Origin of the sequence: Campylobacter concisus (assembly GCF_002914005.1) — a bacterium.
GTDB classification, from domain to species: Bacteria; Campylobacterota; Campylobacteria; order Campylobacterales; family Campylobacteraceae; genus Campylobacter_A; species Campylobacter_A concisus_N.
Genome location: NZ_POZU01000007.1, coordinates 1 through 57,671, shown reverse-complemented (window position 1 = coordinate 57,671; position 57,671 = coordinate 1). Strand labels below are relative to the sequence as shown.

54 protein-coding genes (1 of these 54 running past the window's edge) are annotated in these 57,671 nt (G+C 38.7%); 2 read left to right on the top strand and 52 right to left on the bottom strand.

Annotated elements, in window-relative coordinates:
* The 20 genes from CYP54_RS00510 to lpxB all read right to left on the bottom strand — a co-directional run.
* Window positions 1–1,196, bottom strand: partial view of a CYTH and CHAD domain-containing protein gene (locus tag CYP54_RS00510; protein ID WP_258033565.1) — the 5' portion only. The gene continues 238 nt to the left of window position 1, outside the view; 1,196 of the gene's 1,434 nt are visible here — the first part of the coding sequence; it begins with the start codon at window positions 1,194–1,196; the stop codon falls past the left edge of the window.
* A gap of 110 nt (window positions 1,197–1,306) precedes the next feature.
* Window positions 1,307–1,717 carry a Fur family transcriptional regulator gene (locus tag CYP54_RS00505; RefSeq protein WP_054197019.1) on the bottom strand — a complete coding sequence of 137 codons (411 nt, stop codon included), beginning with the start codon at window positions 1,715–1,717 and terminating at the stop codon, window positions 1,307–1,309.
* Window positions 1,718–1,789: 72 nt separating this feature from the next.
* Window positions 1,790–3,616 carry a 1-deoxy-D-xylulose-5-phosphate synthase gene (gene dxs, locus CYP54_RS00500; protein ID WP_103603773.1) on the bottom strand — a complete coding sequence of 609 codons (1,827 nt, stop codon included), beginning with the start codon at window positions 3,614–3,616 and terminating at the stop codon, window positions 1,790–1,792.
* Window positions 3,609–4,472: a flagellar assembly protein FliH gene (gene fliH, locus CYP54_RS00495; RefSeq protein WP_103603772.1), complete on the bottom strand. Its 864-nt coding sequence runs from the start codon at window positions 4,470–4,472 to the stop codon at window positions 3,609–3,611. The genes dxs and fliH overlap by 8 nt, the downstream gene beginning before the upstream one ends.
* A complete protein-coding gene (gene fliG / locus CYP54_RS00490) occupies window positions 4,469–5,500 on the bottom strand; it encodes a flagellar motor switch protein FliG (RefSeq protein WP_103603771.1) in 1,032 nt (343 codons plus the stop codon). Before fliG ends, fliH begins: the two co-directional genes overlap by 4 nt.
* Window positions 5,500–7,197: a flagellar basal-body MS-ring/collar protein FliF gene (gene fliF / locus CYP54_RS00485; protein ID WP_103603770.1), complete on the bottom strand. Its 1,698-nt coding sequence runs from the start codon at window positions 7,195–7,197 to the stop codon at window positions 5,500–5,502. Before fliF ends, fliG begins: the two co-directional genes overlap by 1 nt.
* Window positions 7,198–7,201: 4 nt before the next feature.
* A complete protein-coding gene (gene hisC / locus CYP54_RS00480; RefSeq protein ID WP_103603769.1) occupies window positions 7,202–8,299 on the bottom strand; it encodes a histidinol-phosphate transaminase in 1,098 nt (365 codons plus the stop codon).
* Entirely contained in the window at window positions 8,299–9,378 is a 1,080-nt protein-coding gene (pheA, locus tag CYP54_RS00475) for a prephenate dehydratase (protein WP_103603768.1), read from the bottom strand. The genes hisC and pheA overlap by 1 nt, the downstream gene beginning before the upstream one ends.
* Window positions 9,362–10,585, bottom strand: coding sequence for a diaminopimelate decarboxylase (gene lysA / locus CYP54_RS00470; protein ID WP_103603767.1), 1,224 nt, complete (start codon window positions 10,583–10,585; stop codon window positions 9,362–9,364). Before lysA ends, pheA begins: the two co-directional genes overlap by 17 nt.
* A 55-nt stretch (window positions 10,586–10,640) precedes the next feature.
* Window positions 10,641–11,705, bottom strand: a complete 1,065-nt coding sequence (locus CYP54_RS00465) for an LptF/LptG family permease (RefSeq protein WP_103603766.1) — start codon at window positions 11,703–11,705, stop codon at window positions 10,641–10,643.
* Window positions 11,702–12,250, bottom strand: coding sequence for an aminoacyl-tRNA hydrolase (pth, locus tag CYP54_RS00460; protein ID WP_103603765.1), 549 nt, complete (start codon window positions 12,248–12,250; stop codon window positions 11,702–11,704). Before pth ends, CYP54_RS00465 begins: the two co-directional genes overlap by 4 nt.
* An 11-nt stretch (window positions 12,251–12,261) precedes the next feature.
* The gene (locus CYP54_RS00455) at window positions 12,262–12,798 is read right to left on the bottom strand and encodes a 50S ribosomal protein L25/general stress protein Ctc (protein ID WP_002939542.1); all 537 of its coding nucleotides are present in this window, start codon (window positions 12,796–12,798) and stop codon (window positions 12,262–12,264) included.
* Between the two features lie 118 nt (window positions 12,799–12,916).
* Window positions 12,917–13,909 (bottom strand): transaldolase, encoded by a 993-nt coding sequence (locus tag CYP54_RS00450; RefSeq protein WP_103603764.1) that lies wholly within the window; start codon window positions 13,907–13,909, stop codon window positions 12,917–12,919.
* A gap of 6 nt (window positions 13,910–13,915) precedes the next feature.
* A complete protein-coding gene (serB, locus tag CYP54_RS00445) occupies window positions 13,916–14,542 on the bottom strand; it encodes a phosphoserine phosphatase SerB (RefSeq protein WP_085658146.1) in 627 nt (208 codons plus the stop codon).
* 8 nt (window positions 14,543–14,550) lie between these two features.
* Window positions 14,551–15,048 (bottom strand): chemotaxis protein CheW, encoded by a 498-nt coding sequence (locus CYP54_RS00440; protein WP_085658145.1) that lies wholly within the window; start codon window positions 15,046–15,048, stop codon window positions 14,551–14,553.
* Window positions 15,049–15,057: 9 nt separating this feature from the next.
* Window positions 15,058–17,412 carry a hybrid sensor histidine kinase/response regulator gene (locus CYP54_RS00435; protein WP_103603763.1) on the bottom strand — a complete coding sequence of 785 codons (2,355 nt, stop codon included), beginning with the start codon at window positions 17,410–17,412 and terminating at the stop codon, window positions 15,058–15,060.
* Window positions 17,413–17,420: 8 nt separating this feature from the next.
* Window positions 17,421–18,374 carry a chemotaxis protein gene (locus CYP54_RS00430; protein ID WP_103603762.1) on the bottom strand — a complete coding sequence of 318 codons (954 nt, stop codon included), beginning with the start codon at window positions 18,372–18,374 and terminating at the stop codon, window positions 17,421–17,423.
* Complete coding sequence (locus CYP54_RS00425) at window positions 18,374–19,165, bottom strand: UDP-2,3-diacylglucosamine diphosphatase (protein WP_103603761.1); 792 nt, start codon at window positions 19,163–19,165, stop codon at window positions 18,374–18,376. The genes CYP54_RS00430 and CYP54_RS00425 overlap by 1 nt, the downstream gene beginning before the upstream one ends.
* 63 nt (window positions 19,166–19,228) lie before the next feature.
* On the bottom strand, window positions 19,229–19,714 hold the full coding sequence (gene greA, locus CYP54_RS00420; RefSeq protein ID WP_072594430.1) for a transcription elongation factor GreA: 486 nt from the start codon (window positions 19,712–19,714) through the stop codon (window positions 19,229–19,231).
* A 3-nt stretch (window positions 19,715–19,717) separates the two neighbouring features.
* The gene (gene lpxB, locus CYP54_RS00415) at window positions 19,718–20,752 is read right to left on the bottom strand and encodes a lipid-A-disaccharide synthase (protein ID WP_103603760.1); all 1,035 of its coding nucleotides are present in this window, start codon (window positions 20,750–20,752) and stop codon (window positions 19,718–19,720) included.
* Between the two features lie 102 nt (window positions 20,753–20,854).
* Between lpxB and surE the strand changes: the two genes are divergently transcribed.
* A complete protein-coding gene (gene surE / locus CYP54_RS00410; protein WP_103603759.1) occupies window positions 20,855–21,631 on the top strand; it encodes a 5'/3'-nucleotidase SurE in 777 nt (258 codons plus the stop codon).
* Window positions 21,621–22,268: a tRNA threonylcarbamoyladenosine dehydratase gene (locus tag CYP54_RS00405; RefSeq protein WP_103603758.1), complete on the top strand. Its 648-nt coding sequence runs from the start codon at window positions 21,621–21,623 to the stop codon at window positions 22,266–22,268. The genes surE and CYP54_RS00405 overlap by 11 nt, the downstream gene beginning before the upstream one ends.
* A 342-nt stretch (window positions 22,269–22,610) precedes the next feature.
* Here the strand turns inward: CYP54_RS00405 and CYP54_RS00400 are convergent, their stop codons facing one another.
* The 32 genes from CYP54_RS00400 to CYP54_RS00245 all read right to left on the bottom strand — a co-directional run bounded on the left by CYP54_RS00400 (window position 22,611) and on the right by CYP54_RS00245 (window position 57,646).
* Window positions 22,611–24,125: a 2-isopropylmalate synthase gene (locus tag CYP54_RS00400; protein WP_021091757.1), complete on the bottom strand. Its 1,515-nt coding sequence runs from the start codon at window positions 24,123–24,125 to the stop codon at window positions 22,611–22,613.
* Between the two features lie 146 nt (window positions 24,126–24,271).
* Window positions 24,272–25,003, bottom strand: coding sequence for a CDP-diacylglycerol--serine O-phosphatidyltransferase (gene pssA / locus CYP54_RS00395; RefSeq protein WP_072594435.1), 732 nt, complete (start codon window positions 25,001–25,003; stop codon window positions 24,272–24,274).
* Window positions 24,996–25,622 (bottom strand): phosphatidylserine decarboxylase, encoded by a 627-nt coding sequence (locus tag CYP54_RS00390; protein WP_103603757.1) that lies wholly within the window; start codon window positions 25,620–25,622, stop codon window positions 24,996–24,998. The genes pssA and CYP54_RS00390 overlap by 8 nt, the downstream gene beginning before the upstream one ends.
* A gap of 2 nt (window positions 25,623–25,624) precedes the next feature.
* Entirely contained in the window at window positions 25,625–27,550 is a 1,926-nt protein-coding gene (ftsH, locus tag CYP54_RS00385) for an ATP-dependent zinc metalloprotease FtsH (RefSeq protein WP_103603756.1), read from the bottom strand.
* On the bottom strand, window positions 27,543–28,376 hold the full coding sequence (locus CYP54_RS00380) for a 50S ribosomal protein L11 methyltransferase (protein ID WP_103603755.1): 834 nt from the start codon (window positions 28,374–28,376) through the stop codon (window positions 27,543–27,545). The genes ftsH and CYP54_RS00380 overlap by 8 nt, the downstream gene beginning before the upstream one ends.
* The gene (locus CYP54_RS00375; protein ID WP_002939933.1) at window positions 28,376–28,741 is read right to left on the bottom strand and encodes a chemotaxis response regulator CheY; all 366 of its coding nucleotides are present in this window, start codon (window positions 28,739–28,741) and stop codon (window positions 28,376–28,378) included. Before CYP54_RS00375 ends, CYP54_RS00380 begins: the two co-directional genes overlap by 1 nt.
* Before the next feature lie 63 nt (window positions 28,742–28,804).
* Window positions 28,805–29,515 carry a 1-(5-phosphoribosyl)-5-[(5-phosphoribosylamino)methylideneamino]imidazole-4-carboxamide isomerase gene (gene hisA, locus CYP54_RS00370; protein WP_103603754.1) on the bottom strand — a complete coding sequence of 237 codons (711 nt, stop codon included), beginning with the start codon at window positions 29,513–29,515 and terminating at the stop codon, window positions 28,805–28,807.
* Entirely contained in the window at window positions 29,515–30,126 is a 612-nt protein-coding gene (hisH, locus tag CYP54_RS00365; RefSeq protein WP_103603753.1) for an imidazole glycerol phosphate synthase subunit HisH, read from the bottom strand. The genes hisA and hisH overlap by 1 nt, the downstream gene beginning before the upstream one ends.
* Window positions 30,123–31,019 (bottom strand): PDC sensor domain-containing protein, encoded by an 897-nt coding sequence (locus CYP54_RS00360; RefSeq protein WP_103603752.1) that lies wholly within the window; start codon window positions 31,017–31,019, stop codon window positions 30,123–30,125. Before CYP54_RS00360 ends, hisH begins: the two co-directional genes overlap by 4 nt.
* A 2-nt stretch (window positions 31,020–31,021) precedes the next feature.
* Window positions 31,022–32,803, bottom strand: coding sequence for a UDP-N-acetylglucosamine 4,6-dehydratase (configuration-retaining) (gene pglF, locus CYP54_RS00355; protein ID WP_103603751.1), 1,782 nt, complete (start codon window positions 32,801–32,803; stop codon window positions 31,022–31,024).
* Window positions 32,804–33,895, bottom strand: coding sequence for a UDP-N-acetylbacillosamine transaminase (pglE, locus tag CYP54_RS00350; RefSeq protein WP_103603750.1), 1,092 nt, complete (start codon window positions 33,893–33,895; stop codon window positions 32,804–32,806).
* Between the two features lie 49 nt (window positions 33,896–33,944).
* Window positions 33,945–34,535, bottom strand: coding sequence for a UDP-N-acetylbacillosamine N-acetyltransferase (gene pglD / locus CYP54_RS00345; protein ID WP_103603749.1), 591 nt, complete (start codon window positions 34,533–34,535; stop codon window positions 33,945–33,947).
* The gene (gene pglC, locus CYP54_RS00340; RefSeq protein WP_021091777.1) at window positions 34,522–35,127 is read right to left on the bottom strand and encodes an undecaprenyl phosphate N,N'-diacetylbacillosamine 1-phosphate transferase; all 606 of its coding nucleotides are present in this window, start codon (window positions 35,125–35,127) and stop codon (window positions 34,522–34,524) included. The genes pglD and pglC overlap by 14 nt, the downstream gene beginning before the upstream one ends.
* Window positions 35,120–36,235: a N,N'-diacetylbacillosaminyl-diphospho-undecaprenol alpha-1,3-N-acetylgalactosaminyltransferase gene (pglA, locus tag CYP54_RS00335; protein WP_103603748.1), complete on the bottom strand. Its 1,116-nt coding sequence runs from the start codon at window positions 36,233–36,235 to the stop codon at window positions 35,120–35,122. The genes pglC and pglA overlap by 8 nt, the downstream gene beginning before the upstream one ends.
* Window positions 36,236–36,237: 2 nt before the next feature.
* A complete protein-coding gene (locus tag CYP54_RS00330) occupies window positions 36,238–38,337 on the bottom strand; it encodes an STT3 domain-containing protein (protein WP_103603747.1) in 2,100 nt (699 codons plus the stop codon).
* The gene (gene pglJ / locus CYP54_RS00325) at window positions 38,330–39,454 is read right to left on the bottom strand and encodes an N-acetylgalactosamine-N,N'-diacetylbacillosaminyl-diphospho-undecaprenol 4-alpha-N-acetylgalactosaminyltransferase (protein ID WP_103603746.1); all 1,125 of its coding nucleotides are present in this window, start codon (window positions 39,452–39,454) and stop codon (window positions 38,330–38,332) included. Before pglJ ends, CYP54_RS00330 begins: the two co-directional genes overlap by 8 nt.
* Complete coding sequence (locus tag CYP54_RS00320) at window positions 39,451–40,494, bottom strand: glycosyltransferase (RefSeq protein ID WP_103603745.1); 1,044 nt, start codon at window positions 40,492–40,494, stop codon at window positions 39,451–39,453. The genes pglJ and CYP54_RS00320 overlap by 4 nt, the downstream gene beginning before the upstream one ends.
* Window positions 40,491–41,549 (bottom strand): glycosyltransferase, encoded by a 1,059-nt coding sequence (locus tag CYP54_RS00315; RefSeq protein ID WP_103603744.1) that lies wholly within the window; start codon window positions 41,547–41,549, stop codon window positions 40,491–40,493. The genes CYP54_RS00320 and CYP54_RS00315 overlap by 4 nt, the downstream gene beginning before the upstream one ends.
* On the bottom strand, window positions 41,546–42,478 hold the full coding sequence (locus tag CYP54_RS00310) for a glycosyltransferase family 2 protein (RefSeq protein WP_103603743.1): 933 nt from the start codon (window positions 42,476–42,478) through the stop codon (window positions 41,546–41,548). Before CYP54_RS00310 ends, CYP54_RS00315 begins: the two co-directional genes overlap by 4 nt.
* Complete coding sequence (locus CYP54_RS00305) at window positions 42,479–43,240, bottom strand: glycosyltransferase family 25 protein (RefSeq protein ID WP_103603742.1); 762 nt, start codon at window positions 43,238–43,240, stop codon at window positions 42,479–42,481.
* Window positions 43,241–44,758, bottom strand: a complete 1,518-nt coding sequence (locus CYP54_RS00300) for an MATE family efflux transporter (protein WP_103603741.1) — start codon at window positions 44,756–44,758, stop codon at window positions 43,241–43,243.
* Entirely contained in the window at window positions 44,758–46,884 is a 2,127-nt protein-coding gene (locus CYP54_RS00295) for an STT3 domain-containing protein (RefSeq protein ID WP_103603740.1), read from the bottom strand. Before CYP54_RS00295 ends, CYP54_RS00300 begins: the two co-directional genes overlap by 1 nt.
* Before the next feature lie 8 nt (window positions 46,885–46,892).
* On the bottom strand, window positions 46,893–48,125 hold the full coding sequence (locus CYP54_RS00290) for a nucleotide sugar dehydrogenase (protein WP_103603739.1): 1,233 nt from the start codon (window positions 48,123–48,125) through the stop codon (window positions 46,893–46,895).
* Window positions 48,122–48,562: an ecotin family protein gene (locus CYP54_RS00285; protein ID WP_103603738.1), complete on the bottom strand. Its 441-nt coding sequence runs from the start codon at window positions 48,560–48,562 to the stop codon at window positions 48,122–48,124. Before CYP54_RS00285 ends, CYP54_RS00290 begins: the two co-directional genes overlap by 4 nt.
* Window positions 48,559–49,881: a UDP-glucose dehydrogenase family protein gene (locus CYP54_RS00280; RefSeq protein WP_103603737.1), complete on the bottom strand. Its 1,323-nt coding sequence runs from the start codon at window positions 49,879–49,881 to the stop codon at window positions 48,559–48,561. Before CYP54_RS00280 ends, CYP54_RS00285 begins: the two co-directional genes overlap by 4 nt.
* Before the next feature lie 8 nt (window positions 49,882–49,889).
* A complete protein-coding gene (galE, locus tag CYP54_RS00275; RefSeq protein ID WP_103603736.1) occupies window positions 49,890–50,873 on the bottom strand; it encodes a UDP-glucose 4-epimerase GalE in 984 nt (327 codons plus the stop codon).
* Between the two features lie 80 nt (window positions 50,874–50,953).
* The gene (locus tag CYP54_RS00270; RefSeq protein WP_103603785.1) at window positions 50,954–51,802 is read right to left on the bottom strand and encodes a DNA ligase; all 849 of its coding nucleotides are present in this window, start codon (window positions 51,800–51,802) and stop codon (window positions 50,954–50,956) included.
* A complete protein-coding gene (locus CYP54_RS00265) occupies window positions 51,802–52,380 on the bottom strand; it encodes a DNA-3-methyladenine glycosylase I (RefSeq protein WP_103603735.1) in 579 nt (192 codons plus the stop codon). Before CYP54_RS00265 ends, CYP54_RS00270 begins: the two co-directional genes overlap by 1 nt.
* 9 nt (window positions 52,381–52,389) lie before the next feature.
* A complete protein-coding gene (locus tag CYP54_RS00260) occupies window positions 52,390–53,448 on the bottom strand; it encodes an NAD-dependent epimerase (protein ID WP_103603734.1) in 1,059 nt (352 codons plus the stop codon).
* Window positions 53,449–53,493: 45 nt separating this feature from the next.
* Window positions 53,494–54,207, bottom strand: coding sequence for a DUF4272 domain-containing protein (locus tag CYP54_RS00255; RefSeq protein ID WP_103603733.1), 714 nt, complete (start codon window positions 54,205–54,207; stop codon window positions 53,494–53,496).
* A gap of 2 nt (window positions 54,208–54,209) precedes the next feature.
* Window positions 54,210–55,556, bottom strand: a complete 1,347-nt coding sequence (locus tag CYP54_RS00250; protein WP_103603732.1) for an FAD-dependent oxidoreductase — start codon at window positions 55,554–55,556, stop codon at window positions 54,210–54,212.
* A gap of 128 nt (window positions 55,557–55,684) precedes the next feature.
* A complete protein-coding gene (locus CYP54_RS00245) occupies window positions 55,685–57,646 on the bottom strand; it encodes a TonB-dependent receptor domain-containing protein (RefSeq protein WP_103603784.1) in 1,962 nt (653 codons plus the stop codon).
* Between the last annotated feature and the right edge of the window lie 25 nt (window positions 57,647–57,671).

Here is a 57,671-nt window from a genome sequence, read left to right as displayed (position 1 = left end):
CCTTCAAAATAGAAAATTTCACACAAAAACTCATATATGTATCTCATCTTTTTAAGCTCTATCCTAAGATCATGAAAGCTCTCATTTGGGCAGTCTTGATTAAGGCTTTTTAGCTTTTTTTGAGCTAAAACCAAAAGCGTTCTAAGCTTAAACGAACCAAGGCGCGAAAGGCTTACATCAAAGAGTTTTGACTTATAAAATTCACCCTCATTTAAAAATATCTCCCACTCTTTTAAAAATGCGTAGTTTTCTTCGTCACCAAGGTAGCTTTTTACATTTTCATACTCTAAATCTAGAGCCTTTTTCACAAAATATATAGGCTCATTTGCATGTTTTTGCTCGTTTAAAAAGCTTAAAAATACATCCAAATCTCGCTTTTTATTTGTCGAGTTTGCAAGCATTTTAAAATTCTCACCAAAAAAAAGTGTCACTTTCTCATCAAAAACGCCACTAAAAATTTTAAGGATCGATCTAACCTTTCTTAAATTTACGCGAAGCTCATGCAAAACTTCTTCATCTTTGTCTATCAAATACTGGCTTTTTAGCCTTTTTATTACTTTAAAAATACTAACAAAAAGGACTCTTAGCGCCTCTCCGCTTTTTAGATTTGCAGCAAAATTTGGCAGAATTTCTTTTTCTTTTATGATTTTATAGGCTTTTTTGTAGTCAATTTGTTCATTTTCATTAGCATGGATGGCAAGAAATTTGTTTTTATATCTTTTATCGCAAGTTACGTCACTTAGGCAAAAATTTTCTAAAAACGGCGGTAGCTTGAAAAAGACAGCTTCATTTTCATCGCTAAATTCGATTTCAAATGTACAAAGCCCGTTTAGTTCATTTTTAAAAATATCAATATTGCAAGGATTGTTATTTAGTTTAAAAGTGTATCTATCTTTTAAGATGACGCTACCGATGCGGCTTTTAAGAGCCTTTTTAAACTCCACTTTTTCGCAAAATTTTTCATTTTCTTCTCTGATTAGACCTTTGCCAATCTTTACAGTTTTTATAAATTTATCCTCTTCACTCCGGAAGCGGATCTCTTCATTTTGCGTTATCTTGGTATAAAACTGAGAAATTTCAAGATGCTTAAAGACTACTCCAGCTTCTTTTAAAAAATCTAGAATTTGAGAATTTTTGAGTAAAAATTTACGCTCTATCTCCAAACTCACATTTTTCTCCAAAATTTTTTTGTTCATTTTAGCAAGTTAGTGCTTAAAACAATGAGAAAATGCTAAATTTAGGCTTATTTTAAAAGTATTTTTACAAGAAAAGATGGAATTTATGCTGCTAAATAGCAACATAAATTTTATTTACAGTGTTTACAGCTTTTTACGCTAGCTACGATATTTAGACGCTCTATTATATTTCCGATCTTCTTTTCTAGTGCTTCTTGGTATTTTCCAAGCTCAGCATCATCGTAGCTCACGTCCTCGACGCTTCCACAGCTTTCACAGACAACATGGATATGTGGATATTCGTAGATGTCATATCTAGCTTTTTGATTGACAATATTTACTTCAACTACGAGACCTTCGTCTTTTAAAGTATTTAAATTTTTATAAACAGTTGCTAGAGAAACAGATGGACTCTCTTTTAAAATTTCATCATAAAGCTCATCAATCGTTGGGTGCGTGTGGCGATCAAGAATTCTTAAAACGCTAAGGCGTTGTGGCGTGACTTTTAGCCCAGATTGCTTTAATAATGATACGTATTGCATAATGCTTTTCCTTGTTTTTATTTTGGCTTATGCTAGCAAAAATAATATTAAACATTACTTTATTAAATGATATTAATTATTCTCTAGTAAATTTTTAGTGATCTGCTCGGCACTTATACCAAGATGCTTTTCGACCTCAGCAGTTGAACCATGGGGGATAAATTTATCTTCATACTCAAAGCTAATGACGCTTATATTTGAGATTTTATTTTCTTGTAAAAATGCACTTACTATCTCACCAATACCGCCTTTTTTGGCACTATCGCTAAAGATGTACCATTTTTTAGTGCGTTTTGTAAGACCTAATAAAAGCTCACTATCAAGCGGCTTTGCAAAGACGAGATCAACCAATATCACATCAAGCTTGCCAGCAAGTAAATTTCTAACCAAATTTGCCTTGCCAACGCTGTTGCCATAGCCTAAAAATACAATATCACTATTTGCATCAGCTAAAATTTCACCCTTGCCAAACTCAAGTGGCTGAGCTTTAAATTCATCTCTTAAGATAAACGCCCCACGCGGATATCTAAACGCGCTAACACCCTTGTATGAGTAGGCAAATTCCATAACATTTTTCATGCTCTCTTCGCATCTTGGGGCAAAAAGAACCATATTTGGCACAGCGTTTAAAAAGCTAATGTCAAAGGCACCCTGATGCGTTTCGCCATCCTCGCCCACAATACCAGCCCTATCCATCGCAAAGGTGATGTTTAAATTTAAAATAGAAGCATCGTGAATGACCTGATCATAGGCTCTTTGCATAAAGGTCGAGTATATCGCGACAAATGGCTTAAAGCCCTCTTTCGCCATGGCTGACATAGAGGTAACTGCGTGCTGCTCAGCTATCGCCACGTCCCAAAAACGATCTGGAAATTCTTGTATCAAGACGTCCATACCAGTGCCTGTTGGCATCGCGGCCGTAACACCAACGATATCGCTATGCTCTCTTGCCATCTTTAAAAGCTGTTCGCTAAAGATCGCAGTGGCTGATTTATTTGACTGTCTTTTGATAAATTCGCCACTTTTTAGATCAAATGGCCCAACTCCGTGCCAATTTTCATAGCACCCCTCAGCAAATTCATATCCTTTGCCCTTTAGCGTCTGTACATGCACTATGACTGGTTTTTTCATATTTTTGGCAGTTTCAAATGTACTAAGAAGCGCTGAAAGGTCATGTCCATCAACTGGGCCTATATACTCAAGTCCAAGCTCTTCGAAAAACATGCCAGGAGTGATGAGTCTAATGCCCTCTTCGATACGTCTAGCCATGTATGCAGCTGAATCTGGCATATAGCTTAGAAATTTCTCAACCCTGCCCTTAAATTTTTGATAAAACTGCCCTGCCATCATCTGGCTTAGATACTTGCTAAGTGCGCCTATTGGCTTGCTTATGCTCATCTCGTTGTCGTTTAGGATGATGACGCAAGGATATTTTCTGTCCCCCAGCTCATTTAGCGCCTCGTACGCCATTCCGCCACTTAGTGAGCCATCGCCTATGACAGCCACTGGCAAGCGATCTTCATTTTTAAGTTTTATTGCCTTTGCAGCACCAACTGCTAGAGATATAGATGTCGAGCTATGCCCTGCTACAAAGTAGTCAAATTTACTCTCGCTTGGCTTTGTATAGCCGCTAATACCATTAAATTTCCTAAGAGTATCAAAACTATCCCAGCGTCCAGTTAGTAGCTTATGCGCATAGCTTTGGTGGCTCACGTCAAAGATAAATGGATCTTTTGTGACGTCAAAAATTTTATGCATCGCAACGATGATCTCAACCGCACCGATATTTGAGCTAAGATGTCCGCCGTTTTTACTGACGGTAGCTAAAATTTTATCTCTGATGTCGTGGCAAAGTATGTTTAGCTCATCGACACTTAAGCTTTTTATGTCTTTATTCATTATTTACCAACATTTTTAGCTTTTCTAGCCTTGTTTGCATAGTCGCATCGATATTGCCACCATCGCTTATAATAACCACGCCGCCTTTGCTTATAGCATCATCAGCGCTTATTTTGACGTGTTCATTCTTGCTAAATTGCTCTTTTATATATTCGCTATCTTCGGGATTTACGCGAATTTCTATATTTTTAACATTACTTAGCTCTTTTATAAGCGAGCTTGCTAAATGATGAGCGATCTGATTTGAAGAGGTTGAAATTTCTTTATCGATTACTTCTTTTGCGATTTTTATAGCAGTTTGCCCGAGCTCTTCTTCGATCTTATTTAAAAACTCATCAAATTTAACATACTGCTCATCTAGCTTTGCAGCTGAAGCGCTAAATCTAGCCTCAAGCTCATTTATCTTCGCTTCATTTGCCGCATTTGCCTGGGCGATACCCTCATTTTTGCCATCCTCTTTTGCACGAGAAATTTCAGACTCAAGGCGTTTAGCAAATTCGCTCTCTTGATTTTCTATTTGCATTTGAAGTTTGATGATGTTGCTGCTTAGTTCATCTGTTTTTTTAAGCAATTCTTCGACAAAGCTTGACTCGCCTGTTTGCTGCATTTGTGGACTTTGAGCCTGAGAAGCAAAGTGGTTTTGTGGGCTTGCTTGTGTTTGGTGGCTAGCTTGAGGAACAAAATTTTCACCCTTTTGCCCAAAATTTTGCTCGCTTAGCTCTTCACTAAGATTATTTTCTTCTATCAATACAGGAGCACTATCTGCGGCTCGCTCTCCAACTCCAAGCACCTTAAATCTGTAATTTTCTATAAAGTGAGCTGGAGAAGTCTCACTAGTTATTACACTGCTTTTCATTCTATCATCTCATCTGCTTCGCCAACTTGGAACACACCTTGATCAGCTAGAGTTTGCACTGTCTCTACTATGCGTCTTTGAGCCTCTTCAACATCTTTTACACGCACCGCACCAAGATATTGCATCTCCTCTTTAAAGGCTTCTGCTGCACGCTGAGACATATTTGATAAAAATTTATCCTTGATGCCATCGCTTGAGCCCTTAAACGCGATCATAAGGTCTTTTTTATCGACATTTTTAAGAATTTCTCTAATCGCAGTTGCGTTAAGGTTGATAATATCTTCAAAGGTAAACATAAGCTCTTTAATCGTTGTTGCAAGCTTATCATCACTTTGCTCAATACGCTCGATCGTGCTTTTACTAGCTTTTTGCCCAAGTCTATTAAGCACTTCTGCCACGGCTCTTGGACCGCCAACTTCGACTTTGTATGATGTAAGACTTTCAAGCTTGCCCTCAAGTACGGTTGAAACACGCTTAATTACCGATGGGCTAATATCACCAAGATTTGCCATTCTAATAACAACTTCGCTTCTTAACTCATCTGAGAAAAAACTAAGCGTTTCAGCAGCGCTCGTTGAGTCCATGTGAGCTAGTATTAGTGCGATGGTTTGAGGGTGCTCTTTTATGATAAAGTCTGCAAGCTGTTGTGGTTTTATCTTATCAAGATAGCCAAAGCTTTTTGAGTTTTCCATGCTTTTTGCAAGCTTATCTAAAATTTTCTGAGCAGCCTCTGGACCAAATGTGCGGTACAAAATTTCTTTTGCGTACTCTAAACCGCCACTTCTCATATATTGATTTGACTGCATTAATGCGTAAAATTCTTCTAGTACGGCACTTGCGACTTGTTTGTCTATGTTTTTTGCGGTTGCGATATAGCCTGAAATTTCAGTGATGACATCAACATCCATGTGAGAAAATATAAGAGCAGTTGCCTCTTCGCCAAGCTGAATCAGCAAAATAGCAATCTTTTCAGGCATCGATAGATCATCATAAATCATTTTTTGCTTGTCATTTAGCTTTATTGACATCAAATTTCCTTATGCATATTAAAGTCGCTGTCATTTTTTACCATATCTTGAAGTAGCATTGCTATCTCTTCATTTCTTTCTGTGATGACCGCTCTCATTTTCTCAAGTAAAACATCGTATTTTAGTTCATCTTCATTAAACTCGCCACTAAGTCCTAGTTGCTCTTCGACCTTTTTGCGAGCAGCTTTAAATTTCTCAAGCGTATCTTCGGCATCTACCTCAATATCTTCAAGACCATCTTGAACTTGCTCCTCTTCTTCTTTTGTCTCTTCAAGCATCTTTTGCATAAATGGCACAATGACTTTTTTGTAGAAAATATAAAGCAACAATGCTGCAAAAATATATTTTAACAGCGGCATAAATGGCACTACATAGTTATTCACAAAGCCATCCATCTTCTCGCTAGTGCTTATATCTTTGCCAGTTTTAAACTCAAAGTTATCTAAGCTTACTTCATCGCCTCTATTTTGGTTATAGCCGATTGATTGTTTGATTAAATTTGTGATTGATTCTCTTTGCTCTTTGGTAAGTGGGGCAAATTCAAGCTCGCCAGTTGGCTTGCCGTCGCTATCTTTTTTACTCTGATAAAGTCCGTCTATAACGACAGCTGCACTTACTCTGTTTATACTAGCAAACTGCCCTTTGATGCTTGTTACTTTCTTTGAAATTTCATAGTTTGTCTGCTGCGAGCTTTTGTTGTACTGCTCTTTTAAAGTGCTGTCATCAAGGCCTTGAACAGGGCCAATGTTGCTAACTGCACCTGGGACGCCACCTACTTCATTTGGAGCTGAGCCTTGGCGTTTTTCTTCGATATTGCTCTCGCTTCTTACGACGTTATTTGGGTCATAAACTTCACTTTTTGTATCTTTTTTGTCGAAGTCAAAGTCGATATTTACCTTTGCTACGACCTTGTCCGCACCGCCCACGATAGGAGCTAGTACATTTACGATCTTTTGCTCGTAATTATTTTCAAACTCACGTTTATAGCGTATCTGCTGAGCTATAGCATCACTATCAAACTCACCGTCTTCATCGCCAAGTGCGACTCCGTCTTGATTGACGATCTTTACATTTTCTGTGCTCAAGTTTGTAACAGAGGCAGCGACAAGGTTTTTAATACCAAAAATTTGCTTTGCGTTTAGACTAACGCCTGGCTTTAGCTCAACAACGATAGAAGCGGTTGGAAGCGCTTGTCTTTCAGTAAAAACGCTCTCTTTAGGGATAGCGATACGAACAGTCGCTTTTTGGATAGAAGAAAGACTCTCGATCGTTCTAGCTAGCTCGCCCTCAAGCGCTCTTTGAAATTTTACTCTCTGCTCGGCATCAGTCGCACCAAATTCCTGCTTATCAAAAATTTCAAAGCCGATTTTGCTCTCTTTTGGTATTCCAAGCGTTGCAACAGCGATACGCTCTTTATAGACATCGCTCGTTGGCACAAGAATAGTGCCTTCGTTTGCTAATTTATATTTAATGCCATCTTTGTTTAACTGATCAAGTATTAAGGCTGAATCGTTTGGGCTAATATTTTCAAAAAGGACGCTGTAGCCTGCAAAATTTTCGCTTTTATTTTTATAAAGTGTCAGAAAGACCAAAAATGCCACGACCAAGACGATCGAGCTAGCTGCAACGATTTTTTGCTTCAATGAAAGCTTTTGATAAATTTGACTTATTTGATGAAGTAATGCCTTAAAATCCATATCCCTACTTTAAAATTTGCTCTAACTCTTCAAAAACTCTATCGTTTTGCCATGCCTGACCGATGGTGATTCTCACCGCATTTAAGGCGTAGCTTTTTAAATCTCGTAAAATTATACCTTTTTTTAGCATCTTTTCGCATATCTGGCTTGATTTTGGCTCGTTAAATTTAAAAGTTATGAAATTTGTGTAGCTTGGGATAAATTCGATGCCATTTTGCTTTGCAAACTCCTCATATCTCTTCATTTGCTCAAAGTTATTTTGCATAGTTTTTTGCACAAATTCATCATCTCCAAGCGCTACTATCGCTGCTCTTAGGCTTGGAGTTGTGATGTTAAACGGAGCTCTTAGCTTTGAAAGAGCGCCTATGATCTCTTCATTTGCCACGCCGTATCCCACGCGCATGCCGCCAAGTGCGTAGGCCTTTGAGAAAGTGCCAAGATAGATGGCATTTTTAAATTTCACCACCTCGCTTGGCTTTATCTCTTTTTTGCTATCTTTAAATTTAGCAAATTCGTTGTAAGCACAATCAAGCACAACAAGCGTGTTTTCATCAACGCTTTTTATAAATTTAAAGACCTCATCTGCGTCCAAACACTCGCCCAAAGGATTGTTTGGCAAGCAAAGAAAGATGACAGAAATTTCATCTTTATGCGCATTATAAATTTCTAAAAAATCTTTTAGATCATGTTCCACGCTCTTTGTGCGATAAATTTTAGCTCCAGTTTGCTTTGCATAAATTTCATACATCGCAAATGTCACGCCGGCCATCAAAACGCCACTTTGCTTATTTGCCTTTGCGTGAAGTGCGTATTCTATGATCTGATCACTTCCAGAGCCGATGATTAAATTTTTGCTAGTTACGCCAAATTTCTTAGCCAGCCCTTCTTTTAGCTCAAAGTAGCTATCGTCTGGATAGAGATGCGCTTTTTTAGCAACCTCTTTTAGCGCCTCTTCTACACGTTTGCTAGTGCCAAAAGGATTTTCGTTGCTAGCTAGCTTTATCACATCTTTTGCCTCGATGCCAAACTCTCTAACTACAAGCTCGATCGGCTTTCCAGCCTCGTAATTAACTAAATCATCTAAAAAATCATTAAACTTCATTACTCTTCTCCGTTTAAATAACTTCCTAACCAGCTTATCTCAGCACCGCTCTCTTTTGCGAGTTCAAAGGCGTTTTGCACCTTCTCATCGTCGATATGCCCTTCAAAATCAAGATAAAACATCGATTTAAACTCGCGTTGCTTAATAGGGCGTGACTCAAGTTTTGTGATATTGATATTTTCATTTTTAAAGATAGAAAGCAGATCAGCAAGGCGTCCTGGGCTGTGATCAGTCTTTGCAAGGATCGAAGTTTTCGAGTTTTCAATTCTTGCGTTTTTAAAATCGCTAAGAATGAGAAATCTCGTTCTATTTGCCATATTGTCTTCAATCGTCTCATAAACGATCGGTACGTTATAAATTTTTGCTGCGATCTTTGAGCAAATGGCAGCTGAGTTTCTATCCATTGATGCCATATATGCAGCTGCTGCGGTTGATTTTGCTGGAACAAATTCAATTTCGTTTAGCATATGATCTTCTAAAAATTTACGGCATTGATTATACCCTTGCGGATGTGAATAAATTCGCTTTATCTCTTTTAAATTTTCATTTATGCTAACAAAGCTGTGATGGATATCCACATAAAGCTCAGCAACTATTTTTATATCACTAAATTTACTCAAACAATCAAGCGTAGCGCCAACAGCGCCTTCGGTATTATTTTCAATAGGCACAACGCCATATTTCGCCTCTTTTTGAGCTAGCTTTGTAAAAACCGCCTCGATGGTCGCAAGTGGCAAATATGAACTCATCGCACCAAATCTACTCTGAGCCGCCTGATGCGTGTAAGTGCCTTCAGGCCCTAAATAGACGATCTTTTGAGGCATTTCTAAATTTCTACTTACAGCAAAAATTTCAAGATAAATGGCTTCAATAGCAGCTTTATTTAAAGCTTTGTCTTTGCTAAGACTAGTTAGTCGGTTTATGATGGCTCGCTCACGCTCAGGACGATATATAGGCGTTCCGCTAGTTTGCTTTAGCTTACCGATTTGCTCAACTAAAATCATCCTTTCATTTAGTTTATTTAAGATGAGATCATCGATCGCATCGATCTCTTTTCTAAGCTCATTTAGCTCTTGCATCAGCGCTCTCCAAAAATTCTCTCTCAAGTGCCACGACATCTTCAAAGCTCTCACGTCTTCTTATAAGTCTATCTTTGCCATCAAGCACGCAAACTTCAGCGGCTCTGTTTCTTGTGTTGTAGTTTGAACTCATGCTAAAACCGTAAGCTCCAGCACCTTTTACCACGATGATATCGCCGCTCTCGCACTCTGGTAGCTCTATATCTTTAGCCAAAAAATCACCGCTTTCACAAACTGGACCAACCACATCGCATGGGCCTAAATTTTTATCTTTGCCATAAACAAAAATTTCATGATGAGCACCATAAAGGCTTGGCCTTATAAGATCATTCATCGCACCATCAGTGATGACAAATCTCTTTTTGCCGTTAAATTTCTCATATAAAACGCTTGCGACAAAATAGCCAGCATTACCTACGATAAAACGCCCTGGCTCACATACGATAGTCACATCTTGACCCTTTAGTGCAGCTAAAATTCCTTGAGCGTAGTCATATAAATTTATCTCTTTTTCATCGTTATAAATGATGCCAAGTCCGCCGCCAACGTCAAAAAATTTAATATCAATCTCAAGCGCTCTTAGCTCTCTTAAAAGCTCGCTAACGATATTTGCAGCATCGATTATCGGGCTAAGTGATGTCAGCTGTGAGCCGATATGAAAATGTATACCAGTTGGCTCAAGAGAGTTAGAATTTTTAGCGTGAATGTACATTTTTTTGGCTGTTTCCGCATCAACACCAAATTTATTTTCATTTAGTCCTGTTGAGATATATGGGTGAGTTTTTGCATCGACACCTGGATTTACCCTAATGCTAATTCTTGCCTTTAAGCCTAGATCTTTTGCGATCTCTTCAAGCCTTAAAAGTTCAGCAAAACTCTCAACATTTATGAGTAAAATTTCATTTTTTAAAGCCTCTTTTAGCTCATCATCGCTCTTGCCAACACCACTAAAAATGATCTGATATCTCTTCGCGCCTGCTAAAAGCGCTCTTTTTACTTCGCCAATGCTAACACAGTCAAATCCAGCTCCAAGATCAGCTAGAAATTTTAAAACACTTAAATTTGAGTTTGCTTTTACCGCATAACAAATGAGAGATTTTCTAGCAAAAAATGCATTCTTTAGTGCTTCGTAGCGGTTTTTTATGTGGTTAAAATCATAAATATAAAGTGGGGTTTTGTATCTATTTGCAAGCTCTTTAAAATCCATAAAATAGCCTTTATTAAAATGGCTTGATTTTACAAAAAGCTTGCCAAAATTTGGCTTAACGATGCGATTTTATGAGATAAATGGCGTATACAAAAAGTAAAATGACTGGCAAAACTATACCAATCTCTGGCAAGATCACAGAAGTTTGTGCAAATTTTGCAAGAATAAAGAGCAGCCCCCAAACGACAAGGGTTATCACAACAAAGATAAAAGTCGAAAGTGCAAGATTAAAAAATCTACCAGTTACAGGCAAATGATAGTAAAAAATGAGCAATAAAAATGGTGCAAAAAATGGAGCGATAGCAAGGTTGTAAAAAGCTGTTTTTGCGCTATCAAGGCCGATGCCTTCATCTTTAAATGTCTTTATAAAATTTATCGCATCTGGGATATTAAATTTTGAGTTTTCAACGCTAACAGCGCTTTCAATACTCTTTGGCTTAAAGCCTTTTAATGCATCTAAGCTATCACTTTGTATTTTATTAAAACCAGCCTCACCAAGCTCTAAAATTTGCGGCAAAAGAGTTTGATTAACATCTTTTAAAATCCACTCATTGTCTTTAAAATTAGCGTGATTTGCAAATGTAGTTGAGAGTAAATTTGTGCCATTTATCTCAAAAATTCTAACATCATTTGCTATTTGATTAACAGAATTTAGCTCTTTTATGTAGATAAATTTGCCTTCAAATTTTAAAAACGAATCATTTGTGCTTTTTGAGAAAGCCGTATTTTTAGCGATGCTTTTTTGATAGTCGTGTGCATAGGCAAATGGAGTAAAATTTAAGCCAAAATAAAAAATAGTTATAAAAAGTGCAATAAAAAATGGTGGAAAAATTAAGCTATTTTTACTAATGCCAAGCGCATAAAAACTGATTAGCTCATTTGATCTGACCATATTTACATGTAAAATAATGAGTGCGAAAATGAGCGAAAGTGGCAAAACGTAACCAATAGCGCTAAGCGATGTAAGCCCAACATAAAGGAGCTGAAGGTTTGCAGATGGCGGCAGATCTTTTAAATTTGTAAGTAGATCGATACCAACATAAAATAGTTCAAGCGCTAAAAATACGATAAGAAAAGATTTTATATAGACCCAGCCAACGTATCTGGCATATAGTTTCATTTGATAAGACCTTTTTTTACCGTAAATTTTTGTGAAATTTCATTGATATCGCTCTTTAATAGCTCGCAAACTGCATTTTTTGTATAGGCTAGAATTTCATCTAAAGCCTTTTTCTCCTCGTCGCTAAACTCGCCAAGGACGAAATTTTTAGCATCGCCCTCATGCCCTATGCCAACACGCACCCTTTCGTAGTCGTTGCCGATTAGTCCGTCGATTGATTTTATGCCGTTGTGCCCACCGCTACTGCCGCCTTTTTTAAATTTAACAGCGCCAAAACTAAGATCAAGATCGTCGTGGATGACAATGATCCTATCTGGCTTATAAAAGTCTTTTACCGCCTTAACACTTTGACCTGAAAGGTTCATAAAGGTCGTTGGTTTTAGCAAGATAATGTCGTTAAATTTAAAAACTTCGCCTTGAAATTTAGCTGAGCTAACATCTTTAAAATTTGAGTCTTTTAGGAGGTCTATAAGAATAAAGCCTATGTTGTGTCTAGTGTTTTCGTATTTGGGACCAGGATTCCCCAGCCCCACTATTAGTGTCACAAAAGCCCTTTTTATTTAGCTTTAATAACTCCAAGTACCGCAACACGGTCAGCGTCAATAATAGTAACGCCTTTAGGAGCTGTGATATCACGAACCAAGATCGTATCATCAATGTCAAGTTTGCTTACATCAACATCAAATGAATTTGGTAAATTTTCAGCTGTGCATTTTACACAAAGACGTCTTTTTGACTGTATCAAAACACCCTTATTTTTAAGACCAATAGGTGTTCCAACTGGCTTAACTGGGATCATATATTTTGATAAAACGCCTGGAAGTGCTACTTTTAGATCTACGTGTTTAAGATCGCTTGTAACAACATCTCTTTGGTAATCAACAATAACGACATTATAAACTTTTCCGCCTACTTTTACATCAAAAGCAAGGCTCTCTTTTTTGCGCGCTTCTTTAATAAAGTCATTTACTTTAAAAGCAGCTGCAACATTCTCTAATCCCTTGCCATAAATGTTGGCGATTAGATAACCATCTCTTCTCAAAGCCTTCGCAGACTTCTTACCGATACTCTCTCTAACGATACCCTCTAACATCGTTTTCCTTTCATAAAAAAATAGGTGCTGATTTTATCCAATGCTTTATAAATTTCAAATAAAGCTTGTTTAAGAATGATCACTTTTGCTGTTTTTGTATTAGCTTAGGCTTCTTTATTTAAAGTGATTTCATAATATCATCAAATGCTGATACAAACTGCTTTAAACCGTCGCTTAATAAATCTTTATAAACGACATTTATATCTATCTCATTATTTTTTATAATCTGGAAAAAGCTTGAGATATTTTCTTTACTAGGCACATTTTTTGCCTCTGCTTTTTCTTTTATAAATTCTTTTATCGTCTCTATTGGTGCTGTATTTATAGAATTTTTATACATTAGCTCTCTAACGTAATAATCCCCTCTTAAACCACCGCCTTTTACACCTGTGCTTGCAAAAAGCGTTCTTACATTTTCTAGTCCAAAATCTTCGATCAGATGATATATATTTGCAGCATTCATTATGCCAATTTGTCCCGTTGGCAAGCTCTTTGCAGCCATAATCTCATCAAGTTTTCTATCAAATCTACTTACAAAAACACTTATCACACCTTTTGGCATAGTAGTATCTATAAAGCGACTTGCATAAGCTTTACTGCCTTCTTTAAAAGATTCAAGACAGTTTTTAGCCTGATCTGGCGAGAATATAAGCGTAGCATTTACGCTAATCCCCTTTGCCATAAGTGTGCTCATCGCCTCATAGCCATCTTTTGTAGCTGGAATTTTTATCATAACATTTGGCATTGATATTAGATTATGAAGTCTGATACCTTCCTCTATCGTTGCGGCTGTATCGTCACTTAAATTTGGATCAACCTCAATGCTTACAAAGCCATCATCGCCGTTTGCATAATTTCTTAACATTTTACATGCTGCAATTTTTATATCTTGAGTAGCCAAAATTTCATAAAGATCTTTTGGGTGGCGTTTATTGCTAGTTTCTATTATCTTTTTATAAGCAGGTGAAGCAAATGCTGTTTTAAAAATAGCTGGGTTGCTTGTAGCACCGTTTATAACATTATTTTCCAATAAAGAGTTAAATTCGCTTTGTAAAAAATTTCTCTCTATAAAATCACACCAAAGAGAGAATTTAGCTTCGTTGTCATACATTAGTTTCTACCTTATAAATTTTAAAATTTCACGCAAATCTTTAACATCAACACAATGTGTCGCTTCTTTTTTTAAGATATCTTTTGCACAAAATGCAATGCTAAGGTCGCACTTTCTAAACATCGATATGTCATTGGCCCCGTCCCCAACACACATTATCTCGTCCTTGCCTAAATTTAATAGTCCACACAAGCGGTCAATCATATCTCCCTTTGAACTACCAAACATCATTTCTCCGCCAACTTCACCACTTAAAATTCCATCTTTATGATGCAAGATATTTGCAAAATTTGCATCAAAATTAAGCTTTTTTTGCATTACATCGGTTGCATTGTGAAATCCACCGCTAAAAACCACAACTTTGATACCTTTTTGCTTTAAAGCCTCTATTAGCTCGCCAGCTCCAGGCATTATGGGTAAATTTTTGCAAATTTCATTTACTTTTAAAAGTGGCAATCCTTTTAAAAATTTTACTCTTTTTGTAAGACTTTCAAAAAAATCAAGCTCACCGTTCATCGAACGCTTAGTTATATTAGCTACTTCTTCACTAGCATTATTAGCGGCGGCGAGAATATCTATCGTCTCGCCGTCCATTATTGTAGAGTCAAAATCAAAAACACAAAGTTTTATCAAGCTATACCCTAAAAATCACGTTTTAAAAGGCTTTCAACTTTTAAGATCGTAAGGATATTTTGATCACGCTTACCAATACCATAAATCATGCCTTTGTCTTTTACTAAAGTCTCTGGTGGCGGATCGATCCTGTTGCGGTCTATTCTGATAGCCTCCGTCAAGCGATCTATCACAAAGCCAGCGATATTATCCGCATCTTTCATAACGATATATCTTGTGCTTGGGCTTTGTTTTGTGACATTTAGTGAAAAACGCTTACGCAAATCAATAAGCGGAATAACATTTCCACGTAGGTTAAATACGCCAAGAACATAATCAGGTACACTAGGAACACGTGTATATTCAATAGGTTTGATTATCTCTTGGATATTTAAAATAGGTATTGCGTACTCTTCCTCACCGACAACAAATCCTACTAGCTGAACTATATCCTCATTATTTTTTAACTCAGGACCATTTATTTGCTGTTTTTGTTTGCTTAAAACTTGATTTAGTTTATTGTTCATCCCTTACCCCTAAGCTAATTTTATATTCTTTCTAACGACATTTTCTAGGTATTCGGCTGAATATGGTTTTGTAATATACTCAGTCATTCCAACTTCTACGCCACGTAATCTATCTGTTTTTGAAGTCCTTGATGTAACAGCAATAAGTGGTAAATTTCTGTACTTAGAGTATTTTCTAATTTCGCCAGCTAGTGTATATCCATCCATTCTTGGCATCTCAATATCTATCAAAATCGCATCAAAAGAGTGCTCTCCGGATTTTACGATATTTAGTGCCTCAACACCGTTTGTGGCTTCTATTATCGTTACCCCAGTTGGTTCAAGCGCTTTTTGCATGATAGTTCTATCCATTTTTGAGTCATCGACTATTAAGACTTTATAATCGCTTGGTTTTTCCTTTGCTTTTGTGCTATCTTCTATTTCGGCCCTAATGTCTACCTTGATATCTTTTGCCATCTCCATCATAGCACCAACATCAATAATCAATGTCACACGGCCATCACCTCTAATAGTCGCACCAGCAATACCTGGGATATTTTGTAAATAATCGCCCATTGATTTAATAACAATCTCTTCTTGTCCAACCAAAGTATCGACTATAATACCTAGTTTTGCTTCAGCAACACCGATTATTACGACATAAGTTTGATCTCCGCCATCAAATGCTTTTTCAACACCAAATACGTCAGAAAGTCTAACAAGAGACAAGACTTCATCTCTTAGCCTTAGTACATTTTTGCCATCGATCGTGTAAATATCATCAATCGGCACACGAACAGTTTCAAGAACACTAGCAAGTGGAATAGCATAAAATTCTTCTTGCGTTCCAACAAGCAATGACTGAATAATCGCAAGCGTGAGTGGAATTTTAAGCTTCATAACCGTGCCTTTTCCAACTTCACTTTCAATATCAATGATACCGTTTAGTTTTTCGATATTAGTTTTAACAACGTCCATACCAACACCACGACCAGATACGTTTGTAACTTTTGCCGCAGTTGAAAATCCTGGTCTAAAAATAAGTCCAAATGCCTCTTTTTCACTCATCGCATCAGCTTCTCGCTCAGTGATGATACCTTTTTCTATCGATTTAGATTTAAGCATGTCAGCATCTAAACCCTTACCATCATCAACTATCTCAACAACGATGTGATTACCTTCATTGTAAGCTTTTAGCTGAACAAGACCTTTTTCTGGCTTGCCTGCAGCCTTTCTTGTCTCAGGATCCTCGATACCATGATCGCATGAATTTCTGATGATGTGAACTAGTGGATCGCCGATCTCTTCTACGATTGACTTATCAAGCTCTGTCTCTTCACCTGAAATTTCAAGATCGATTTGCTTACCAAGGTCGCGGCTAAGATCGCGTATCATACGTGGGAATTTATTAAAGACTTTTGCTATTGGAAGCATTCTTGTTTTCATAACGGCAAGCTGAATATCAGTCGTAACTAGACTTAGGCTTGAGACTACTTGATTTAGCTCTTCAAGGAATTTCTCACCCTCATATCTCTCTTCCACGTCATCATAAATTTTTAATAAGCGGTTTTTGCCAAGAACAAGCTCACCAATTAGGTTCATCAAATGATCAAGCCTTTTTACTTCAACACGTATAGTTTGTTCCTGCGCTACTGCACCGCTACTTGCTGCTGGGACCTTTTTATCTCCATCTTTTTCTTTGCTCTCTGCTTTTGCAGCTGGAGCTGAAGTACTACTTGCAGCCGGGGCTATCTCACTAGGAGATTTTGGAGCTATGCCTTTTGAAGCACGTCTAGCCTTATCTTCAGCTTTCCTAACTTTTAAAAGCCTCTCTATCTCAGCTTCTACTTCAGAGTCGCTTAGCTTTGAAAGTTCAGCATCACTTATCTCTGGTGCTTCTTCGGTAGGTGCAGCTGGTTCTGGCTCTTGTGCTGGCTCTGGCACTGGCTCAGCTACTGGTGTGGTAGGAGCTTCTGGAGCTGCTGCTGGAGCCTCGCCTTCAGAAATTTGAGTAAGTCTTGCACAAATGTTTTTAATATCAATGCCAGCAGCTGTATCATTTCCATGATCTCTAATGCTACTTAATAAGCCTTTCATCATATCAACTGACTCAAGAACTACGTCCATAATGTCTGGAGTGATCTTTAGCTCGCCTTTTCTAGCTTTATTTAAAACATCCTCCATATGGTGAGTAAGCTCTGTTAAAACATCAAAATTTAAAAAGCTTGAGCTACCTTTTACTGTGTGAGCAACACGGAAAATTCTATTTAATAATTCCAAATCTTCAGGGTTTGCCTCTAGTTCAACAAGGTCATGGTCTATCTGCTCAATAAGTTCGAAAGCTTCTATTAAAAAGTCTTCCATTATTTCTTTCATATCATCCATGTTTCACCTCATTTTGCAGATTTAGAATGTGCTTCAATAACCTTTAGCACTTCTTGATAAAATATGCTTGCATCAAATTTTGTAAGATACGCCGCACCACCAGCTTCTTTGCTCTTGATTTCACTAAAATCATTACTCAATGAGGAGTTAAATACTATTGGTACTTCTTTAAATCTTTCATCGTTTTTAAGAGTTGAAGCAAAGCGGTATCCATCCATCTGTGGCATTTCGATATCACTTAAGATAACTCTAAGCTCTCTTGATAGGTTCTCTCCGTATCTTTGATAAAGCTCTTCCATTCTCTCCAAGCCCTCAACGCCGTTTTTAGCCTCAACCACGCTAAGTCCCATTTTCTCAAGAGCATCTTTTACCAGCTTTCTAGCAGTCGAGCTATCATCTAAAACTAAAGAAACACCTTTTAATTTTTGATCATCTGTTACATCAAATTCGATCTTTGGTGAGTAAATTCCAAGCTCTTCTACTATGCTTTCAAGATCAAGAATAAGCAAAACTTCATCATTTTCTATTCTTGTTACGCCTGTTATTTTGCCTTTATCTAAAGCGCCAGAACCTGAAGCAAAATTTGCTGGCTCAATATCTTTCCAGCTTATGCGCCTGATCCTTTTTGCCTCATGGACGATAAAACCGATCAAAATACCACTAAACTCAGCAATAATAACACGTGGCTTTATAACTACGCCTTCAGTTGGCTCGATAATATTCATCCATCTTGCCAAATTTATGACAGGGATCACCACGCCCCTTAAATCAAAAATTCCCTCGATATACTCGGGAACGCCAGGAAGCTCTGTAAGATTTGGCATCTTAATGATCTCCCGCACCTTTGCGACATTGACTCCGTATATTCCTTCATATACTTTGTTTTCGGTCTTTTTAAAGATACGAAAATCAACAAGTTCCATCTCGTTTGAGTCCGTTTTTAGTACGTTATCTCCAAACATCAATGTCCTTTCAAACTCATTTTGAGCAAATTTAATTTTTGCTGGGCGTATTCTACAACAAAATAACTTTGCTCACATGCAAAACAAGGTAAATTTATATAAAATCTATCATAAATATTAAATTGCTCGCCTTGATGATAGTGTCCCTCTATCACAATACCAGCCTCATATCCTTGCAAATGCTTACTCATTAGCTCCTTAAAATTAGGAATTTTATAGTCTAAATTTTTATTGGTAAGTTTGGCTAGTATCGCTTTTGATATTTTAAAATTTAAAAATTTATCCAAAGCATTCATAAATTTTAAAAACCATTTTACGCGCAAAAATCTAAGTGCGTATTTATCTATAAAAGGTAAAAATATATCACCATGTGCGATCTGGACGCGCTCTTCATTGATCGTTTTAAAATTTGCTGGCTGATCGTAAATATCATAAACCCTAACTCTTTTATAACGCAGCATCTCACGCCCATCCCAAATTTCTCTTGTTTTATTAAATAAATTTGAAAGTCTAAAGTCGTGGTTGCCCTCGAAGTAAAAAATTTCTACCTTTTGTGAAATTTTATTTATAAGGCTTAAGTGCTCAGCGTAAAATTCTCTTGTGTATTCGCCCTCGCCCGTTAAAAAATCAAACATATCGCCTAATAAAAAAATTTGTGGCGGCTCTTTGATCTCCCCGCTATCAACAGCTCTTAAAAATTTTAAAAAGCCATTTCGGTTTACGTTTTCATGCGCATCAGCTATAAAGATCGCACCTTCTTTTATAACAGGGGCATATAGATATTCGCTCAAATTTTGCCTTAATTAAAAAATAGCAGAGCCAAAAAGCAGTTTCTGACTCTTTGTCTCATCTTTTTAGTCAAATTTTATAGGCTTATAGCAAATTTTTACAATCTCAACGTCGCTTCTGCCTTTTGGTAAATTTAGCACCACTTCATCGCCCTCAGCCTTACCCAAAAGCTGCTTTGCAAGAGGTGAGTTTATCGAGATATAGCCTTTGTCGATGTCGCTTTCACTAATGCCAACTATCGTATATGTATGCTCTATTTCAGTTTCCTCGTCCATTATCGTAACGCTTGAGCCAAACCTAACTCTATCATGCTCGTAGCTACTTGGATCGATCACTTCGGCATTTGCTAAAAGTGCGCTTAGCTCTGCGATCCTAGCGTCTATAAAGGCTTGCTTTTCTTTTGCTGCGTGATACTCGGCATTTTCTTTTAGATCGCCGTGGCTTCTTGCGATGTCGATCTCAGTTACGATTTGAGGGCGTTGCACCAGCCTTAAATCTTTTAGCTCAGCTTCTATCTTTTCATATCCGTGCATTGTCATTGGTTCACTCATTTTTTACTCCATATTTTTTAAAATTTTTACTACATTTTTACTGCTGCCATGCGACAAATACTCTCTCAATTCGTCACAGCCTTTTAAAAATTTCTGCCTATCGCAGCTCTCATAAGCTCTTAGCAAATTTTCAGCCGTTGCAAGCTCTTGGATAAACTCCTCATGAAGCGGCTCTTTGCCCATGAAATCAAACATTATATTTGCAAGTCCAGCGTGCTTGATCTTTACAAATTTTCTAGCTATAAAAATATCTATTGCTTTTGCCTTATATGCTAGCACAAATGGCGTACCAATGAGCGCTGCTTCAAGAGTAGCCGTACCTGAGCAAACAAAGGCAAAGTCGCTCTCATACAAGGCTTCAGGCGTATTTGAGACGATATCAAAATCACTCACATCGCCATAAATTTCGCCCACTTTATCAAGCAAAAATGGTGGCACGACAAGTAACCTTTTTGCCTCAATATTCTCAGCAAGCTCTCTATAAACTGGCATCAGTCTTGAAATCTCTGACCTTCTTGATCCTGGCAAAAACGCCACTTTGCCACTGCTACTTAGACTAGTTTTCTTAAGCTTTATCTCATCCATCAAAGGATGTCCCACGTAGGTCGATCGGCTATAAAATTTCGCATCAAATGGCAGGATCGAAGCTAGGTTGTCACAATACCTCTCAACCACGCTCACTCTTTTTGGCTTCCACGCCCAAACTTGAGGCAAGATATAGTATGTCACGGCTACTTTTGCGCCAGCCTCTTTTATCGCTTTTGCAAGCGGTAAGTTAAAGGCTGGGCTGTCTATTAGAAGCACGGCATCAGCCTCTTTTGCCATCTGGCTCATCACTTTCATCGCCTTTTTTGCCTTAAAAATGAGCGGCAAAACCTCGACAAAACCCATCGCTGAAAACTCGCTACTTTTCATATATGGCGCGCCTAGCTCTTCGCTAAAAATTCCCATTAGCTCAAATTCGCCCTCGAAATTTTTCAAAATTTCTTTTAAATGCAAATTTGCCGATGGCTCAAGAGCGGAGACTAAAATTTTCATTTACACACTTTCATCAGGTCTTTTTTTGGGGGCATTATACGCAAAAATTCTTTAAAATTTTAAGAAAGCTGTGATAAAATCCAACCCTTTAAAGGATAAAATTTGAAAGAAATTTTGATAACAAATGACGATGGATTTGAAGCGGCTGGCTTGCTTGCTTTAAAAGAAGCTTTAAGCGAGCTAGATGGCGTGAACGTCACGATCGTAGCTCCAAGCTCTGAAAAATCAGCCTGCGCTCACTCTTTGACACTCACAAGACCACTTAGGTTTATAAAACTTGATGATAACTTTTTTAAACTCGATGACGCAACGCCAAGTGACTGCGTCTATCTCGCACTTCACGCGCTTTATAATAAAAAGCCAGATCTAGTGATAAGTGGCATAAATCACGGAGCAAATTTAGGCGAAGATATAACCTACTCTGGCACGTGCGGAGCGGCGATGGAGGGCGTTTTGCAAGGCATTAGAAGTATTGCCTTTTCGCAGTTTTATGCAAATAATTCATTAAATGAACTTGGCTTTGAGCTAGCAAAAGAGGTGGTGAAATTTATCGTATCAAAGGTGCTAGAGGGTGAAATTTCGCTAAATCAAAGAGAATTCCTAAATATAAATATTCCGGCTGTAACTAGCAAAAATTTCAAAGGCTACTCCATCGTCCCAGCTGGCAAACGCACCTACGCCACGCATGCTACGCTTAATCGCAACCCAAGAGGTATCGAGTACTACTGGCTTGGAAATGCTGCGCTTGAATACGAAAAAGGCGAGCCAAGTGACATCAGCAAGGTAAATGAGGGCTTTGCCACGATAACGCCCATAAAACTAAATATGACTTCATATGAGAGCTTGGAGAGCCTAAAGGGGAAATTTGATGCAAAATGATAGATTTACAAGGATAAGATGGCTCTTTGGTGAGGATGGTTTTAGCAGGCTTCAAAGCGCAAAAGTGCTAGTTTGTGGAGCTGGTGGTGTGGGTGGAATGTGCGTAGATGCGCTTGCTAGAAGCGGGGTTGGGAGCATCACGCTGATCGATAAAGACACCTTTGACATAACAAATCAAAATCGCCAAATTTACAGCGAAAACGTTGGCGGCATAAAGGTGGAGGAGTTTGCCAAAATTTATCCTTGTATAACGCCTATTCAGACGCTAATCACGCCTGAGTTTGTCGCTGGATTTGACTTTAGTAAATTTGACGTGGTGATCGACGCGATCGATGATATCACCGCCAAGATTGCCCTTGCAAATGCGGTAGATCCTAGCAAATTTATAGCCTCGATGGGTGGGGCAAAAAGGGTTGATCCAACCAAGACAAAGGTGGCCTGCGTTTGGAAAACCTCTGTCGATCCACTAGCTAGAAAATATAGATATGAGCTCAAAAAATCAGGCTTTAGCGGTAAATTTGACGTGGTCTTTTCAACAGAAGAGCCACTTTGCAAGCCACTTGGAAGCTTCATGGGCGTGACTGCTTGCTTTGGGCTAAATTTAGCTTCACTAGCTGTTAAAAAGATAGTTGGGTAGTAAGTCAAGAATTTATTCTTCGAGTAAAATTTCAAATTAGAGCTGGCATTTTTGGATATAAATTTAATAGCCAGCTCTACAAAACACGAATTTAACAATCCAAGATGAGAATCTAGCAAATTTTAAAATTTATGAGCGAGTAATTTCGGCTCTAAATTTAGTGGCGAATATTTATGAGCCCTAAAATTAGTAAGTTACTAAGGCGAGTGAGTAAAGATTTTAAAATTTGTAAAGATAGTAAAATCTATTTTTTTAAATAGAGACTTTGAATTTTAAAAATTTATATAGTTTTCGGATTAAATTTAAAGTAGCCAGCTGCAAATTTAGCAGCCAGCTAAAATTTTAGTTTTTATGTATGCGAAGGTAGCTATTTAGTGCTCCAACATAGGCTTTTGCGCTTGCCATCATAGTATCTATGTCAAGTCCATGGCCTATTACAGCCGTTTTGCCCTCAAACTCGACCTTTACATCAACCTTAGCAAGTGCGTCTTTACCTTGGGAAACAGATGCCACTTTATAGTCTTTTAGTGTGCCACTAATGCCACTAATACGATCAACTACCTTAAATATCGCATCAGCAGTACCATTTCCTAGGGCTGAGTCACTGATGATCTCATCATTGTGTTTTATGCTAATTGAAGCGCTTGCAAGGCTTCCGCCGCTACTTTGAAGAAGAGCCGTGATCTCATAAGCTTGTGGAATTTTTGTAATCTCTTCAGCCACAAGAGCCCTAATATCATCATCAAATATCTCTTTTTTCTTATCAGCTAGCTCTTTAAATTTTTCAAATGCCTTATTAAGAGCATCGCTATCAAGGTCAAATCCAAGGCTAGCAAGCTTATCTTTAAACGCGTGGCGACCACTATGCTTACCTAAAACAAGAGAATTTTTCTCAAGGCCTATACTCTCAGCGCTAATTATTTCATAGGTCTCTTTATGTTTTAGCACGCCGTCTTGATGTATGCCACTCTCATGAGCAAATGCGTTTTTACCAACGATAGCTTTGTTTGGTTGAGGCTCAATGCCTATAATACTAGCGATAAGTCTTGAAGTTGGATAAATTTCTTTTGAGATAATGTCTGTATAAAATGGAGCAAAGACGTCTTGGCGGGTTTTGATAGCCATCACGATCTCTTCAAGCGCAGCATTTCCAGCACGCTCACCTATGCCATTGATCGTACCTTCGACCTGCCTTGCACCAGCTTTTATGGCTGCTAGTGAATTTGCTGTAGCCATGCCTAAGTCATTGTGATTATGCACAGATATTATCGCTCTATCGCCTACAAATTTTACTATTTCACTAATGCGAGCAGTTATCTCTTCAGGATATAAATAACCAACTGTATCAGGGATATTTAAAGTTTTTGCACCCGCATTTATAGCAGCATCACAAATTTCTTTTAAAAAGCTCATTTCACTTCTACAAGCGTCCTCACAGCTAAACTCTACATCATCGCAAAAGGTTTTTGCGTATTTTATAGACTCGACTGCACGTTTTATTACTTCATCTGGGCTCATTTTTAGCTTGTACTCCATATGAATTGGACTTGTCGCTATAAATGTATGAATTCTCTTATTTTTAGCTGGAGCCAATGCCTCGCCAGCTGCCTTGATATCACGCTCAACTGCACGTGCAAGAGAGCAAACCGTGATATTTGAGGCTTGCTTTGCTATTTGGTTTACCGCATCAAAATCTCCTGGGCTTGCCGCTGCAAATCCAGCCTCCATAACATCCACGCCAAGCCTTTCAAGCTGAAGTGCGATCTGTAGTTTTTCAGCTGTATTCATCGATGCACCAGGGCTTTGCTCGCCATCTCTTAAAGTCGTATCAAAAATTATAATTTTATTCTTATCCATTTTTGTCCTTTTTTGTTTTTTTATATTTAAATTTTAAATTTGATGAGTTAAGTAAAGAGAAATTTGCTACCTAAGTAGCAGCAGTAGAGAGTTTTTGATTTCGATTTTTGGTAAAAATTTACGTGATTTTATGACGCCATTTTCGCTCATTCGCTCTCCTTTTTTTTAGAATTTTTACTAAACATTATAGTGGCTCTTACTATACCATAAAGCATATAGACGCTCATAACCAAAGTCGCACTTTCAAATGGATATAGATAAAGCATCGAAAATGCAACTACAAGAGCTACTAAAATTCTTATCACATGGGTTTGTTTTAAATTTATTTTTTTAAAGCTTGGATAGCGAATGTTGCTAACCATTAAAGCTGCCAAAGTAGCTTCAAGTAGCATCAAGCACCACTCAAATCCCTCTAAAAAAGTATAGTCGATATAAATTCCAACCCAAAGTACGCTCACAATAGCTGCTGATGGTATAGGAAGCCCGATAAAAACATTTGGCTCATATGTGCCAGTAGTGACATTAAAACGAGCAAGCCTAATAGCTCCAAAAACCACAAACATAGCAGCTATAAGTGCTCCGAATCTGCCAAAATTTTTACCAATAGTCAAATAAAATAAAATCGCTGGTGCTACACCAAAAGCAACAAGATCTGCAAGACTATCAAACTCTACCCCAAATTTACTAGTTGTCTTTGTAAGTCTAGCCACACGTCCATCAAGTCCATCTAAAATAAGCGATAAGATTATATAAATAATGGCTTTAAAATAGTTGCCTTGAATAGATGAAATAATGCTAATAACACCCAAAAAAGCACTAGCTGCTGTAAATAAATTTGGCAAGATATACATTAGTTGCATCTTTTGTATGTTATTCATCTCTTTTTCCCTCTTCAAAATATCCCAAAAGCGAAGCAGCCTTTATGCTTTCTCCAACGCTTACACATATCTTAGTCTCTCTTGGTAGGTATAAAATCACCTCTCCACTTCCTAAAAAACCAAATTTTCTAGATGCTTTCAGGCTAGTAACATTTGAAATTTCTAAACTTCGACTGAAAGCTCCAGCTATAATTTTCATAACAAATTTTATATTCTCTTTTTCAAAGCGAATAATCGCTCTTTCATTTAAAAATTCTGAAATTTTCATAGCTTGACACAAAAATAAGCCATGTCTTTTGCGTATTTCAGCTACTTTTACATCACTTACAGCCCTTAATGTACCAACATCAAAAAAAGATTTTTTTATGACGATCTTAGCTACTTCATTATTGTCAAAATTTGAAGCACTGATCTCTTTTATCTTGCCATCAATTGGCGATAGTAAAGCCAATTTATCATCAGAAAATGGCTCTCTCTCAGGGTCTCTAAAAAAATAAAGCCCCAAAAAAAGTAAAATAGCAAAAAGTAGTGGCAAGATCCCAAACAGCAAAGATAAAACAAATAAAATTAGAAAAAATAATATAAATTTATATCCTGCTTTCGCGATATAGCCACTCATTTTTATTCCTCTTTTTTACTCTTTTCGTCTTCTTCGATCTCTACAAGTCTGCTCTCTAGACTATTTTCGATCTCATAGTTTTTAATGATCTCTCTAACTCTTTTTCCTTCGATTGTTTCTTCTTCATAAAGTGCTGATACCATATTTTCAATAGCACCTTTATAAATTTCAAGCAAACCAAGCACAGCTGTGTATCTTTCATGAAGAAGCGTTTTTACAAACTCATCAACCTTTTCAGCCATCTTATCACTGTAATCTTTGATACTTTGACCACCATTTAAAAACGTAGCACGTTGCTTTTCAAGTACCATAAGACCGGCGACATCGCTCATACCATACATACTAACCATAGCTTTTATGATATCGGTCGCACGCTCTAGGTCGTTGCTAGCTCCGGTTGAAATTTCTTTAATAAACACCTCTTCAGCTGCTCTACCAGCCAAAAGTACATCTACTTCTGCTATCAGCTCATGCTTTTGCATCATAAATTTATTCTCTTCAGGCGTGTTTAGAGTATAGCCAAGTGCCGCAAGACCACGTGGCACGACTGAGACTTTTGTTACTCTTTTTGCACCTTTTGTTAGTTCAGCTATCAAGGCGTGACCGCACTCATGATAAGTTACGATTCTTTTTTCTTTTGGATTTACGCGGCGAGACTTTTTCTCAAGCCCAGCGATCGATCTCTCAACGGCCTCCACAAGATCAGCCTGCTCGACAAAGGTCTTTGACTTACGTCCTGCAAGAAGTGCGGCCTCATTTATGATATTTTCAAGATCAGCACCAGCTAAGCCGGTCGTAAGCCTTGCAATATCTTCGATATTTACATCCTTACCGATCTTTACATCTTTCATGTGAACTTTTAAAATATCGCAACGTCCTTTAAAATCAGGCTTATCAACAAGCACTTGCCTATCAAATCTACCTGGCCTTAAAAGCGCAGCATCCAAAACTTCAGGTCTATTTGTAGCAGCTACAACAATGACTGGCGACTTGTCCGCATCAAAGCCGTCCATCTCAGAAAGAAGCTGATTTAGCGTCTGCTCTCTCTCGTCATTGCCGCCCATCGGACCAGAATTTCTACTTTTACCGATCGCATCGATCTCATCTATAAAAACGATCGCTGGAGCCTCTTTTTTAGCATTTTCAAAAAGATCTCTAACCCTACTTGCGCCAACACCGACAAACATCTCTATAAAGCTTGATGCTGACATAGAGAAAAATGGAACACTAGCCTCGCCTGCAACTGCTCTTGCAAGAAGCGTTTTACCAGTACCTGGAGGGCCAACTAGTAAAATACCTTTTGGAATTTTTGCCCCAAGTCTTAGATATTTATCAGGACTTTTTAGATAATCAACTATCTCTTGAACCTCTTCTTTTGCCTCTTCAACGCCTGCGACATCGTCAAATTTAACTTTTGGTTTTTCAGAATTTATAAGTTTTTTTGCACTTCCTATGCCAAGTATGCCGCCGCCAATATTCTTTTGCATACGACTAGCAATAAACATCCAAATAGCAAAAAATATAAATACCGGAATGATCCATGAAAATATAAGATCACCAAACCAGTTATTTTCGCTATAAACGCTATAAGTTATGCCATTTTGCTCAAGTATACCAATGAGCGTTGGATCATTTATACGTTTTGCAAGATAGATAGTTTTGTCACTACCTATGCCTTTTATGGTAGTTTCTGAGATAGCAACCTCATTTAGCTGCTTATTTTTTAACATATCTTTAAACTCAGAATAAGCTACCATTTTACTCTGGGCATTGCTATTTAGCCCAAAAGAGCCACCTAGTCCGTCTCCACTAAAGCTTCTAAAAGCTAAAACTATAACTATTGCAAAAATGGCAAAAACGAAAATAGGATTTTTATTAAAAAAACCGTTATTGTTGCCATTATTTTGGTTATTATTTTGGTTATTCATCTATTTCCTTATAAACAAAGCTACTCCAATCGTTACTTTGTTTTATCTCAATTAGCTCCAAATCCTTAAACGTATCTTTAATCCTGTCTTCGTATTTGTTTAAAATTCCTGACAATACCAAGTAGCCGCCTTTTTTAAGCGATTTTTTTAAGTCATTTGAGAGCATAAAAATGACATCAGCAATGATATTTGCTACGACAATATCATATTTTTGCTCTAAATTTGCGATAGAACCTGTCCAAATTTTATTAAATTTAACCTCATTCAACTCGGCGTTGCTAAGTGAGCTTTGTGTGGCTTGCTCGTCTGTATCACAAGCATCAATCTTGCAGCCAAGCTTTGCTAGAGCAATACTTAAAATTCCACTTCCACAGCCCACGTCTAAAGTAGTATTGCCACTTTTTGCATATTTTTGTAAAAGCTGTAAGCAAGAATTTGTGCTTTCATGGTGCCCTGAGCCAAAGGCTAGAGCTGGGTCGATTATGATATTTGTTACGCCATTAAGTGGCTCTTCCCAGCTAGGTCTAACATAAATTTTATCAACCAAAATAGGCTTAACTGCCTTTTTATATTCACCTAGCCAGTCTTTATTTTCTTTTAAATTAAGAGAAATTTTTAAATCATTTGAAATTTTACGAACACTAGAGAGCCCTTTTGCATACTCTTCAATACCCCAAGCTATATCTTTTAGATCATACTCTTCCCTGATGATGATCTCGTGATCTAGCTCTTCAACACAGGTAACTCCAAAAGAGAAAACTAGCTCTAAAATTTCATCATAAAAATTTGATGTTTTTATGCTTAATTCGTAAAATTTATCTTTCATTAACCAAGAACGTCTTCAAGCTTCTCTTTTAAAACTTGTGGCGTAAAAGGTTTAACGATGTAGTTATTAACACCTGCTTTTAAAGCTGTTATAACTTCGGCCTTTCCGCCCTCTGTTGTTACCATTATGATAGGCATATCAACATACTTTTGCTCAGCTCTTACCTTTTTAACAAGCTCAAGACCATTCATCTCAGGCATATTCCAGTCAGTGATAAGAACTTCGATACCTTCATTTTGAGTCAAGATATTCCAAGCCTCAAGACCGTGCTCAGCCTCAAGAATTTCTTGATGTCCTAACCTTTGTAAAGTATTTTTTATGATTCTTCTCATTGTTGAACTATCATCTACAACCAAAATCTTCACATAATATCCTTTTAGTAAAAATTGCCCTATTCTAGCTAATTTAAATTTATAAAAGCTTTAACGCTATCTAAGTAGTTTAAAGGCCTCTTTTAGGTCAAGCAACCCCTCATAGTAGGCTTTCCCAACTATTACGCCACTAATCTCATTTGTAGCTTTTAGCATCAAAATATCATTTATATCACTCACGCCACCACTTGCTATCGTCTCAAGCTTGCTATTTCTAGCTATTTGCAAGCTAAACTCAACATTAACTCCGCCAAGCATTCCATCCTTGTTAATATCGGTGCAAATCACAGCTTCCACGCCAACATCTGCAAATTTTCTTGCAAGATCGACTGCTTTTATATTTGAGATCTCGCCCCAGCCTTGCACTGCCACATAGCCATCTTTGGCATCTATGCCAACTACGACTCTGTAAATTCCAGCCATTTTTGCTGTAAATTCTGGATCTCTAAGAGCTACTGAGCCAAGGATCACTCTGCTAACTCCAAGGTCTAAATAGCGTTTTATTCGCTCTTCATCTCTTATGCCACCACCTACTTGGACGCTTAAATTTGTAGCCTTTGTAATTTTTTCAATTGTTTTAAAATTTATCGTCTCTCCAGCAAATGCACCGTCTAAATCAACCACATGAAGCCATTTTGCGCCATAATCTTCAAATTTCTTAGCAAGCTCACTTGGCTCATTGCTGTAAATTTTAGCACTTTGCATAAGACCTTTGCTAAGTCTAACCGCTTGCCCCTCTTTTAAATCAATCGCTGGAAAAATTTCCATCACAACCTCGCAAAATTCTCTAAAATTTTAAGTCCAGCTTCGTGACTTTTTTCTGGATGAGGCTGAAAGCCAAAAATATTTTCATACCAAACCGCACTTGTAAATTCATATCCATAAGTCGTCTTTGCCAGTGCAAATTTATCATCACAAACCACATGATAGCTATGTACAAAATATAAATACTCAAGCTCTTTTAGTCCTAAATTTAATGGACTATTTTGCTTAAATTCCAAAGCGTTCCAACCAATGTGAGGTATTTTTAATGGCTTATCAAAATTAGTTTCATTAAATTTTACGACCTCACCAGGCAAAAGAGAAAGTCCCTCATGCTCGCCAAACTCAAAGCTTCGCTCAAATAAAAGCTGCATGCCAAGACAAATACCAATAAATGCTTTGCCACTTTTTACGGCTTCTTTTACGGCTTCATCCATGCCGTTATTTTTTAGCTTTATCATCGCCTCACCAAAAGCTCCAACGCCTGGTAAAACAATGTGCGAATACTCTTTTAAATTTTCAGGATCACTTACTAAAACGCACTCATGTCCAAGAAATTTAAAAGCATTTATCACGCTTTTGATATTACCCACACCATAATCAATAATAGCGGTCATCTGTTCTCTTGCCTTTTTACGCTAAAAAGATAAAAGCTAAGTGCCACCATTAGCATCGCCACGCCGCCTATTAGATAGATAGCGTTTATGATATTTTCAGGTGCAGTAATAGCAAATTTAAAGACTAGCATAAGCGCTTCGATCGCAAGTGCGATGATAATTGAGCCGATAAATCTCACCATCGTCTTATAAATAACGCTATTTTCTTCGTGATTTTTACCTAAAACCTCTTCTTCAAATATCGTCTTAACAAGATCAAAAATGGCAAGAGCAAGCGTTAAAATGATGGTTGATTCAAAAATTTCTTCGACATTTATATGCTCGATACTTTTTGAGATAAAGCTCTTTACCCCATGCCAAAATAAAAATGCACAAATCATAAAAAGTGATGCACAAAAGAGCGCATAGACTGTCTTTAAAAATCTACCAAAATGCTCCTCGACAAAGCCGCTATCGACCATATTTAGGATATTTTCTAGGCTTATGTCGATGCAAGCGATAAATTTAAGCTCATTTTTTTCGTTATAGATAGGCACACTTGCTGTGACGCATAAACCTCCATTTAGACTTGATGGATAAGGATCGCTTAAAACACACCTTTTCTCACGCACTGCGGTATAGTAGTATGCCTTATTTGCACGGTTTTCGCCCTTTGGGATTTTGTATTTTTCATTTAGACTGATCGAGTCTTCGATCTGCACGCCATTTTCGTCTAAGATATACAATGCGTCAAAATTTTCTATCTCGTGGCTGATCTTGTCAAAACCAGCTTTTATGTTCTCCAAACAAACTCCAGGCAGTCTATTTGGCAAATTTCTACTAAATAAATAGCAAATATACGCCCTTGCCTTATATCTCGTATCACTAAATCTCTTAATATCTTTTATAACCAAATTTAACCTTTTAAATTTAATGCGTGATTAAACTCAGGCACGATCACCTTAAGTGCAGGTGCGATCTCATTATCCTCAAGCTGCAAAAGCTCACTTATCTGCGAGTTTAAAAGCGCTAAATCGTAAGGCTCTGAATGCGTTACAAAGATTGATTCATACTTGGTTTGAACGTCATCTTTGTTGATAAGCAGCTCTTCATAAAGCTTCTCGCCTGGTCTAAGACCTACAAATTCTATACCCAAATGCTCTTTGTTTGAAAGAAGAAGCATCTTTTTAGCAAGATCAACGATCTTAACAGGCTCACCCATATCAAGCACGAAAAGCTCGCCACCTTTTGCGATAGAGGCTGCTTGAAGGACTAGCTGACAAGCTTCTGATGTAAGCATAAAATATCTTGTAATCTCTGGGTGCGTGACACTTAGTGGCCTATTTGCAGCGATCTGCGCTTTAAATTTAGGTATGACAGATCCACTTGAGCCAAGAACGTTACCAAAGCGAACGCAAACTATCTCGCATACACCTGCTTCATTTGAATTTAGTGCATAAAGCTCGCAAACACGTTTAGTTGTACCCATTATGTTTGTTGGGCGCACAGCCTTGTCTGATGAGATCATGACAAATTTCTTAACGCCATATTTTTTAGAAATATCGACAGCATTTTTTGTGCCAAGGATGTTGTTTTCAACTGCTGAGCGAGGATTTAGCTCGCAAAGTGGCACGTGCTTATATGCAGCCGCGTGGATAACGATCTCAGGTTTAAAGTCAGCAAAAACTTCTTCAAAGTCCTTTAAATTTGTGATATTTACAAGCTTGCTAATAGTTCTTTTATCTTTTGTATCTTCGCCTATCTTATAAAGGTTAAACTCGCTGTGCTCAACCATTATAAGTTCACTTACACCAAATTTTAAGCATTGCTTACAAATTTCGCTTCCTATACTACCGCCAGCTCCAGTGACAAGCACTCTTTTATCTTTTAAAAAATTTGAAATAGCCTCTGGGTTTAAATCTTTTGGCTTTCTAGCTAGCAAGTCTTCGATCGAGATATCCTTGATCGGCTCATTTTCGATAAGAGAGAAGAGCTTCATATCTCTTATGCCATATCCGCTTAGCTCATCAACTAAGGCTTGAAGCTCGTCTTGATCTAGCGCAAGCGCAATGATAGCGGTCTTTGCGTCATAATCTTTTATAAGGCTTGGTATATCTTTTTTATCTTGAACTAAAAATCCATCACAATATGTGCCAACAAGGTCACTTCTGCCATCTACCACGCCAACTGCGTAGTAGTCAAGATAGCCCTGCTTTAAGCCACGCAAGACGTGAAGCGCTTTTGACGTTGCGCCTATAACGATACAAGGCTCACCTTTGTGAGGTTTGTTTGAAAAGTCTAGCACCATACGTTTTGAAATTCTTAAAAGCCCAACAAGTAAGCATGAAATAAGAAGATCAATGAAAATAACGCTTCTTGGGTACGGATTTAAAAAATCTTGAATGATAAAAAAAATGATCGTAAATAAAACCGCTGAGCAAACGTGAGCTAGGAAAATTTTTCTTGCTTCGTTTAATCCAAAAAACCTCCACGGTACCTTGTAAATTTTAAACATCCACATAAAAAAGAGCTTAAATACGATCAAAAATCCAGCCGTTACAAAAAGCCCTTGCACGTAGATATCTGGGATGTCGGCGTTAAATCTTAAAAGATAAGCCGCATATATTGAAAAGATAAATATAAAAACATCGCCAAGAAGGAAAAATACGAGCCTTTTTAACTTCGTTGCATGAAACATTTACGCATTTTCCTTGACTATTTTTATCACTCTTTCTTGTGTCTGCTCACTCATATCGCTGCCACTTGGCAAGCAAATTCCTCTTGAAAATAGATCTTCGCTATATCCATCGATAAAGCTTAACGCACCTTTAAATACAGGCTGCAAGTGCATAGGCTTCCAAAGTGGGCGACTCTCAATATTTTCATCTGCTAGTGCTTTGATAACTTTTAAATGTGCATCTTTTTTAGCAAAAACGCCAGTTGTGAGCCATCTGTTACCACGAGAATTTGCTAGCTCTGGCATAAATTCTAAAATACCGCCAAGCTCTTTTTCATAAATTTCAAATACTTTTCTCTTTTGCTCAACTCTTTTTTCTAAAACTTCCATCTGTGCCATGCCAATAGCGCCTAGAACGTTGCTTAAGCGGTAGTTGTAGCCATAGTCTTTGTGCTCGTAGTGAAGTAGTGGCTCTCTTGCTTGTGTGCTGTAAAATCTAGCTTTTTCCACAAATTCGCTATCTCCAATCAACATGCCACCGCCTGAAGTAGTAATGATCTTGTTGCCATTAAAACTATATGCGCCCATCACGCCAAATGTGCCAAGTGCCTTACCGCCGTAAAATCCGCCAAGTGCTTCAGCTGCATCTTCAACTAAAGCGATGCCCTCGTTTTGGCAAATTTCACAAATTTCTTTCATCTTTGAAGCTTGACCATAAAGATGAGTGACGACCAATACCTTTGGCTTTTTAGGTAAATTTGATATTGCTTTTTTAAGTAGTTCTGGGCTTAAATTCCAGCTCTCATCGCAGTCTATGAATACTGGAGTTGCTTTTTCATAAAGTATAGGTGAGACTGAAGCCATGAAAGTAAAGCTAGAAGCTAGTACAAAATCACCCTCTTTTACGCCAAGGACGCGAAGTGCTAGGTGAAGCGCCGCAGTTCCAGCACTTAGTGCTAGTGCATCTTTTGCCCCAGTGTAGTTTTTTATACTTTCTTCAAATTTATTTACATACTCACCAAGTGGCGCTATATAGTTGCTTTCAAAAACTTTTTTTATATATTCCTGCTCTTTTCCACTCATGTTTGGCGGAGATAAAAAAACCCTATCCATGTTCATACCTTTCGTGATTTTTTAGCGATTTTAGCACTTATTTTTAAATTTATATCTTAGCGCGCTCGCTCGCTGGCACGCCGTAAGCCTTTGTGTCATCTTTTATATCTCTAACGACCACGCTTCCAGCGCCGATGATGCAGTTTTTGCCAATACTTATACCTTGAATGATGCTTGAGCCGATACCTATGTGCGTAAATTCGCCCACGCTCACATTTCCAGCAAGGGCTACATTTGGGCTGATGTGAGCAAATTTACCTATGTCGCACTCATGCTCTATCACCGCACCAGAGTTTATGATAGCGCCCTCTTTTATGCAAGCTTTTGCGTTTACCACGGCATTTGGCATGATAACTACGCCTTTTTCTATCACGGCACTCTCACTCACAACCGCGCTTTTATGGATCAAATTTACTATCTTAAAGCCAGCGGACTCTACCCTTTGGCTGATCTTTTGCCTAGTTTTATTGTCACCTATGGCTATTATGATGTCAGCTTTTTCAAGCTCTGGGCTAAATTTAAACTCACTAGCGTCATCTAAAAAAACTATCTCATCATAGCCGTTGCTTCTAGCGATGTCAGCCACTACAAGGCCATGCCCACTCGCTCCGTAGATATAAATTTTCTTAGTTTTTGCCATTAAATTTCTCCGTCGTAGCCTGCCCTTCTTTGCTGACGCCACTTCGTTTTAGCACCTTTTCGATGGTCTGCAAAGCGATCTTTACATCAAGCATAAAGCTTAAATTTTTAGCGTAATAGACGTCATACTCAAATTTTTTCTCCCAGCTTATGGCGTTTCTGCCATTTACCTGCGCTAGGCCTGTGATACCTGGACGTACGTCGTGGCGGTGCTTTTGTGTTTCGTTATAGATGGGTAGATACTCAACCAAGAGTGGCCTTGGCCCTATAAAACTCATATCGCCCTTTAGCACGTTAAAGAGCTGTGGTAGCTCATCAAGACTAAGCGAACGGATTAGCTTACCAAATCTACCAAGACGCTGCTCATCTGGCAAGAGCTCGCCATTTGCGTCACGCTCATCGCTCATCGTCTTAAATTTATAAATTTTAAAAATTTTCTCATTAAGACCTGGTCTTGCCTGCGTGAAAATAACATCACGGCTTACTTTAAAATAGATAAAAATCGCCGTTGCTATGATGATAGGTGACGTTAAAATGAGCAAAAACAAAGCCCCCAAAATATCAATCACCCTCTTTAAAAAATTTCTATACATCTATAAATTTCCTATAAATTTCTATATATCTTTTTGCGATTTGCTTCTCGTCAAACTCGCTAACTGCCCAGTCCCTGCCATTTTGACCAAGTCTAGCACAAAGCTCCTCATCATCAAGCAAAATTTTTATCTTGTCAGCAAGATCATTTGCGTCTTTTACTTTGCATAAAAGCCCGTTGTAGCCATCCTTTACTGCTTCGTTGCAGCCTGTCACATCGCTAGCAACGACTGCTTTAGCCATACTCATCGCCTCTAAAACCGTTCTTGGAAAACCCTCTTTATAGCTAGGGAGTGCCAGCAAGTAAGAAGCCTTTAAAAGCTGTGGTATGTCGTTTCTAGCGCCAAGATGTCGCACCTTGCCACCTTTTAAAAAGCTTTTATCTGCGGTTGATTTATTACCAGCAAAACCCTCTCCCACAAAGACAAATTCGCAGTTTTTGTAGCCATTTAAAATTTCAGCTGCCTCGTAAAATTCTCGAACGCCCTTGTGCCACATGGCTCTGGCGACCATTAAAATGACCTTTTTTTCACCCAAGTCTGCCGCTTGCGTGATAGCTGGATCAAATTTATTTGTATCCACACCAACACTTTTTATGCGGCAAACTTTGCTTTTATCTATCAAATTTTTTGAAATCATATAATCAGCGTCCGAGTCGTTTACAAACACGCAAGCATCGGCCTTTGCAAAAGAGAGCTTATAAAGGCTCTCCATGATAAAACGCACAGCCTTTGTCTTAAGATCATCATCGATATAAAAGCTACCAAGGCCTTCAACCAAATTTATCACGTGCTTTATACCAGCGTTTTTAGCAGCAAATGTGCCAAAGACATTTGACTTGTGGGCGCCAGTTTGAAGCAGGTCTAAATTTAGCTCACGTAAAATTTGAGATAGTTTTTTTGAGTTATTTATGACGGTTAGTGGATTTAGACTGGCCTTGTCAAGCTCGTAGGTAACAGAGTGAAAGCTTTTAGCAAGCTCGTCAGTAAAGTCACCTTTTGGAGCGATAGCAAAAACCTCGTGCCCCATATCTTTTAAAGCTTGCATAATAGGTCGTCTAAAAAAGTGTATGCTCATGTCAGCGTGGCTTAAAAACCCTATCTTTGCCATTTTTACCTCTTTAGTTTATAAATTTTTGCCGCCCCATCGAGTATGACTGGCTCAAAAATTTTTGGATCGTACCTTTCAAGTACAAAAAGCTGGATGTATGCACTATTTAAGATGCTTTCATCAAGGATGATAAACCTACCGTAATCCCTCATAAAAATGACAGAAATATTTGAGCTTTCGTTATTTTTATACTCTTTGACATTTAGCTTGCCAGCCTCGTTATAATCAGTCTCTATGAAAGATCTTAGCGGCAAGACGTTATTTTCATAGATCAAATTTGTGACATCACTTGTGAGCGTAAATCCACCATTTAGTCTAATGCCATTTTCATTTTGAGAGATCGCTCTTGTGACGATAAAAAGTCCGTTGTTTAAATTTTTACCACTTTTTAGATCGATCTTACTAAATTGCAAAATGGTCGGAAAAATACTAAGCATCCTATCTGGCAAGTAGTAGTAAATATCCCTAGTCTTTGCTGGCAGGCTAAAATTCGCCTCTTTTATATCACTAAAAAACTGATCAATACTTGTGTTTCTCTCTTTTAAAATTTGAGCCAAATTGCCATTAAATCGCTCTTTAAAATTTCTCTCAGTGTATTCTACATCAAGCCTTGCCATATTTGCCGAGCTCATCTCATCGCTTCCAAGCGCAAAACTCACGGCAAAATTTTCACGTCCAAGGTGCTTTCCGCCGTCAATGAGCGTCTTAACATCGCTGTAATATCTGATCGGATATCCATAGTCCCACCACGCAACCACGTAGTCCTCGCGTCCTGCGATACCTTTTAGCTTATTTAAAATTTCAACCTCTTTGTGCACAAAAACTGGCTCAGCTTTGTAGCCATAGATATGAATGAGCGCTGGAGTAAGAGCAAGCACGGTTATAAAAGCTCTCGCAAGATTTAGCACCGCTCCTTTTAGCTTTAAATTTAAAAGTATAAACTCCACCAAATAGCCAAAACCAAGCGCCATGATAGGCACAGCGTAAATGGTAAATCTAAGGCCACTTTTAAATGCCAAAAAGCCAAGTGCTAGCATGCCAAGCGAGACGGCAAATGAGCGGTATTTAAAGCAAAAAAGAGCAACGCCAGCAAGCGAGATCAAAAATGTGATAACATTTGCGCTGATCCTCTCGCAAAATAGCGTAAAATCAACGATGCTTGACTCTTGGATGGTTTGATTGACATTAAAAAAGTGAAAGCTCATGCCTCCAACTTCAGGCGCATCTCTAAAGACGTAAAATTTAAGCTGAAAAATAATCGGATTTAGTCCGCCACGAATTACAAAAACAATAAAAACAACTGCCAAAATACCAAGAGCAAATTTTAAATTCATCACCTCTTTTTTAAAAAGACAAAACGCATAAATAGCGATGATAACAATAAATTTAAGCATTAGATCAAGGTTCGAAATAGCAAGTAAAAGCAGTGAAATTTCAAGGTAAAAAAGTGGATTTTTCCTATCAAAGATGAGCGTGTAAAGTAAAAATAGCCCAGTTAAAATGCTAATAAGCGAAAATGCACTCGCATACCACCACATGTAAATAAGCACGCTTAAAGGTGCGATTATCAGGCTCTTTGCGTCCTTTTTCTCAAGTACTCTAATAAGTCCCCAGACGACAAAGACGCTAAGTGGGATGATGAGCATATCAGTATCGTAGTAACCTGCCATCGTGCGGTTGTAGTAGCTGTTTGCTATGACAGCAAGAAGTGCGGCGATGAAGCCAGCGAATTTGAGCTTATACTCATTTGCGATCAAAATGACTGGCACAGCGACAAGCGATGAGAAAAATACGCTCATATAAATCATCGCCGTCTCAAGCTTGACGCCCAGAAATTTCACGATCCAGTAAGTAAGCGTCGAGAGCGGATAGCCGTAGTAGCTAAGGTCGTTTTCTTGGTGAAAGCCAGCTAGCATGTCCCTTGCTCCCTCGGCAAATGCGTAGCCGTCGTTTGTACTGATCATTAGCTCGTTGTTCCAGAAAAAGACTGGATATTCACTCGCCCAAAAGACCCAGTAGAGCCTACAAACCATGCCAAAAAGGACTGCGACAAATATCATCAAGTATAAAGAGTAATTTTTAAAAAATAAATTTCTATTCATTAGGATTTTCCAAAAAATTTATAAGCTCGCTCGCTATATTTTCACTATCAAAAAATTTAGCCCGATTATACGCAACCTTTTCAAAATTTTGCCTTATTTCAGGCGCATTAAGCACCTTTATCATCGCCTCTTTCATCGTATTTTCGTCATCAACAGGCACTAAGATGCCAAACTCGCTCTCGCCCAAAAGCTCCTTTGCACCACTCTTATGCTCGGTTGAGATGATTGTTTTTTCGCACGCTAGTGCTTCAAGCAAGACATTTGAAAAGCCCTCAAAACGCGAGGCACAAAGTAAGCAAGAAGCGTTTTTTATGTGCCTAAATGGGTTTTTATCAGTGCCAAGGAGCTTTACTCGATCACCCACGCCAAATTTGTCTATCAAATTTTGTAGCTCATCTTTTAAAGGCCCTTTACCAAGGATGCCAAGCGTGGCTCTAGGGTCGTTAATCAAAGCTATTATTTTTATCAGCATGGCTTGATTTTTACCGCTATCAAGGCGGCCGATGTTTATGAAAAATGGCTTAAAATCGCCATCAAGCGGCTCATCTTTTAGCAAATTTATAGTTTTTAGATCAAGGGCGTTATAAAGCACCTTTGTTTTTGCCTCGCTCATGCCAAAATTTCGCACCAGATCCTCTTTATTGCCAGCTGCATTTGCAAGAATTAGATCAGCCTTTTTATAAAGATGAGTGAGTAAAAATTTATTAACCCTGCCGCTTAAATCGTCTTTATATAGGACCGATGGACAGCTTCGCTCGCTTATAACTAGCCTAGCCTTTAGCCCTAAAATCCTAGCAACCCCAGCAATGTAGCATGGGCGGTTCATCAGCACAAACTGCATATCTATGCCCAAATTTTGACAAAGCTTTTTATACTTAAAGGCAAGCATTGGCATCGCTAAAAAGAGCCTTGCAAGCTTCTTTAGCCCACTCTCGTAAGGATAGCTATTTTCTATAAAGTGGATCTGCACCTCGCTTGGGATCTCATAAGCGATGACCTTGCTCATTAAGATGAGATGAACATCATAATGTTTGATCAAAAATGGCAGTAAATTTGCCACATTTCGCTCGGCTCCGCCAGGCCCCATCGAGTATAAAAAAACGGCTAATTTTTTCACTTACCAACAACCTTTTTTATAAATTCTCGCCACTGCTTGATGATGTTTTCTTTGCTAAATAAATTTGCACTTTCGCTGGCGTTTTTTGCTAGTTTTTGCCTTAAATTTTCATCTTTTAAAAGCATTTCAAGCTTATCTTTTAGATCATTTGCGTCACCATTTTTAAAGATAAGTCCGTCCGTGCCGTCATTTATAAGCTCCCTTGCGCCCACGGTGTCGCTGCTTAGCCTAGCGCAACCAAAAGCGCCTGATTCTATTAGCACGTTTGAAAGCCCCTCGCTTCTTGAGCAAAGAGTAAAAATTTTTGCCTCGTTATAAAGCTTTGTAACGTCATTCATGTGACCTAGAAATTTGACGTTAAGCCCTAAATTTGATGCCATTTGCTTCAGTTCGGCCTCTTGCCTGCCACTGCCTGCGATCTTTATCTCCCAGCCATCAAGCAAGCTCTTATCCACCTTGCTAAGCGCCTCAAAATAGATATCATAGCCCTTTACCGCCTCCAGCCTTGCCACGCTTAAGATGACATTTTGCTTCTCGCAAATTTCAGGCACATCGATAAAGAGTGGATTGTGGATGACCTCGCGGTTTTTGGCAAATTTATAGTAGTCGTAGTCGCTTTTACTTAGCACGCTTAAGCCATCTACAAAGCGGTAGCTAATATCACGCATAGCGCTTGCGATTTTGCTTTTTAAGTAGCTGTGCTCGTGGTGCTCGGTTGCTATTAGTTTGCTCTTTAGCCCAGCATTTGCCAGCACGCAAGCGACGTTTGTCCAGTCGATAAAGCTCATTATGAGATCAGCCCTTTGCTCCTTAAAAAGCGCTCTAAGGGCGAAAATTTTCTTAAATTTTAAAGCGACTCCTGAGCCAGTGACGTTAAGATTTATGATGTTTATTTTTTCACTAAATTTATAAAGTCCAAGATCCTCTTCAAGCATGGCGATAGTGATCTCATTGTCTTTGCAAAGCTCATTTGCAAGCACATTTAGCACGCGCTCGGCCCCGCCGTTTCTAAGTGCGGCGATGACAAAAAGAATTTTCACTTCACACCTCCAAGTCTTAAAAGCTCCAGCCATTTTTTATAAATTTGCTCCACGCTAAACTCATCAAGTCTAGCCCTTGCATTTTTGACAAATTCGCCCATTTTTGCCTCATCTTGCAGTAAATTTGCAAGCTTTTCGCTCATCTGCTCTGCATCATTTATCTCGCATAGCAAGCCATCAAAACCATCTTTTATAAGCTCTTTTGCACCGCTTGTCTTTGTCGCAACCCTCACGCAGTCATAGTTTATCGCCTCTATCAATGTGTTTCCAAGACCCTCGTAATTTGAGCAAGAGAGTAGCACCTTTGCCCTTTTATAAAGAGAGGCTATGTCGCTTACATTTCCTAAAAACTCCACATCAGCACCCAAGTTTTTAGATAAATTTTCTAGCTTTTTTCTTTCACCGCCATCTCCAGCGACAGCAAATTTATAGCCGCTTTGCTTTAAGCTTGCAGCTACTCTTACAAACATTTCGCAGTTTTTTATCTTATTTAGCCTGCCAACAAAGATGACTAAATTTTCTTTAGCAAAGCTCTCACTGCGCACCTCTTCAAAGAGTGGGTTATAAATTTTCATCACATTTTTGCAAAATTTAGAGTAGTAGCCAAGATCCTCGTCGCTTAAGACGCTAAGTGCGTTTGCAAATGGGTAGCTAAGGCGTCTTAACACCTTAAAAATAGCTCTTTTTGGTGCAAGATAGTTTGTGTGCTCGCTTATGATAATAGGCGTTTTTAGCCCTGCTGAGCTAAAGAGCACCAATGTATTTACGGCATCTAAAAAGGATATTACAACGTCAAATTTGCCTTCTCTTATGAGCGCTCTTAAGGCAAGCACCTTTAAAACTCTCTTTTTTAAATTTCCAAAAAAACCAAGCTCATCAGCCCCAACACCTAAATTTATGAGCTTCACGCCACTTGCTAGCTCGTAAAATGGTTCGTCCTTGTCAAATTTAACAATACTCACCTCGTGATCCATGCTAAATCTTGATGCGATCACCGTGCAAACTCGTTCCGCACCGCCACTTCTAAGCGTTGATGTGACAAATAATATCCTCATACACCAAACCTTTGTTTGATTTTTACTCTAAGCTTTGAAAGTGCTGGCAAAATGCCACTTGGAAGTGGGCTAAGCAGTAAGAAAATAAACGCTTCTTTACTAAATTTAATGCTAAGACTTTTAAAGATGCACCTTAGCATAAGGCCATATTCGCCTGCTATTTTGGCGTAGTAAGCAGCGTTTTTATACTGTATAGCTAGAAATTTTGGCTCGTTTTTGATAGCAATGTCGTAGTGCAGATTTGCTGTTTTGATGTAAGCGTTTGCTACGTTTAATGCGTACTTGCCAGCATTTAGTGTCGCACTATCACTTCTTGCGATGCGGTAGATGTAAAGTGGCTTTTTAAGATAAAAGACATTTTTTTCAAAAAAGCGGATATAAAGCTCATTTTCGCCACCAAAACTGCTCTCATCAAACCTAAAGCCGTCTATAAATTCACGCGAAAAAAGCTTAAAATACTCGCCATTTATCCGCCCGCAATGATAATCAACCTTACTCATCGCCCCACTCTTGTTATATGGGCTTCTACCAGCTATCATCTCGGTCATCACGCCATCTTTTTCACAGATCGCGTCTGCAAAAACGCACGAATACTCGCCACTTTTTAAAATTTCATAGCACTTAGCAATCGCCTCAGGTAAAAGCTCATCGTCATCGTCAAGCAAGCAGACAAACTCGCCTGTTGCGTTATCAAAGCCGTTATTTTTGTTGCCATTTGGGCTTTTTTTGTGGGCTGTGTTTTTTACAAATTTGATCCTTGCGTCGTTAAAACTCTTGCAAATTTCTCTCGCACTCTCGTCATCGCCGTCGTCAGTGACTATAATCTCTAGGTTTTTGTAGCTTTGAGCTAGAGCGCTTTTTATGGCCTTTTGTAAAAGCTCTGGACGCTTGTAAGTCGCTGTTACGATGCTTATTAATGGCTCGCTCATTTAGCTCCTTTTAAAAATTCTCTCATAGCCTTGAAGCTTTTCAAGGCGTGAGAAAAGTATAAATTTAATTGTTTTTATATAGGCCTTTAAATTTGCGTTGTATCCCCTCTCAAGGCGCTCGCCCTCGATGTTTGAGCCGCTAAGATCTGTTGGGTGTGCAAAAAGGTCGCAAAAATACATCTGCATATCATTAACGCCTAGTAAATAGTCCCAAACATCGGTCGTGCAAAGCGCACGTTTATGGATTTCAAGCAAATTTTTAGCGCTTTTTTTAGTTAGCACATAAGCCCCTGCTCTATAAATGCTTGAAAATGAGTGCTTTGAGATCTGCCAAAGTGGCTTACTTAGGCTAGTATCCACCTTTTTGCCAAAGGCGCTAAACCTGCCCTCTAGCCCATCTTGCATGCCACATATGAGCACGCTATTTTCAGGCATCTTGCTGGCTACAAAAAAGGCCTCTTTTATCGCTAGGTCACCCCCTATCACATCGTCTTCAAAGATGAGAGCAAATTTTGCATCACTTGCTAAAAACGCCTCATAAGCTTTGACGTGCGAGAGCGAGCAGCCGACTTCTGCTGGGCTTAAAATCTTACCGTAAGCTTTAAATGATGGCGAAATGATCTTGTAGTACTCCCTTGCGTTTAGCTCCCTGCCGTCTATTGCGTCTATTAGTTTAAAGCTATCATAAGAGCCAAATCTCTGCTGTAAAAGCTCACGCCTTTTGGTGTCTTTTGCCAAAGAGATCAAGTAAATTTCATCCATTTAAGACCTTTTAAATTTTTTTAAAATTTTACGCCAGACTATGCCTCGCTCAAAGGCATTAAAAAACAAAAAATATCCCAAAATATAAGCTGCGCTGGCGTATATCGCAGCAAAAATTGCAAATTTTAGCCAATTATCTAAGCTCACAAAGTCCTTGCAGACAAACATCGCAAGCACACAGAGCGCAAAAACGGCTAAATTTTTAAAATAAACCCCGCAAAAGGTGGTAAGCTTTACCTCTAAATTTAAAGCAGCGTTTATAAGGTCAAAGCCAAGAATTCTAATGCTATAAAAAATGGCTGCGACGATGACGATGCCGTAAACGCCGTAGCCACTAAATTTAAGCAGCGCGATCTGTGCTATGATCGTGCTAACGCCAAGAATGGTGTTGGCAATGGCTGGGCGGCGAAGCTTGTTTGTCGCGCTATCAAGGTTAAAAAGCGAAAAAACAAAGCTTATAAAGACGATCGGCGCTAGCGTTATCATCGAGACGTTGTAGATAAATTTGACCTCATCTACGCTTTTAAAAGGTAGCCAAAGCGTGTAAAAATCCAGCCCAAAAACGACAAAAAATGCGGCCGGAGCGCTCATCACAAAGGCGATCACCTTCATCGAAAATTTGGCCTCTTTTATGAGGTCCGTGATCAAATTTTTAGAGTAAAGCTCGACAAATTTTGGCGCAAAGATACCGCTAAGCTGCGCTACAAAGCTCTCAAGTATGATAGGGGCGGCCTTGGCGACAGAAAGAAGGCCGGTGGCGTTTGCATTTACGAAAATGTTGCAAATAAATAGGTCCATGCCTGTTAAAAGTATACGATTTAGCGCATTAAAGCTGTTCCAAATGCCAGAGCTTAGAAACTCTTTGATCTTAGAAAAGTCAAATTTACTAAGGCTAAATTTTAGCTCTGGCGTGATGCGAGCTGACATAAAAATGGTGCTAAAAAAGACAAAAAGGCTTGCCATAAGTGCTGAAATAGCGATGTATGAGATAAATGGCTTAAAAAAGAAAAAGAGCGCCACGATGAGGATCGCTAGGATCGCACTTGAGATGGCATTTCTGATGGAGAGCAGATAAAGCTTGTTTGTCACAAATGCGCAAACTGTAAGAACGCCATTAAATAGACCGACGCAGAAATTTATAAAGTAAAAAACAAGGGTCATTCTCACATCAAAGAGTAATTTTTCAGGGACGTTTAAAAAGCTTTGCAAATTTATGATAAAAACCGAGCTAAGCACTACTACAACAGCGCAAAAGAAGATATTTACAACAAGCACTGATGAGTAGTAAGTGTTTGCAAGGCTTAGATCCTTTTTGTGCCACGCATGAGCGACAAAGCGCCCACTAACCGAGTTTATGGCTACACTTATGACTGCTGCGTAGCTAACGATCGCGTTACTAAGACCCACAAAGCCAAAAGCCTCGTTGCCAAGGCTTTTTAAAATAAATGGCGTAAGAAAGAAATTTATGCCCATTGATACGACAAAAACAACGATTGAGCTTATTAGATTGATTAGCATTAGATTTTTAACCTGTAAATTTTTACGCCACTTGAGATGACAAATGGCTCAAAGTATCGCTCATCAGCTCGCTCAAATATAAAAAGCTGTACAAAAGATGAGTTAAAAACATTTTCATCAAGCAATAATATCCGCGCATAATCTTCCAAAAAAATGACATAAATTTTAGCATTTTCATCTACAATTTTTTCATCTATTCGTAAATCTTTTCCAGATCCTTTTACTTTATAAAATGATTTTACGGCTATTTTCTCACCGTTATGCATGATAATTTTTTGATCATTTGTAGGCAAAGTATAGCCGTCTCCAAGGTCGATACCAGCTTCGCTAACGCCATTTAATGCACTAACATGATAAAAATCCTCTTTTTGCCTTTTACCAGTTGTAATGTCGATATAGCTATATCTAAAGATATTTGGTGCGATGTCAATCATATTTGGCACAAGATAGTAAAAAACCTCTTTTTTTGCAGCTGGCAGAGTGAAATTTTCGCTTTCAAGCTGACTCAAAAAAGTATTTATATCGCTTGTGTTGTAGTCTTTTAAAATTTTATCTATTGGCCTTACATTTTGCTCAAGCGAGATGTCATTATACGCAACTGCCACTCTTGCAAGTCTAGCCGAAAATACCTCATCTTTTCTCAAAGCAAGGCTAACAAAATAATTATTTTCGCCACCTTGTCTGCCAGGATCGTTCAAAGTCATAACATCAGCAAAATACCTTATAGCATATCCGTAATCCCACCATGAAAATACATAATCATCGCGCTTTGTGACCTTTTTGAGCCCATCAAGCGCTACTGCTTCATCACGGCTAATTACAGTCTTTGGCCTATATGAATAAGCAAAATCTAAATTTATAGTAAGAGCGGCTACGACAAAAACCAAAAGTGATAAATTTTTAATAGAATTTCTAAGATCAAATAAATTTAAAAAAAAATACAAAAAATACCCAAAACCAAGCGCAACAAGTGGTGTTACGTACATAACAAATCTAACTCCGCTAAAAAAAGAGAGGAGTCCTAGTCCAAGCATTGGCAAAGTAAGTAAAAATGGACGAAATTTAAAGCAAAGCAGCAAGTATCCAATAATAGCTGCCAGCAGTATAAGAATATTTCCCGACATAAAATAGATAAAATACAAAGGACTAGCACTTTTTACTTCGCTGATGAAATTATGCTCATTTATAAAGTAAAATTTATCGCTAAGAATTTCATTGCCTTTAAAAACATAAATACCAATTTTTGAAGTAATGAAATCAAAACCACCAAAATAGATAAAAATAGCTAGCATTAAAGTAAGAAAAATGGCTAAATTTCTAGCTGAGAGTAAATTTTTATATTTACAAAAAAGAGAGAAAAATAAAGCAATAACCACTAAATTAAAAATCAAAATTTTATTTGCTATTAGTGGATCTTTAGTAAAAACATTTGAGCTTACGATGCTTATAAACATAAAAAATATCGCTTGATAATTTTGCAATCTATCTCGCATAAAAACTAGCGTATATAGTAAAAACATAAAGAAAATACTTAAAATAAGTGCATATGAGCTTTGATACCACCAAAGATAAAGCGATACAAAAACTCCAGGCAAAACGATAAATTTTTGTTCATTTGCGTTCAAAAGCCTGATCAAAAAATAGATGATAAAAAGCGCAAATGTGACATTTAACATGTCACTATCAAAATATCCAGGCGATGTCCTTGAAAGATAGCTTGGCAAGATAACACTCATAAACGCTGCCACAACCCCAGCTTTTAGCGCCTTAAGCTCATTTGATATTAAAATGACTGGAAGTGTGATAAGAGGAGCTAAAAAGGCGCTCATGTAAAACATCACGTTTTCGATCTTAAAAGGAAAAATTTTGCAAATATAAAAAACTATAGTTGAGATTGGGTGATTAAAGGGGCTAAAGTCATTTTGCTGATGAAAGCCAGCCAGCATATCTCTAGCACCTTCTGCGTAGTAGTATGAGTCATTTGTCGTAAGCATAAACTCGCCATTAAAGTAAAACTCTGGCATATCCTTTGCCCACAATACCCAAAGCATCCTAGCCGCAAATCCAAACAGATAAGCAGCCAGAAATATAAGTAAAATTTTACAATTTACGCTTACTTTGTGCACTAAATTCCTTACAGCCTAGCGTCAGCCTCTGGGTAGATATTTTTTATATCGTAAACTAAATGGCCTTTTAAATTTAGCTTTTTAAACTCATTGTGAGCTACGGCGATCACGATGCAGTCGTAGTCATCTAGGTTATATTCTTTTACTAGATCAAAGCCGTACTCGTGTTTTACCTCAGCGCTATCAGCCCAAGGATCGGTCACATCAACCTTGCAGCCAAAGTCTTTTAACTCATCAACTACGTCTATAACGCGAGAATTTCTTATATCTGGGCAGTTTTCTTTAAATGTCATACCAAGAACAAGCACGCGCGCTTTGTTGATAAGCACACCTTTTCTTATCATTAGTTTTATAACCTGATCAGCTGCGTATCTGCCCATATCGTCGTTGATACGGCGGCCTGCTAGGATCATTTCAGGGTTGTAGCCTACCTCTTGAGCTTTGTGAGTGAGATAGTATGGATCTACACCGATGCAGTGACCACCAACTAGACCTGGGCGGAAATTTAAGAAATTCCACTTCGTACCAGCAGCTTCAAGTACGTCAATAGTGTTGATATGAAGCTTTTCAAAAAGCATCGCAAGCTCGTTTATAAAGGCGATGTTTATATCACGCTGTGTGTTTTCAATGACCTTTGCAGCCTCGGCTACTTTGATACTTGAGGCCTTATGAGTGCCAGCTGTGATGATTGAGCGATAAATTTCATCGACCTTATCAGCGATCTCTGGGGTTGAGCCACTTGTGATTTTTTTGATCTTTGTCACTGTGTGTTCTTTATCACCCGGGTTTATGCGCTCTGGTGAGTAGCCGCAGAAGAAGTCTTTGTTAAATTTAAGCCCACTTTTTTCAAGAAGTGGCACGCAAATTTCTTCTGTAACGCCTGGATAAACGGTGCTTTCATAGACAACGATGTCGCCTTTTTTAAGCACTTTTGCCACGCTCTCGGTTGCTTTTACGACTGGAGTTAGATCAGGGCGCTTGTTCTTATCTATCGGAGTTGGAACGGTTACGATAAAGAAGTTGCAATCTCTAATGTCTTCTAAATTTAGGCTAAATTTCATGCCATTATCGATAGCTTTTTTCATCTGTTCATTACTAAGTTCAAGCGTTCTATCGTAGCCATTTTTAAGCTCTTCTATACGCTTTGCATTTACATCAAAGCCCACTACTTCGTACTTCTCGCTAAAAGCTGCTGCAAGTGGAAGTCCCACATATCCTAGTCCTACTACTGCTATTTTCATTTACTTTTTCCTTTCTTTTTTGCTTCTATCTTTTTTACGCGTTCATACATTCTTATTTCCGCACTTACACCTTTTGGAGTTATGATCCTAATAGGGCTAACGCTTGGTAAAATTTTAGTGAGCTCATAATAAACCCGCCTCTTTTTCTTTCCGTCCTTGCATAACATCATCGTTTGCGCTAGCTCATCTCCGCCACTAAATTCGTAATAAATCCCGCGCGCGTCCTCTTTTTCTTCGAGCTTTCCGCCGAGTAAAAAGGCGAAGTTGCAGTCGATTTCTATCTCTTTAAAAAAAGCGACTTCGTATTTAAAATAATCAGGCGGCATCTTTGAGATGGGTAGCTCAAAGATATTTTCCTCGGTTTTTGGCGCATTTTCGCTTGCCAAAAGTGCAAAGGGAAGCACGCAAGCTGCGATAAAAAGTAAAAATTTTCTCATGCCTTTACTCCGATTTGAAAATACTTAAATCCATGCTCAGCTAAAATTTTAGCGTTGTATTGGTTGCGCCCATCAAATATGACAGCATTTTTTAGCCTCTCTTTGATCTCCATAAAATCAGGCGATCTAAACTCACTCCACTCGGTTACAAGTACCATAGCATCAGCGTTATCAAGCGCATCGTACTTATTTTTAGTATATTTTACATCTAAATTTGGTATATATTTTTTAGCTTCCTCGCTTGATTTTGGATCATAAGCGACCACTTTTGCGCCAGCTTCGTCTAAAAGCTTTATCAAAGTTAGCGAGCTAGCCTCTCTCATATCATCGGTATTTGGCTTAAATGCAAGCCCCCAAAGCGCGATCGTCTTGCCCTTTAGATCGCCGCCAAAGAAGTTATAAATTTTATCAAACAGTACTCTTTTTTGAGCCTTATTTCTTGACTCGACTGCATTTAAAAGCTCTGGCTCAAAGCCATTTTGTCTAGCTGTGTAGATGAGTGCTTCGACGTCTTTTGGAAAGCAGCTGCCGCCATATCCGCAGCCTGGATAGATGAAGCTATATCCGATCCTTGAGTCGCTGCCGATGCCCTTTCTTACTAAATTTACATCAGCGCCCACACGTTCGCAGATATTTGCTATCTCGTTTATAAAGCTTATTTTGGTTGCTAGCATCGAATTTGCAGCGTATTTTGTCATCTCGGCTGACTTTACGTCCATGCAAATGAGTCTGTCGTGATTTTTCATAAATGGCTCATAAAGCTCTCTCATAACGCTAAAGCCCCACTCGCTGCTAGCCCCGATAACTACGCGATCAGGCTTTAAAAAGTCCTCAACCGCCGCGCCCTCTTTTAAAAACTCTGGGTTTGAGACTACTTCAAATTTAACCTTTGCATTTCTCTTTTTAAGTTCACTCTCGATCACCTCATGCACCTTAGCTCCAGTGCCCACTGGAACGGTTGATTTATCGACTACGATTAGTGGTTTACTTAAATTTTCTCCGATAGATTTTGCAACTGAAAGGACGTATTTTAAATCCGCCTGTCCATCAGCGCCCATAGGCGTGCCAACTGCGATAAATAGCACATCTGCATGCTCTAGCGCCTCGGTTATCTGCGTGCTAAATTTAAGCGAGCCATTTTTGTAGCACTCACTCACGATATCAGCAAGCCCTGGCTCATATATCGGCACGACGCCGTTTTTTAGTGCTTCGATCTTTTTACTATCAACATCAACGCAGATCACGCTGTTACCCATCTTAGCAAAGCATGCACCACTTACTAGCCCAACATATCCGGTTCCAATTACTGCTATTTTCATATTTTTCCCTAAATTTTCTTTTCCCACTCAAGGGCGGTTTTTATGATGAGCGCTAGGTCATCTCTTTTTGGCTTCCAGCTTGTTAGCGAGCGCAGTTTGCTTGCGTTTGAGATAAGGATAGCTGGGTCGCCGTCCCTTCTTGGCGCGTTTAGCACCTTAAAATTTACCCCACTTACCTTTTTTGCGGTTTCGATCACCTCTTTTACGCTAAATCCTCTGCCATATCCTACGTTAAAGGTTTCACTGCCATTTTGGCCGATATATTCAAGTGCGCTTATGTGCGCGTCTGCTAGGTCGCTAACGTGAATGTAATCTCTAACGCATGTGCCATCTTTTGTCGCGTAGTCATCGCCAAAGATACCCATGCTCTCACGCTTGCCAAGTATAGTTTGCACAGCCACCTTTATAAGATGCGTGGCGTTTGGATAGTTTTGACCGATAAGCCCCTCTTCGTCCGCGCCTGCGACGTTAAAGTAGCGAAGTATTGCAAATTTGAAATTTTTATTTGACGCGGCGTAGTCTTTGATGATCTGCTCACTCATGAGTTTGCTTCTGCCGTATGGATTTATCGGATTTGTAGGCGTTGTTTCGCTAACTTCTGCCACGTCTGGCTCGCCGTAAACTGCGGCAGTTGAGCTAAATATAAATTTATTTACATTGTAAGTTTTAGCATATTTTAGTACTCTTGCGACGTTTGCGGTGTTGTTTAGATAGTATTTTAGTGGCTCACTCATACTCTCAAAGACCTCGATAAACGCTGCAAAATGGATGATCGCATCAAATTTGCCATTTGCAAAAATTTCATTTAGATCATCTTCTAAATTTGCATTTATAAATTTGAATTTTCCGATTTTTTGGAGCGCCTCAAGTGCTTTTTGTGAGCCCTTGCAGAGATTATCGATGATGGTTATCTCATCATTGCCTTGCTTTAAAAGTGCTTTTACTACGTGGCTGCCGATGTATCCAGCACCACCTGTTACTAAAATTTTCAAGTTTAAGCCTTTCGTAAAAAGTGGTTAATTTTATCAAAAATAGGGTAAAGCAAAAGTAAAGCAAGGCTTTTGAATAAATTTTAATCTTCTCTAACCCTTAAAAATATTGGAAATCTTGGCTTGCCTTTGGCTGTTAAATTTTGAAATTTATATGTGATGATAGAGCCTATTTCTGGGGGATTTTGGCGCTTTTCATCGCTTAGTCCTGAGCCTATTTTAAAGATAGTGCCAGATTTTGGCTCGCCAGCTTTTTCTTCGTCATCTTTGCCGCCAAGCGCTTTGCAGGTAAGCGAGCCAGCAAATTTTGCGTATTTGCCGCGACCTTTATTTATGGAAACCACCTCGCATTCGGCATCTTTAAATTTTTTAAATTTCAGTGCATTTTTACTTCGTTTTCGCTCGTACGGTGAATTTGGCTCACGTACGACTGCTCCCTCTCCGCCTTTTGCGATGATACTTTCAGTAAATTTCAAAAACTGGGCGTTATCTCGCATTTTTATCTGTTTTATGATGATTAAATTGTGATTTGGCTCATTTTTTAGAAATTTAGCCAAAACTTCAAGACGGTCAAGCAAGCCACCACTTGCCTCTGGCACGTCAAAAACGTGAAATTTAAGCCTTTTCCACGCCTTTTCATCTGGCAACTTATCCATCACTGTTGCTTGAATTTCTTCAAACTTAAGCTCTTTAGCATAAAGCTCGCCATCGAGCGCAAATTTTGGGAAATTTTTAGTAAAACTTAGCGGTGCATTTAGCTTTTTGCCCTGTCTTGAGAGTAAATTCTCTCCGTCCCAGTAGGCACGCACGCCATCAAGCTTCTCGCTAGCTAGCCAGCCACTGACATTTTGATCTTTATACTCGCTAAGTCGCAGCAGGTCAAGAGAAAATGCAAAATTTAAAAGGAGTAAAACCGCAAAAAATATTCTAATCAAGCTTTTGCCTTGCAAAAGCAATAATCCAGATGATCGTCTACAACGCCCACGCTTTGCAAAAATGCATAGGTGCTAACAGAGCCTAGAAATTTAAACCCTCGCTTTTTTAGCTCCTTTGCCACAAAGTCAGACATTGGCGTAGTGGCTGGTACTTGTTTGATATCTTGATAGTGATTTATGATCTGCTTGCCGTCAAATTTTGGGTCAAATTTTCTTAACAAATATCCCCACAAATAGTCATAAAAACTACCAAATTCTTGCGTTACGGATAAAAATGCAATGGCATTTGCAGAGAGTGATTTTAGTTTTAATCTGTTGCGAATCAATCTCTCATTTTGCATAAATTTAGCTATCTCAGCCTCGCCGTAATGCTTGATCTTCTCTGGATCAAAGCCATCAAACGCCTCTCTCATAGCCTCTCTTTTTTGAAGTACCCCATGCCACGAAAGTCCCGCCTGAAATCCTTCCAGAACTATCATTTCAAAAAATTTTCTATCATCTTTTACGACTTTGCCCCACTCGTTATCGTGGTAAGCTATATCAAGCTCGCCTTTTGCCCATTCGCATCGCCTCATCTGCGTCCCTTAAATCTTAACTCCGTAAAACGCGCAGTACCACTCGACAAATTTAGCCACGCCGTCGTTTACTTTTGTATTTGGCTTGTAGTCAAAGTCAGCCACCAAATCGCTCACATCAGCAAATGTCGCTGGTACGTCGCCTGCTTGAAGTGGGAGGAAATTTTTCTTGATCTCGCGGCCGATCTTTATCTCAACCGCCTTGATATAGTCCATGAGCTCGACTGGGCTGTTGTTACCGATATTATAGACCTTAAAAGGAGCTTTTGAAGTAGCAGGGTCTGGGTGCTTTGCGTCCCAGTTTGGATTAGGCTTAGCAGGGTTGTCGATGCACTTAATGATGCCCTTTACGATGTCGTCCACGTAGGTAAAGTCGCGCTTCATCTTGCCGTAGTTAAAGACATCAATAGTTTTATCTTTAAGCGCTGCATCAACAAATAAAAATAGTGCCATATCAGGACGTCCCCATGGTCCATACACTGTAAAAAAGCGAAGTCCAGTTGTTGGCACGTTAAATAGATGGCTATAAGTGTGCGCCATCATCTCGTTGCTCTTTTTAGTCGCTGCGTAGAGGCTTATAGGGTGATTTACCGCCTCGTGCGTAGAAAATGGCATGTTCTCATTTAGGCCATAAACCGAGCTAGAGCTTGCATAGACTAAATTTTTGATCTCATTGTGGCGGCAGCACTCGAGGATATTCACAAAGCCCGTGATGTTGCTGTCTATATAAGCTTTTGGGTTTATGAGCGAGTAGCGAACGCCAGCTTGTGCGGCTAAATTTACCACTACGTCAAATTTTTCTTTAGTAAAAAGCTCTTTCATAGTCTTTTCATCAGCGAGGTCTGCTTTTATAAATTTTAAATTTGGATGCGTTTTTGAGGTGATAAGCTTGCCATACTCTATCTCACTAGTCTCAAAGCCAGCCGTTTTTAGGCGCTCGAGCTTTAAATTTACATCATAGTAGTCATTTATAACGTCATACCCAACAACCTCATCGCCTCTTTTTATGAGTGCATTTGCCAAGTGAAATCCTATAAATCCAGCTGTTCCAGTTACTAAAATTTTCATATTTTTCCTTTCATTTTTGGCTTATTTTAGTGCAAAAATGTAAATTTACGTATTTAGATCAGGGTAATCCCAAGCGTTAAATTCAGCTCTTAAATCGTCATTCTCCCAACCTTTGCAACATAACCACTCAAGCCCTGCACGTCTTTCCATAACGACCTCTTCGTCAAGCCCAGCAACCTTTTTGCCATTTATCCTTGCGTCCACACACGCCCAGTGATAGCGATAAACTAGGTCAAGTTTGCTTAAAATTTCATCCAAACTGCGTAGTTTTGAGCGGTTTTTTAGCCCGCCCTCTCTAAAGACATCCATCACAAACTCACAGTCGCAAATTTTATCCATCTCTCCGATATCTTTAGCTATGCCAAGCGCCCAAAGCAAGATCCAAAGCGACTCATACTTCCAGCCCATATTTACGGCCAAATTTATATCAGCCCTGCCCTCTACGACCTCTTTTTCTTTTACGCTTAGCCCCTCGTAGGCATCACCTAAAAAGCTCTTTGCCCACGCCATATTTTCTTCGCCCAAAGAGCCTTCATCACGAATCGTACAAGCACACATGATCGCTGTAAATGAGCAAACCGCACGAGCAATGATCTCATCAATGCTTCTTGGCACAACCTCGCTATTGTCATACCTTAGCGGCAGACTCTCAAGCACAGCCACGCCCTCTTTTTTTAAAATTTTTATACTCTCATCTTTTCTTTGTTGCGCTGTTTTTGGCATATCCGCACCCTTTTTAAAAATATCAAACACTCCCATTTTTATCCAAAAAACTCAGCGTTAAATTTCTCTTCGTTAAAATTTTTACCTAAAAATTTACAGGCTTCGATCATATCAGTTCTTGCTATTTCAAAGCAACTCGTAGCCCCAGGACTTGGAGTCATATTAAAACTTATGCCCTCGCCTGTGCTTATCTTGCCCTCGCCAAGCTCAAGGCACTTTTTATTACGGTCGATAACTTGTGGCCTTACGCCGCCAAAATTTACAGCATAGCTCAGATCGTTTTCACTTAGGCTTGGTACGATCTTTCTAGCATCTTTTACAAATTCTTTTTTATTGATAAATGGCACTTCAAATAAGAAATTTCTTAAAATATAAGATCTGATGTCGCTATCTTTTAAAAGATTTGTAAAGACTTCAAAGACATTTTTATCAAATTTTAGGCATTTACAAAAGTCAAAAAAGCTTGAACAGCCGTGATATCTCTCTAGTTTTGGTATGACTAGGGCTGTTGGTCCAAAGCGAGTGTTGCCGTTAGCTAGGATGTCTGGATCGCCATGAAGCGCGGCAAATGGCAGCTTATCGTTTTGCACCATATAAACTTTGCCGTTTAGTAAGCGTTTTTTTGCGAAATAAAAGCTTCCAGCAACGGGCAATGTGCTAAGATGAAGCCCATAACCCATCTTGTGAGCCAAAAATAGCGAGTGTCCTCCAGCATCTACTACGACGTAGTTTGCAGTGATCACCTCACCATCATTTATCTTTATGTGAAATGTATCACCCGCCTTTTTTATATCAGTCACTTCTGAGTTTAGACTGATCTCATAGCCATCTGCGCCTAAATTTATGGCATTTTGCACAAGTGAGTTTGCTAAGCCACCAAAGTCCATTGTCGTAAACTGCCCATTTTGCGTGCCTATGGCGATGATGTTTTCTGACCTTTCATTGCCATTTGCGTCAAAAACGACGTTTGGCTCGATTTGTTTTAACTTCTCTTTGTCATAAATTTCAAGGTAAGGAAAAAGTTCTCTAAAACTCTCATATCTCTCTTTCATGCGCTCTACTTCAGCATCTCCGATAGCTAGTGCCATCTTTTGATGAGCGAACATATACTTGCCATCAAGATTGTATTTTAGAGCATATTTTACTGGCATATTTGCCACACGAGAGACTTTTTTTGCTTTTTCTAGTGTGTAGTTTGTCTCGATATCGCCACAATGAATGGTTTGTGAGTTGCCTTTGCCGTTTGAATTTAGAGTAGCTACGCCGTCATATTTTTCTAAAAGTGCGACTTTTTTTATGTCGCTAAATGCAGCCAACTCATAAAAGAGCGCCGTCCCACTAATGCCTGCTCCGACAATTACCACTTCAAAGTGCTTCTGCCTCATTTTTTCTCCCAAAAAAGTTTAGTCGCCAAAATGATACTATATTAATTTTAAAACAAACAGCATAGTGAAAAAAGCTAGAATTTTTATATAAAAGAGAAATTTGGCAAGGTTCTCACCTTGCCTTGAAGTTAGAATTTATAAGATACGTTCACCTTGAAATTTCTACCTGGTTCCCAGTCTATGAAATTTGAGTCGCCTGTATATGTAGCCAATCTTTGAGATTGTGAAGTATAAGCTTTGTTAAAGAGGTTGTAAATTCCAGCGTTTATCTCAAGGCCTTTAAATTTACCGCTGCTTGGTGAATAGGTAGCGTAGATATCGCTAACTGCGTAGCTTGGTATATTCACACTTTCGTCATTACCAGCCGAGATGGTATTTTTTGATGCAAAGTAGATTAGGTTGTAGCCTACTAGCGTATCAATGCTAGAAAATGCATACTCTGCGTTAAATGTGTATTTATCGCCCTGATCTCGGTAGCCGATAACGTTTGAGGTGTAGTATCCGCCCCTTGCTGGGTTTGCTACTCTATCTTTATATTTTACATTTTGATGAGTGTAGCTAGCAGCTAGGCTTAGTGCGTCTAAATTTAGCCTTGCAAGTAGCTCAACGCCGCTTATATCAGCGCCACCAGCGTTTATCCTAACTAAAGTTTGATTTACACCTCCACCTGCTGCGTTGTTATCAACTATTAAATTTTTATATTTTGTCATGAAATATTTTGCAGAGAGGCTATATGAGCTAACTTCATTTATGTCGCCATGATATTTAAGACCAGTTTCGTAGCTATTACCAGTTGTCGCTTTTAGATCCTTATTTGCCGACCAATTTAAGGCTCTGCCCCTGCTGCTTCCACTTGCCATCATCGACTCCATGACATCAGGCCCTCTAAAGACTCTTGCATAGCTTGCAAATGCATTAAGCCCTTTAATGATCTCATAATCAAGCGCAAGCGCTGGGGTAAATTCATTAAATTTATAGGTGTAGCTCTTTACATTTCCAGCTCTGCCGTCGTAGCTTTTTAGCTCGTGATGGGTGTATCTGATGCCTGGTGTGATGGTTAGCGAGCTAAAATTTAGCGCATCTTCCGCATAGATTGAGTAGTTATTTACCTTTTCAGGATAGTGATTATTTGGCTTGTTAAAATTTTTACTTTGGTAAAACTCAGCGCCGTATCTAAGCGTCTGCGTCAAAGCGCCGGTCTCGACTATACTCTTAGCCTTTGCATTTATGCCGTTTGTCTTTACGCCTAAAATTTTTAAGACCGGATCATCTTTTTTATGCTCGGTATTATATGCCGTTACCTCTAAATTCAAAAGATTACTAGGCTTGTATTCGTATTTTAGCGTTGTCGTATCGCGCTCGTATTTGCGGTGGTCATCATTTGCATGCGAACTACCAAATTCTGCTCTTAAAGGATAAATGCCCTTAAATTCATTATGCTCTCTTGAGATAGAAATTTTATGCGCATCAAGGAAGCTATAGCCAAGCTTTAAAAGATAGCTAAGGTCGTTTCCATCGCCTCCTATCTTTTTTTTGTTGCCACTTTTGCCGTAGTCATAGCCTTTGTGATTAATAGCAGCTATAAAGTCAAGCCCTTCAACTGGGGCTGTAAAGAGCATAAGACCTTGAGAAAATTCGCTGCTATTTGAAGCATACCCTGAGCGGATTTTAGCTCCAATAATCTCGCCGCTTTCTAGCAAATCTTTTGCATCTACTGTTTTAAAGGCGACCGAACCACCAAGTGCGCCTGAGCCATTTACGACTGATTTTGAGCCAACTTCGACATCAACGGCTTTTATAAGATCTGGATCGATTAGTAAGTCAGCATTGTGGTGAAATGTATTTCCGTTTTGTTTTGCGCCGTCTATCGTTATATTTAGACCGCGGTCGCTCACGCCCCTCATGTAAATTTTTTGATTCATGCCGTTTGTGCCACCAACATAAACACCAGGAATATCTCTCATCACATCTTTTACCAGACCAGCGTTTCTAGTTGAAATTTTGATGTCATCAACGCCGTATCCGCCACTACTACTTGTTACCTCAACACCACTTAATACGCTCTCTGCCCCATTTGCACAAACTGCTATGCTTGCTGCAAGAGAGAGTTTAAAT

What these genes read in the sequence shown, in the direction of transcription:
- CYP54_RS00330 (WP_103603747.1), bottom strand. Translation starts at nt 38,337, where the DNA reads ATGAATAGAAATTTATTTTTTAAAAATTACTCTTTATACTTGATGATA.
- CYP54_RS00255 (WP_103603733.1), bottom strand. Translation starts at nt 54,207, where the DNA reads ATGGGAGTGTTTGATATTTTTAAAAAGGGTGCGGATATGCCAAAAACA.
- CYP54_RS00400 (WP_021091757.1), bottom strand. Translation starts at nt 24,125, where the DNA reads ATGGATAAGAATAAAATTATAATTTTTGATACGACTTTAAGAGATGGC.
- pssA (WP_072594435.1), bottom strand. Translation starts at nt 25,003, where the DNA reads ATGAATAACATACAAAAGATGCAACTAATGTATATCTTGCCAAATTTA.
- CYP54_RS00290 (WP_103603739.1), bottom strand. Translation starts at nt 48,125, where the DNA reads ATGAAAATAGCAGTAGTAGGACTAGGATATGTGGGACTTCCACTTGCA.
- CYP54_RS00380 (WP_103603755.1), bottom strand. Translation starts at nt 28,376, where the DNA reads ATGAAAGATAAATTTTACGAATTAAGCATAAAAACATCAAATTTTTAT.
- CYP54_RS00285 (WP_103603738.1), bottom strand. Translation starts at nt 48,562, where the DNA reads ATGAGAAAATTTTTACTTTTTATCGCAGCTTGCGTGCTTCCCTTTGCA.
- CYP54_RS00300 (WP_103603741.1), bottom strand. Translation starts at nt 44,758, where the DNA reads ATGCTAATCAATCTAATAAGCTCAATCGTTGTTTTTGTCGTATCAATG.
- pglF (WP_103603751.1), bottom strand. Translation starts at nt 32,803, where the DNA reads ATGTTTCATGCAACGAAGTTAAAAAGGCTCGTATTTTTCCTTCTTGGC.
- hisH (WP_103603753.1), bottom strand. Translation starts at nt 30,126, where the DNA reads ATGACCGCTATTATTGATTATGGTGTGGGTAATATCAAAAGCGTGATA.
- CYP54_RS00465 (WP_103603766.1), bottom strand. Translation starts at nt 11,705, where the DNA reads ATGAAACTATATGCCAGATACGTTGGCTGGGTCTATATAAAATCTTTT.
- CYP54_RS00280 (WP_103603737.1), bottom strand. Translation starts at nt 49,881, where the DNA reads ATGAAAATAGCAGTAATTGGAACCGGATATGTTGGGCTAGTAAGTGGT.
- pglC (WP_021091777.1), bottom strand. Translation starts at nt 35,127, where the DNA reads ATGTATAGAAATTTTTTAAAGAGGGTGATTGATATTTTGGGGGCTTTG.
- CYP54_RS00440 (WP_085658145.1), bottom strand. Translation starts at nt 15,048, where the DNA reads ATGAACAATAAACTAAATCAAGTTTTAAGCAAACAAAAACAGCAAATA.
- ftsH (WP_103603756.1), bottom strand. Translation starts at nt 27,550, where the DNA reads ATGAATAACCAAAATAATAACCAAAATAATGGCAACAATAACGGTTTT.
- pglA (WP_103603748.1), bottom strand. Translation starts at nt 36,235, where the DNA reads ATGGCAAAGATAGGGTTTTTAAGCCACGCTGACATGAGCATACACTTT.
- fliF (WP_103603770.1), bottom strand. Translation starts at nt 7,197, where the DNA reads ATGGATTTTAAGGCATTACTTCATCAAATAAGTCAAATTTATCAAAAG.
- CYP54_RS00260 (WP_103603734.1), bottom strand. Translation starts at nt 53,448, where the DNA reads ATGAAAATTTTAGTAACTGGAACAGCTGGATTTATAGGATTTCACTTG.
- dxs (WP_103603773.1), bottom strand. Translation starts at nt 3,616, where the DNA reads ATGAATAAAGACATAAAAAGCTTAAGTGTCGATGAGCTAAACATACTT.
- pglE (WP_103603750.1), bottom strand. Translation starts at nt 33,895, where the DNA reads ATGGATAGGGTTTTTTTATCTCCGCCAAACATGAGTGGAAAAGAGCAG.
- CYP54_RS00450 (WP_103603764.1), bottom strand. Translation starts at nt 13,909, where the DNA reads ATGTATGACAACGAAGCTAAATTCTCTCTTTGGTGTGATTTTATAGAG.
- CYP54_RS00390 (WP_103603757.1), bottom strand. Translation starts at nt 25,622, where the DNA reads ATGAGTGGCTATATCGCGAAAGCAGGATATAAATTTATATTATTTTTT.
- fliH (WP_103603772.1), bottom strand. Translation starts at nt 4,472, where the DNA reads ATGAAAAGCAGTGTAATAACTAGTGAGACTTCTCCAGCTCACTTTATA.
- CYP54_RS00250 (WP_103603732.1), bottom strand. Translation starts at nt 55,556, where the DNA reads ATGAGGCAGAAGCACTTTGAAGTGGTAATTGTCGGAGCAGGCATTAGT.
- pglD (WP_103603749.1), bottom strand. Translation starts at nt 34,535, where the DNA reads ATGGCAAAAACTAAGAAAATTTATATCTACGGAGCGAGTGGGCATGGC.
- greA (WP_072594430.1), bottom strand. Translation starts at nt 19,714, where the DNA reads ATGAGTGAACCAATGACAATGCACGGATATGAAAAGATAGAAGCTGAG.
- hisA (WP_103603754.1), bottom strand. Translation starts at nt 29,515, where the DNA reads ATGGAAATTTTTCCAGCGATTGATTTAAAAGAGGGGCAAGCGGTTAGA.
- CYP54_RS00305 (WP_103603742.1), bottom strand. Translation starts at nt 43,240, where the DNA reads ATGGATGAAATTTACTTGATCTCTTTGGCAAAAGACACCAAAAGGCGT.
- lysA (WP_103603767.1), bottom strand. Translation starts at nt 10,585, where the DNA reads ATGGATTTTAAAGAGCTTGCAAATAGATACAAAACCCCACTTTATATT.
- CYP54_RS00265 (WP_103603735.1), bottom strand. Translation starts at nt 52,380, where the DNA reads ATGAGGCGATGCGAATGGGCAAAAGGCGAGCTTGATATAGCTTACCAC.
- CYP54_RS00455 (WP_002939542.1), bottom strand. Translation starts at nt 12,798, where the DNA reads ATGTTAGAGGGTATCGTTAGAGAGAGTATCGGTAAGAAGTCTGCGAAG.
- hisC (WP_103603769.1), bottom strand. Translation starts at nt 8,299, where the DNA reads ATGAAGTTTAATGATTTTTTAGATGATTTAGTTAATTACGAGGCTGGA.
- CYP54_RS00310 (WP_103603743.1), bottom strand. Translation starts at nt 42,478, where the DNA reads ATGAGCGAGCCATTAATAAGCATCGTAACAGCGACTTACAAGCGTCCA.
- CYP54_RS00505 (WP_054197019.1), bottom strand. Translation starts at nt 1,717, where the DNA reads ATGCAATACGTATCATTATTAAAGCAATCTGGGCTAAAAGTCACGCCA.
- pheA (WP_103603768.1), bottom strand. Translation starts at nt 9,378, where the DNA reads ATGCAAGAGCTAAATGAGCTTAGAAAAGAGATCGATGCGATCGATGAT.
- CYP54_RS00405 (WP_103603758.1), top strand. Translation starts at nt 21,621, where the DNA reads ATGCAAAATGATAGATTTACAAGGATAAGATGGCTCTTTGGTGAGGAT.
- CYP54_RS00435 (WP_103603763.1), bottom strand. Translation starts at nt 17,412, where the DNA reads ATGGATGATATGAAAGAAATAATGGAAGACTTTTTAATAGAAGCTTTC.
- fliG (WP_103603771.1), bottom strand. Translation starts at nt 5,500, where the DNA reads ATGTCAATAAAGCTAAATGACAAGCAAAAAATGATTTATGATGATCTA.
- CYP54_RS00315 (WP_103603744.1), bottom strand. Translation starts at nt 41,549, where the DNA reads ATGAGGATATTATTTGTCACATCAACGCTTAGAAGTGGCGGTGCGGAA.
- lpxB (WP_103603760.1), bottom strand. Translation starts at nt 20,752, where the DNA reads ATGAAAATTTTAGTCTCCGCTCTTGAGCCATCGGCAAATTTGCATTTA.
- CYP54_RS00430 (WP_103603762.1), bottom strand. Translation starts at nt 18,374, where the DNA reads ATGTTTGGAGATAACGTACTAAAAACGGACTCAAACGAGATGGAACTT.